Raw genomic sequence first — 57,546 nt, 5'->3', positions numbered from 1 at the left:
TCATAACTCGGTACTCCGGTACACATTTCGTCCAATCAAACCGCTCTCTCCCAGCCCCTTAACGTTAGGCCTACAGCGACTCTCACGGTTTCTGCTGCGAGAGGAAACATATTTTCCAAATCCTTGGCCGATGGCCATGAGTTCAATGGCATCGACAAGCATGCGAGCGAGGGACTTAAGGGGCGGTAAAAAAAGGCGGAATAGGGCGATTTCACATTGTCTGCATATGAACGCGTTGAGACCTGCGGCGGGCTTGTCACACAAACCAATCGCCAAGATTTGCGACATAGACGCCGGGGGGCATGAATACGCCCGCCGTCAGCTACACGCCCCCCGATTTCCGCCGCCTATTATCGCCTACGCGGTCTGGCTTTATTTCCGGTTTCCGCTGAGCCTGCGCCTGGTTGAGGAAATGCTGCTGGAACGCGGCATCGTGGTTTCGTATGAGACAATTCGCCGGTGGGGCATCAAGTTCGGGCCGGACTACGCTCGCTGCTTGCGCCGCAAGCCGCCGTGCCCGAATGATGTCTGGTACCTGAACGAAGTGGTCGTCACCATCGCCGGCAAAAAGCTTTGGTTGTGGCGCGCCGTCGACCAGGATGGATATGTGCTGGACGAAATCGTGCAAAACCGCCGCAACACCAAAGCCGCCAAGCGCTTGCTGACGCGGCTGTTGAAGAAGCAGGGGCTCGCGCCGAAGCGCATGATCACCGACAAGCTGCGCTCGTATGGAGCGGCAAAGCGACAGGTGATGCCGGACGCGAGCACCGGTCGCACAAGGGGTTGAACAACAGAGCGGAGAATTCCCATGTGCCGCCGCGAAAACGGGAGCGGATGATGGAGGGGGTCCGATCGCCGGGAGGCCTGCAACGCTTCGTCTCGACCTTGTCAGCCCTCCGCAACCTCTTCGTCCCGCCCCGCCCCAAACGTTCTTGTCGAGCCGCTTCTGGCGATCGTGGCAACGATGTTGCGCGAGTTCGGGCGACTGACAGAGCAGGTCTTCAATATCGCCCGCAAGGAGCAAGTCTGCCGGCGCCTCATGTCCGTGCCCGGTGTGGGACCCATCACCGCGCTCGCCTTTCGTGCCACGGTCGATCAGCCGGACCGCTTTCGCCGATCGAGGGATGTCGGCGCGCATCTGGGTCTGACCCCGGCACGCTACCAATCTGGCGAGACGGACTTTCAGGGCAAGGTGAGCCGATGCGGTGACGAGCTCGCCCGCACGGCCCTCTATGAGGCGGCTCATTCACTGCTTGTGCTCAGCAAGAAATGGTCGAGCCTCAGAGCGTGGGGTATGAACGTCGCCAAGCGGCGCGGTATCACGCGGCTTCCTACTCCAGAACGAGCATGCCCCTCCTCCTTGGCGGCCTCGTCAAAGGCCTACGGACATCCTCGGGTGACACTTGGTCCTCAAAGGCGTCGATGCAGGACAGCACCGCCAGCTTCCACTTAGGTCCCTTCTTGGTCCACTTCATGAGTTCCTCGGCGGCACCCTCGACGTGGCTAACCCGTATCGGATGCCAGGTCTGTCGCTCCTGACATAGACTGGAGGGTTGAACCAATGGAGAGCCATACAGGGAAATTGGAGCGGAACCAGACTGCCGACCAACCCAGGTTGTAAGGAACACGCAGGCCCTCGCGGGTTTAGAGGTTTAGAGGTGGCAGCGGGTTCTTCTTGGATGTGCAGCCGCTGTGGGGGTCCGTCGCCTTTCTCACGGGCGGCGGGCTCCTTTCGCGAAGGCGGTGTTGGTCAGAGGTCAGAGAACCTTTACCGCAGTTCAAGTTAGCTGGTTGTCATTGGGGGAAGTAATGTCCCCTCCTCTTTTGCAGCAGCCAGGAATGCCTTACGAGCCTCCTCAGGTTCCATCTCGTCGAATATCACGGCCATGCAAACGCGCACCGCGAGGTCCCAGCGAGCGCCACGCCTGGTCCACTTCATCAGCTCCTCGCCGGCTGTCTCGGCGTTCTCGACGTTGCGGATTTCCCCTGGACGCTCGGTCTTGACGGGGACCGGAGGGTTGAACCAATGGCGAGCCATGAGAACTCCTAATCAGGAAAGATCATGCCCTCCTCCTTGGCAGCCTCCTCGAACGTGTCACGGGCCTGTTGGGGGGACACCTTGCCGCTCATGGCATCCACGCAGGCGCGCTCCGCCTCTAGCCACTTAGGGCCACGCTTGGTCCATAAGACGAGTTCCTCGGCCGCAGCCTCAACGTGGTGGACCCCGTATCGGAAGCCGTCATGCTCCGTCTTGACGTACACCGGAGGTGAGAACCAAAGGATTGCCATAGGCGGAATCTAGAGAAGGACTTCTCTGCGGCCAGCTCCGGTCGGGAGTATTGGTTCTGACGTAGACTGGGCGGGGGCAACCAGTGGAGAGCCATGCGGCTATTCCCGAAGATCGAACGCGACGAACAGGCCAAAGGCTGGGGAACATCAACAACAAGAGCGACCAGCTCGCAGTCACTTACCACCAGATGTGGCCGTCACGGCGCACCGCCGCGATAGTGTCTTTGACGGAGATGATGATAATTTGGCCGCGCCGGGCTTGTAAAATCAGCTGTTCAACAAGCTCATGGGCCGTCACTTTGCGGGGTCGGCAGTTCGTCAGAACGTTCATCCGAAGGCCTCCCACCTCAGCGAACCCAAGCGGCTACCTTATGGGTCACTTCTCCAAGAAATCAATGTTCGAATCGTACTGAATAAACCACGGAATCTTTGGGAGAAATCTTCCCCTCGTCCTACGCGGGGAAAGATACATCTTGGCTTCCTTGGCGGCAGCCTCAAAGGCCCTTCGTACCACCTGAGGGTCAATCGGATCGCCCTCCAGGTCTGACAGACAGAGGGTCACCGCCTTGTGCCAGCGAGGTCCTCTGCGGGTCCACCTCTTGAGCTGCTCAAGGGCTGCTCTCGCATTGTCGCAGCCATGCCTGTCGCCGGTTTCAGTCTTCACGAACCAGAGGGACGAACCAATGGGTTGCCATGGGGGTAAGTAGGGCGGCACGAACCCGCCGACCATCCGAATTCATGGTCGGTCATGCTCGGTCCCTGCTCGGCAGGGAGCGGGCAACAAACCGAAGGTGTTCATAGAGAACGGCCTCGTCGAACTCGCCGTCCGAGAAGAGTGCCATTGCGCTCACGCTCAGGCGCTCCGCCTGCTCGCTTCCTACCGGAATGCCTTGCTCGACGCATACACGATCAAAGACCTGCTTCAACAGAATCAGATCGCCAGGATAGGCAGTACCACTAGTTGAGCTGCTGCTGGTCAAAGGCTGTCACCATTGGGGCGGACGCGGGGTGGGCTCCCCTGCCAGATCCGAATGCCCGAGCCCCTAACCTTCAAGTCGCGCGACTCAGAGCAGTTGAAACTACAGCCGCCTGTGTTGCCGGCAGTTCGAACAGCATGGGCAGGTGGCGACACTCGGCTTCGTCCACGATCAGCGCCTCAATAGTCGCGATGGAAAGATGGCTTCTGAGGCGCAGCCGGACAACCGCGGCGAGCTTGTGAACGGGCACCGGTACCGCCCCGGCGTGATGATCTAGAAGATTGTTGATCTCGGCAACTACTTTTGGATCGACGGCGTGGGGCAATGGCAGCATGAAAGCGCTTCCTTTCGGAAGTAACTCTAAGCGGATCAGGGCGATGAGTCTTGGCCCGTACGTTTTTAACCAAATGTCGCGGATATCATTGGACGTCAGGTCACGCCCATTCTCGCGTTACTGTGTTTGTATGGATGCCGCGCTGTCTCTTCGACTTCACCGACACTGGCAAAGTCTTCCTTGACGTTGAGGGTACCGATCCCTCGGGACCTCGAAGCTGCAAAACAAGAGGCGGTGAAAGCCGTGGTCGATATTACCAAGGATAAGCTGCCCGATTGCCATGGGGTCACTGTTTGTCGGCCCGATCAATTTCATCGAGCAAAGACTTATGCTCGTCCGGCAGCTCCTGTTCTACCGGAAGATTTAGCGCTCTGCGAAGGTAGTTGCGGACTGCTTCTGACGTGACCCACCGTCGTACGAGGTCGGCAATAACCTTCTGTTTCCTTCTGTCGACCTCAACCATGCTCGATCCTGCATGCGAACAGGTCCGAACCTTCTGGAGAGAAGATTTGTTCCTGCTAATCACGAAGATCAAGCAGGACGGCGCGCCCGCTCTTGCGGAGCCACAATGGGCAAAATTCCTGGAATGCTGGGCGGGAACGTTAGGCGGATTAATGAGGCGCGGGCTGAGAGCTACTCCCGGCCGTCGAAACACACGAACAGGCCAGTGGCGGAAGCTACCTCAAGGATAGCCTCAGTTAGCTCTTCGTCAGATGCCCGCAGATTAGGCGCAGTCACACGGACCCGTTCTATTGCAGCCTTGATCGAAACAATGTCTCCGCGAGCCGCCCGGTTCAGAAGTGCAGCAATAGCCTCATGTAGAGTTGGACTGATAATTTGAACGATCATTCATCCGACCATCCCCAAGGGGCACGCCGAAGAGACGACAGTACTCTCTCCCGGACCGACATCAACAGGATGTAAGAACCGTACAAAGCTGGGCCGTAACCGTCAGGAAAGTTTGGTAGAAATTTCTGAGCGGGGGATCGGATAGCTGGCTCGCGCGGCGACCCCCGTGCCCCCTCTTGATCCAAGCAATGCGGCGTGTTTGGGCTGCCCCATGTTACACCTTGTGTCACAGGATGGGCCTAACCAAGCGCTTTTGCCCATGTCGCTCCATCAGGGACACGGTAGGGCCATCCTGCAGGGTCACGCTAAATTGCGTTGAGCGGTCTTTAGCTCCGCGCGTACAGGTTGCGAAGGCGGTTTCCGCCATGGGGCATCGAATGGATAGGGGCATCGAATGGATTTCGATTGGGTCGCGGCGTTCGTCGCAGGATTGTCCGGCATGATGGCGCTGGCTGGTTTCTATCGTTGGGACGTTGGCGACCGCGTCGGCACGTGGTTTTGCCTGCCCTCGGCGCTGTTCGGCGCGCTTGCGCTGATCCTTCGGCGGCAGCATTAAGGCTCGCTGCCATACTGAGCACCATCACCAGCAATGGAGTTCAGAGCGTCCTCTGCTGCCGGTTTCAGCACCACGCCGGCGACTGGAGAAACGCCGCGACAATATCCGCGGTCAATTCCATCAATTCCGCGCTCTGGCGATTCTTCTCTTCGGTCATTCATCAACTCCTATTGCTATTCCTTTTTCGTATGGGGAAACTCGGATCGCGCAAGAAGCAGGGCCACAGAACGGAAAATTTGGGACCATCGGCCGGCCGCTGCGGTTTAAGGCAGAGTCTTGAAAACTTCCGCACCTGGAACTGTACACGCCTACATTGCTAGACGGCACCCCTTCGTTCCGGCAAAGCTGCGAATCGCGGGGCCACTGGCAATCCGCAGGTCGGCGGGTTCAGGCAATGCTCATTGAAAGATGGGCCGCCGACTTTCCTTTTGGCTGTAAAGCTCGGCGGGTTTAGTCTTCGGACTCAACCTTCTCGCCGACCCTCGATGACCATCAGATCTTTAGATAGACTTGCTCACGTTGGCCAATCACCGGCACCAATGTGGTTTCGGCGGGCGCCCTCGAACAAGCACTCGATTGAAATGCAGGTCGAACGTTTGTGGATGGTTCAATCGACGGCCCGCGCCGTCGGACATTTCTGGATATTCGAGACTAGCCATAAAAGCAGACGTTAGTGCAAGTTTAGGATTACTCCCCGCCAGCGTGCTGAGGAACGGCATTCAGGATGGCCTCCGCCAGTTCTTCGAGGACGGAGGTATCGCCGTTCGATGCGGCAAATAGCCTGAACTCCGCTTCTGGTAACTCTGGCAGACCGTAGCTTTCGGGTACCCTGACCAGTCCGTTTCTCAGCTGACTGGCGATCATCGGCGCTACAGCAAAGCCTGAGATAGCAGCCGCCCTCAGGCTGGAGTTGCTTGCGCAGATCATCACCGTGCGCTGGCTGATCCCGGCCTTGGCAAGCCGTTCAAGAGCAACTTCCCTGTAGGGGCAAGGTTCCGGCAACACCGCCAACGGCAGCGGGTCCGGAAGATTCACGCCGGTACGATCCGCCCATGCCCAGACAAGAGGCTCGCGCCACAGGAGGCGCCCCATCTCCTCACCCTCACACTGCGATCCGAGCACCAGTTCGATGTTGCCCTCCTTCATCTTCGAGAGGAGCGCACCCGGAACCCCGACTTGCACCTCAACCTGCAATCCAGGGCGATCAGCGCCGAATGCCTGCAAGGCGCGAAGGATGCGGACCTGTGCGAAGTCCCCCGAGAGGCCTACGCGAACCCTGCCGTGAAAGGGCGCCTGCGCCAGATCGGGCAAAGCATCCCGGTTAAGGGCAAGCATCGCCCGGGCATAGGCGAGCAAACGCTCGCCATCGGGTGTCATCTCCAGCGCGTTATGGCAGGAATACCGCGCGGCCCACCCCGATGGCTATGGTTACACCTGGTTTTGTGACCGGTTCGCGCTTTCCAGCGCCCGTCGAGCGCAAAGTTCCGCAACCGCCACTAGGCTGGCGCGGTGACGCAGACCGACTATTCGACCGCAGCGCGTCGGCGGGATTGGCTCGACCCTCCGGTGTCCCAAGTCGCTGATCAGGCCCCTTCCACCCGGCACGCTGCAGGTGGAGCAAGTCGGATGAAAAGAAGCGATCGGCGACCGATGCCGGTCAGGGATGGGGCACGGAACGCACCACCTGCCGGGCTGGCTTATCCTGCCGCTCACCTTGATACGAGACTTGGCAGGAGATTGTCTTCCGTCCAGGTGAGATAGGCGACCTCGACCACCATTTCAGGCCTGACCCAATGGACGCGCGACAGCTCAAGCGGCGAGCCGAACCGGCTCTCACGTGGCGGTGGGGCGTCGAGGGGCATTCGATCCATCCGAAGTGGTCCAAGCCGGCCAGCCAATCGCTTGAGCTCTGCAACCGTGATGCCCGTGCCGGCGCGGCCCGCGTACATCAGACGACCATCATCGGTGTAGTAGCCGAGAAGCAGCGAGCCGATATGCGGGCGGCTTCCCGTCGGATCGGTCCAGCCGACGACGATGAATTCCTCTCTGTTGAGACACTTTGACTTGACCCATAGGCCGCGATTACCGGATGCATAGGCGCTGTCGATCCGCTTTGAGATAGCGCCCTCGAGTGCAAGCCGGCAGGCGTGCTTGCGGAACGCAGGCCCGTCGCCGATCACGTGATCGCTGAAGCGCAGGCCGGGCATGTCGTTCGAAAACAGGCCTTCCAGCCGCGCCTTGCGATCTATCAGCGGCAGCTTCGCAATGCTTTCTCCGTTCAGGAACAGAAGATCGAAAGCAAAGAAGGCAAGATCGCCCGTGCGGCCCTCGTCCATAGCGGCCTGCAGACGGCTGAAGGAGGTGACACCGTCGGCCCGAACGGCGCACAGCTCCCCGTCGACATATGCGTCTTTCACCGGGAGCGCGCGCAGGGCCGCTATCGTCGCTCGATATCGATGCGACCAATCGAGGCCGGTGCGGGTAAGCAAGCGGATGTCGCTGCCGTCGATCCGTGCGTGCATGCGGTATCCGTCGTACTTGATTTCGTGAAGCCAATCGGGGCCGTTGGGCGCTTCGTCGACCAGGCGCGTGAGCTGAGGCTCGATCCATTTCGGCGGATGCGTTTTATTCGGCTTTGTGGGATTCACCGTCTTGCGCGCCAATTGAGATAAAGCGTCGTCATGCGGGCGAGACTACCACATGATAACCGCTGCAGCTCTATCGGAAATCCCGCGTCTTCACCTTGATGCGGTCGATGTGCTCGTAGGGATCGACGATATCGCGCGTTTTCGGCATGCCGCGCGGATCGATGCCCGATCCGCCATAATGGGCCTCGTCACCGCGGCCGTGTGGCAATGGAAATGGCGTGTCGCGGCTTCCGACGCTGGCGAGTTCGGCCGAAAGATCGGTCAACTCATGGGCGACGAGATGCACCACCTGCCCTTCTCGCTGGATGCGGCCGCGCACGCCGAGCATGGCGGAGGAGAGAAGCACGCGCCGGAATTTCTCGAACACTTTGACCCAGACGACGACGTTTGCGGCGCCCGTCTCATCCTCCATGGTGAGGAACATCACGCCTTTGGCCGATCCCGGCCGCTGCCGGACCAGCACCAGGCCTGCGGCCTGGACCCAGCTTCTGTCTCGCTCCTGCATGGCCTCCTGACAGGTCACGATGCGACGGCGACGAAGATCGGCACGCAGGAACGACATAGGGTGGCTACGCAAGGTCAGCCCGACATGACCGTAATCCTCGACCACTTCGCGTCCTGCAGTCATTGGCCTCAGCGTGATGACAGGGTCGTGGATCTCAGGCACCGTTTTCTGATCACGGGACGTGGCGGCCGCGAACAGCGGCAAAGGTTCATCGCGTAGCGCCTTGATCGCCCAGAGCGCGTCGCGGCGGGCAAGATTCATATCCGGCAGAAAGGCGTCCGCCTCGGCGAGCTGGACAAGTGAAGCCGCCGGCACGCCGGCGCGGCGCCACAGATCGTCGACCGAGAGGAAGGGCTCATCGGCCCGCGAAGCAATGATCGCGGCCGCGTCATCATTGGCGAGACCCTTCACCATGCGCAGGCCGAGGCGGACAGCGAAGCGATCTTCGGCATTGGTCGGCTCCAGCGTGCAATCCCAGCGGCTGGCATTGACGCAGACCGGACGCACCTCGACGCCATGATCGCGAGCGTCGCGCACGATCTGGGCCGGCAGATAAAAACCCATCGGCTGCGAATTCAGCAACGCGGCACAGAAGACATCCGGATGCCAGCACTTCATCCAGGATGAGGCGTAGGCGATCAGCGCGAAGGAGGCGGCGTGGCTTTCGGGGAAGCCGTAGCTGCCGAACCCTTCGAGTTGCGAGAAGGTCTTTTCGGCAAACTCCGGGGTGTAGGCGTGGGCGATCATCCCGTTGATCAGCTTGTCGCGGAATTTCGAGACGCCGCCAGTGTGCTTGAAGGTGGCCATGGCGCGCCGCAGCTGGTCGGCCTCGCCGGCGGAAAAGCCGGCGCAGACCATGGAGACCTGCATCGCCTGCTCCTGAAACAGCGGCACGCCGAGCGTCTTGCCGAGAACACGCTCGAGCTCCGGCGTGGGAAACGTCACCTCCTCCGTGCCATCGCGCCGGCGAAGGTAGGGATGGACCATGTCGCCCTGGATCGGGCCGGGACGGACGATAGCGACCTCGATGACCAGGTCGTAGAAGGTGCGCGGCTTGATGCGCGGCAGCATCGACATCTGCGCGCGGGATTCGATCTGGAAGACGCCAAGCGTGTCTGCTTTGCGGATCATCGCATAGGTGCGTGGATCCTCGGCCGGGATCGTCGCCAGGTCGAGAGCAACGCCCTTGTGCTCGGACAGGAGATCGAATGACTTCTTCATGCAGGTGAGCATCCCCAGGGCCAGGACATCCACCTTCATGAATTTGAGGGCGTCGATATCGTCCTTGTCCCATTCCACGACCTGGCGATCCTTCATCGCCGCCCGTTCGATCGGCACGAGATCGTCGAGGCGATCATGCGTCAGGACGAAGCCGCCCGGATGCTGCGAGAGGTGGCGCGGCATGCCGGCAAGTTGCGCGGCGAGTTCGAGGGTCAGGCGCAGCCGCCGGTCGCCGAGATTGAGGTTGAGCTCGCGGGCGCGCTGCTCATCGACCGCCTCACCGTGGCCCCAGACCTGCGAAGACAGGAGTTTGGTCATGTCCTCGGGCAGGCCGAGCGCCTTGCCGACATCGCGGACGGCGCCCTTGGTGCGGTAGCGGATAACGGTGGAGCAAAGTGCTGCGTGATCGCGACCGTAGGTCTCGTAGACCCACTGCATGACGATCTCGCGCCGTTCATGCTCGAAATCGACATCGATGTCGGGCGGCTCGCGCCGCTCTTGGGAGACGAACCTCTCAAACAGAAGGTTGTTGCGTTCGGGATCGATGGAGGTGATGCCGAGCACATAGCAGACCGCTGAATTGGCGGCCGAGCCGCGGCCCTGGCAGAGGATGTCCTGGCTGCGGGCGAAGCGAACGATCGAGTTGACCGTCAGGAAGTACGGCGCATATTTGAGCGTCTGGATCAGCCGCAGCTCGTGCTTCAGGATCTTGAACACCTTGTCGGGCAAGCCCTCGGGGTAACGGCGGGCCGCACCTTCCCAGGTCAGTTTTTCCAGCGCCTGCTGCGCCGTGAGGCCCGGCATCGTTTTTTCCTCGGGGTATTGATAGGCGAGCTCGTCGAGCGAGAACCGGCAGCGGCCGGCGATTTCGACGGTGCGCGCCAGGGCCTCAGGATAACGGCTGAACAGCCGCGCCATTTCATCGCCCGGTTTGAGATAGCGGTCGGCATGACGTTCGCGGCGGAAGCCGGCGTCATCGATGGTGACGTTGTGGCGAATGCAGGTGACGACATCCTGCATCATGCGGCGGGCCGGCTCGTGGAAAAGCACGTCATTGGTAACGACGGTTCGCACCCCCATCGCGGCCGCCAGGTTAGCCAGCTCGTAAAGCCGGAGCTGGTCGTTCGGGCGCCTGCGCAAGGTGAGCGCCAGATAGGCGCGATCGCCGAAGATCTCGCGCAGCCGCCGCAAACGAACGGCACAAAGATCATCGGCGTGGTCGGGCACCAGGATCGCGATCAGACCTTCGCCATAGGCGACGACATCATCCCAATCGAGATGGCATTTTGCTTTGCCGGCCCTGCCCTTGCCGAGCGACAGCAGGCGGCAGAGCCGCGAATAAGCCGGTCGATCGGTTGGATAGGCCAGGATCGACATGCCGTCGGCGAGATCGAGACGGCAGCCGACGATCAGCCGGACGCCTGTCGTTTTCGCCGCTTCATGCGCGCGCACGATGCCGGCAAGCGAATTGCGATCGACGACAGCGAGCGCCTCGATGCCGAGCAGTGCCGCCTGCGCAAACAGCTCCTCGCAGGATGATGCTCCACGCAGGAACGAGAAATGCGACGTGACCTGCAGCTCGGCATATCGGGTTGAGCCAGTCATCCGAAGATCCCGTGCATGAACCATTTATGCGATCCGGTCGCGGCGTCTTCGCCGTCGCCGGCACGGAAGACCCAGTAGCGTTCGCCGTTCTCGTCCTCGACGTGAAAATAGTCCCTCACCGCCGCGAGCTCGGCGTCGCGCTTCCACCATTCCCCGAACACGCGTTCCGGGCCGTCCGCCCGTTTCACGCGGCGGCGCACCCCGCGCCAAGTGAAGGTCACGGGCGGATGGTCGGGAAGGAGTGCGACCGTCTCGATCGGCTCGGGCCGCGGCAGCAGCCGCGACGGACGCGGCCAATGGCCGGGCCAGCCTTCACCGGTATCGGGCGCCATCGGCGCAACACGTTGAACCGAGCGTTCGGGAACGTCGCTCTGCACCGGGGCGAAGCGATAGAGCCGGTCCTCGCCGACACGGTTGGCCAGGATGTCGATCACATCCGAGACATCGGGTTCGGGCGCTTCGGCGAGCGCGGAAATCATCTGCTTGGCCCGCAGCGGCTCGGCAACGGTCGCGGCAAGCCGCATCAGCTCGATGCCGAACCCGGGATCGATGGTCTCGATCTTATCGGTGAGAAGCCGGGTCAAGCGCTTCGTGTCACGCACCGGCATTGCCGTGCCGACACGGATCGCCTCGATGCGATTGTCGACGCGGAAGAACAGAAGATCGAGCCGGCGCGCGCCAAGCCCTCGCGTCTCGAGTGAGGCGCACAGTTCAGCGACCAGCTTGCCGGTATAGCGCGCAATTGTTTCTGCCGCGCCGATCGGCTCGGCAAAATTGCGGCGCACTTCGACGATTTCCTGCGGCCGGATCGGCTCGATCGGTTCGCTCACTCGTCCAAAGGCCTGGTCGAGGCGGCGGCCGGGCTCCGGTCCAAAACGCAAGGCGAGCGATGCGCGCGGCGTGCCCGCGAGATCCGCGATTGTCTCGAAGCCAAGCCGTCTCAGGCTATCGATCGTCGCGGCGGGAAGGCGGAGCGCAGCGATCGGCAAAGGCAAGATCGCTTGTGCAATGGAGCCGGATGGAACCACAAGCGTCTGCCGTGTACCGAAGCGGGCCAGTGCGTGGGCTGCTCCCCAGCTATCGGCGACCGCGCAGCGTGCAGCAAAGCCCGATGCGCCAAGCCGCTCGACCATCTCCGTGAGCATCGCCGCCTCGCCGCCATGCAGATGGTCGGCGCCGGTCGTATCGATGACAATGCCGTCCGGTGGATCAGCAGCGACGATCGGAGCGTAGCGGCGCAGCGCCCACAGCGCCAACCGCTCGAGCGCGATTTCGTCGGCCTCGGGCTCAGCGTCATGAATCGCGAGACCCGGGATGAGAGCCTGCGCCTTGCTCGCCGGCATGCCGATACGCAGACCGGCTGCGTGTGCTGCACCATCAGCGGCAAGCACAACACGGCGGCGGCCGTCGCGGCCGATGAGGACGAGCGGCGTCTCAGGCGGAGGCGCGGCGTCGCTCGATTTCCTTCTGAAGCGGTCTGTCGGCCACATCGGAAGGAAGAGCGATACGACCCTTGGCATCGCAAGCCTCCACTGTAAAATCTGCACTCTCTCCTGCGCGGCATCGGATCAGTTCGAGCTGCCACCGCGCACGCCCGACTCCCTGAACAGGCAGCGGTGTCGACGGCAGGACCGACACCCGCCAGCGTGTCTCGGCGGCGGTTGGCTGGCCAAAATCGGTTGCTTCAGTCTGTCGCCGCCAGCGGCGAATGGCGATGCCGATGGCGCCGGAGCTTTCGGCGGCGAGTTGAAGCCGCCGTGAGGCCGTCATCGAAAGCCGGGCTATCTCGGCAACGACAGCGCCAAAACCTCCGCGAAGACCCTCTTCGAAACAGGCGAGAACGGATTTTTCGTCGCCGGCTTCGACATAGATCACTCGTCCCGGAGGAAGGCCCGCCTGTTCGATCGCCGGCGCGAACAGGTCGGGCCGGGTAACGCACCACAGCACCTTGCCCACCGTGCGCGAGGCAATACCGGCGGCGAAGAGTGCCGCGGCTGCGCCATCGACGGAGCCATTTCCGCCACCCGCGACCTCGTGCAGACCGCCAAAAGCCAATCCCCCTCCCGGCAGAACCCTGTCAATCGCGGCGACTCCGAACGGCAAAACCGTACGCCCGCGTGCATTTCCACCTTCGAGACGCGCAATGCGGTCTCGAAGCTCGGAAATGGCAGCATGGGGCGCCGATACACTCATCTGACCCTTGAAACGCGGAAAGCCTGTGATATGTTCTACATTTGTTCTCGTCTTGGCTAAGAGTCAACCGGGATGATGTCGTGCCCCTGCGGAAGGCGTTCGAATCCTTCAATGCGAAAATGCGAGTTCCATTTTGGAGTTTTAGGCGCCACGGGTGTCCGAGAATTGTAGCATATTTCGGACTCAGTGCCGTTTTCGAACTGCAGGATGATACCGGACAAATCTTGCTCCTCGCGGGCGATGCCGTCCTGATCCAGGAGTTGCGTGAGGCGATGGAGAACTCAATCCCAATCATGGAAGGCGGGATACAGACCTCGAACCGTCTTCACCAGAGGGAATCTCATTGGATTTCACCCCAGCTTGACGGACCATGTTAATCCCAGCTTCCAGCAGAATCGAGATTTTCCCCTCAGGTGGCGCACAATTTGCGCTGAACAGCATGCCTCCGCGTCTCACTATCATCGGGTTATGAAATTCACTCATTGTGGCCTGTCCTCTCCCCCATTGTTGCCAATGAGAAATAGTCCTCCGTGCCGACCGCCGAAGCAAGCACGATCAGGTTCGAGAACTTCACAAAGTTAGGGTCTATTCGGGTTCCATAGCTTGGAAATCGTTGAACAACTCCGTCCAGCGGTCGACGAATTCCTTTTCGAATTTTTCAACCCCGCGTGACAGTGCGCGCTTCTTTGCCAGTCGCGCAACATCGACTTTCCAACCTTCAGGCAGCCCAATCTCTTGCGACGATGCCCAGGTTTCGATCTGCGGAACAATTGGCTTCCCAGGCTCCACGACGTCGGCGAAAACTTTGTCGGCTCCGCGTCCACGTTCCCAGCGGTCAATCACCTCCGCAAGAAAGGTTGGCGGGAAGAGATCCTCGATTTCCGAATTCGCGAAGCCGACGTATTTGTCGGTCGAAAGAACCCGTTCCTTTGCGTTTTGATAAAGGCCGTTCTCCATGTCGCGAGCCATCTTCCGCCCGGCTTCGTCGCCGTCAAAGATCATCACAGGAAGGATTTCGTCGCGCCCTGTCAGAATGCTGGCGACGACCTTTGCGTTCTTGGCGCCGTGGGACGGCGGGAACACCAACTCTCGCTTCGGGCTGATCTTCTTGCCGCCGATCAGCAGCGCCTTGATGGTCGCCAGGTAATGCTGGTCTGAAGGCCCCTCCACTATTACCGGATGGCAGCCGAGCAGAATACTCTCGGCGACGTTCATATTCAGAGCCGAATAGATCGCGTAAGTAGCCCCGTTCTTGCGCGGATCATCGTTACCCCTTCGCAAGTCGGCCGAGGCTTTGGTCGAACCATCGTCGCCAACATAGACTTTGCGAGCGCGGTCGAGCGAATCTGCGTCGACCAGAAAGGGGGAATGCGTCGTGTAGACGATTTGGTTGGTTCCAGAGAGGTTTTCGAAGAACGCCGAGAGGTCGCGTTGGGCCAGCGGATGCAGCGACAGCCCTGGCTCATCGAGCAGCAAAATTGCGTCGCGGTGATCGCGGCTGCTTTCGACCAGGAATATGAGATAGAAGCTCAGGAACCATTGCAGTCCACTACTCCTGTCTTCGAGCTCAACCTTTTCAGGGCGCTTGCTGTCGCTCACCCAAATTCGAAAATGATCGCCGTCCGCCTGGAACTCAAATGTGTAATTTCCCTGTTTCCACCAGTCCCGGAACCTCTTGGTGAGATCGGTCCCGGCCGAATTCAGCAGGATTGTCCGGTCACGCTTCTTGGTCGCGATTTCTGCGATTTCGGTCGGGTTCGGCTGACGACCCTGGGGATCCTTGAAATCCAGGCCGAGTTCGAGGATTTCCTCAGGATGCAACGTCACGAAACTGAATAGAACGCGAAATCTGCCTCTTTTCGCTTTCAACGCGTCCAACAGTTGCTGGAACCTGGGTACTATCGAGCTGGTGGGTGCCGGAGTTTCGGGGATCGCTGTTTCTAGCTTGGCCGCCACCTCGGCAATGCCTGTTGACGACCATCTTTCCTGCGATTTCACACTCTCGTTCGCCTCCACAAGCGATTTGAGCATTTCCGGCTTCAGGGAAGATTCCTTCGCGAGCGGGGAAATCGCCGCGATCTCGTTCTTGGCCTCTTCGATGGCTTTCTGAATTTCCTCCGATGCCGCGTCCGTCTGCGGCTTGTGTTTCGGAAACGCAATCTCATGCCGGCCGTCAAAATATCGGCTGACCTCGACAACATCCAGGTACTCCCGGCCGACTGCGGTCATTTCCGAAAGCTTGCCGGCGTGCTCGGAGACGTCGAATTCCGCCGCAACGAAACGGAAGTTCCCCGGGTTGGCGCGAACAGCAGCATAATTCCCTTTGGGATAATCTGAGGTAGGTTTGAGCTCCCCCTCCCTTGCGGGGTTCAATTTCCAAAGCGGCAGCAAGAGATTCGTCTTGCCGGATTCGTTGACGCCGATCAGCGCTGTGACTTGTTCCGCATCCACCCACCCGCTGTCGACGACCGAACGGAAGTTCGTGACCTTGTACCTATTAAGCTTCATGTTCTGTCCCCTCGCCCCGTAGTCTTTACATGATTGTATATCTGAAAGGAAAGGCAACTTGCGTGCCGGGATGACTACTATACTGCCCTCTTTCCCAACTCGAGCTGTAGCCTCGGCTGCAGCTCGACAACCTCTTTGATCTCTTCGGCCGACAGAGCCCCCTTGGCGAACAGCGCTTCTGCAATCCGCTCCACCTCCGTCCGCCGCTCTCCAACGATGCGCTTCGCTCGCTCGAACTGTTCCAGCAGCACCCTGTCGACCCGCTCCTGAAGGCCACGGTCGAACCGCATGGCCGTGAACAGGTCGCCCTCGTTGTCGGCGGCGATGTAAGCTAGGCGTTCACCAAGCCCGTAAGAAGCCTCGAACGTCAGGTCCGACCCGCGCGTGCCGCCTCCGGCAGCGGATTTCGCGCCGAGCAGGACCTCCTCGGCGGCAAGCCCGCCCAGAGGTAATCGACCTCCGCAGCAATCGAGTCGAGGCTGAAGTTGCCGCCGCTCGCGCAGGCGATCATTCCACAAAACAGGTGTAAGAAGCGCGCCTCCCCTAGCTTTGCGGCGGGGATAACCCATCAGTTCACTCTTTGTTCTTTTCCGAAAACGCGTGGCGAGATATAGTCTGGCGTGTCCTTTAACTGATTCCTCAGGGAGGCAGCGCGCAGATGACCGTCCAGCCCATCAATACCATGCTGCAGGGGGACAGGATTCTCAATGAACCGACAATCAGCTGCCCAAGCTGCAAGACGGAAATCAAGCTCAATGAGTCGCTCGCGGCCCCTTTGATTGCCGCCACGCGTGAAGAATACGAAATGCGCCTGGCGCAGAGCAAGGCATCGATGGCTGCCAGAGAAGAGGAGCTCAAGCGCCAGCAGGCCGAGATCGTCGCCGCCAAAGAGGACATCGCCAACCAGGTGGCTGAGCAAATCAAGCTTGAGCGTGCCGGAATCGCGGTCGAGGAAGCCCGCAAGGCAAAATTGCTGCTTTCGGTAGACCTGGAGGACAAGGATAAGAAGCTTGCCGAGCTGGAGGCGACGTTGAAAGCGCGCGACGAAAAGCTCACCGAGGCCCAGCAACAACAGGCGGAATTCCTGAAAAAGCAGCGTGCGCTTGACGACGAAAAGCGGGAGATGGCGCTGACCATCGAAAGGAAGATCCAGGAGGGGCTGGACGCCGTTCGCGTCAAGGCGAGGTCGGAAGCGGAAGACGGTCTCAAAATGAAGGTCGCGGAAAAGGAAGAACAGATCGCCGGCATGCAGCGTCAGATTGAGGAGCTGAAGCGCCGTGCGGAACAGGGTTCCCAGCAGCTGCAGGGTGAAGTTCTGGAGCTTGAGCTGGAAGCCCTCATTGCCGGCCGGTTCCCGATGGACGTCATTGAACCGGTTGCCAAGGGTGAGTTCGGCGGAGATGTCCTGCACCGCGTGGTCGGACCGGCCGGCCAGCCATGCGGCGCCATTTTGTGGGAATCGAAACGCACCAAGAACTGGAGCCAGGGTTGGTTGGGGAAGCTCAGGGCTGATCAGCGGGCCGCAAAGGCGGACATTGCGCTTATGATCTCGGAAGCTCTGCCTCCCGGTGTGGAAACCTTCGATCTTTTGGACGGGGTCTATGTCGCCCATCCCAAATGCGCGATGCCGATCGCAATCATGCTGCGACAATCCCTCATCGAGCTGGCGAACTCCCGCCTCGCCCAGGACGGCCAAGCCACCAAAATGGAGCAGGTCTATGGCTATCTGACCGGTCCGCGGTTCCGCCATCGCGTCGAGGCCATCGTCGAAAAGTTCTCTGATATGCAGGAGGACCTGGCCAGGGAACGCAAGGCCACAACACGCCTGTGGGCCAAGCGGGAGGCTCAAATACAAGGCGTAATCGAGTCGACCGTCGGCATGTACGGCGATTTGCAAGGCATCGCTGGAAAGGTGATGCAGGAGATTGAGGCCTTGGAGGTGCTGGCCATAGAAGCATCTCCGCCCGGTGCCGAATAGGCAATCGGTATGCAGCTCAACAGGAAAACGATTGGCAATCTGGAGCGGCTTCCCCAGACATACCAATCGGACTCCTCGGATAGCGTAAGCAAAAGAAGCCCGCCGCACCCGAGGTAATCGTCGTCGGCCCGATCGCTGCGGCCGGTCAGACCCCGCGCTCACAGGCACGGCAGGTAGGGGCCGATTTCCGCGCGCGGATAAAAGGCATGTGGAGGTGGACCGGTAATCGAGGCGGACGAGTCATGGAAGACGCAGTCATGCGGCGCGACGGCCAAGCGTTCAGCCCGCCTTCTTTTTCCTGAACATGGTAGCCGTTTTCGCCACGCATCCCACTAGCGGTAAGGCGGGCATCTTCTCATAACCGAGAGCGTACATTTTCTGGCCGACCAAGTAGCCGGCGGTGACGGTGCCTTCGTTATGGGACCCGTAGTCGATGCCAAGTCCAGCGGCAATCAGCGGATCGACGGCTTCAAGTGGCGGGCGGCCCTTTGCCACCGCATCCAGCATCTTCTCCACGTTTACCGGATTATTGATGATGATTTCCATCTTCCTATAGATTGGATCGCCATCTGCCAGAGACTTGTCCTTCACATACGGCAATCCTGTCGCCTTGAGCATCTCGATTATCGCGTCGGCCTCTGGACCTCCTTGACGGATGCAATTTCGATAGATTGTGTCGCGCTGCTCCAAGGTCTTCGCTCCCAATCCGTCAATCGTGTACATCGGCTTTCCTCCTATTGCCTGACCCCGGTGAGCCTGATCAGCTAATCGCCTTGTGGGCAAGCTGCCAACCCCGACAATCCGCACGCGCACGGATTCGAGTCTCGGACGGCAGCGTACATTAGCCAGAGTGAACAGAAGGAATTCCTCCAACCTACGGCAACAAGACTTCCTGAGGCCATGGTGGATTTTGGAATGGGGCTTGAGAGTCAATCCTCGCGGGAACTTCGGCGCTGACTTCGGGGCGTTCTTCGCCGCGACCGGAGTGTCATTTTCCCCGCTTGGCGAGGAAGTCGCTGATGATGGCAGCAACTTCAGTTCGGAATCTAAGGTGTGAAGCCTGAGAGCAGAGTGCTTGCTCGCCGAAACTGACTTCTTGTGCGGCGCCCTTGGTTTGCCGGCTGAAACTGCTGGCGGCACTCGGGCCGACGGTTTCGCCGTCGAAATTGCGCTTCAATGCCCCAATAACTGCAGCCCTCAAACACGAAGGCGTCACAAGACCAGCAGTTATTCGGCCCTCAAATCGAAACACGGGCAATTTCCTGTAGCTGTTTGAGCGCAATTGTGCTAATGTCTGCATGTTGTGGTGTGTCCTATCCGACGCACTAATTGCAGGAAAACTTCCGTTTGCGCGAAATCAGCCAACGTCATTTGAGGCGCAGTTATCGATGAAACTGACGACAAATGTCGGGCTGGATAGCGGTGTCGCGAGCATACCTGCCACCGTGGTCGTCACTATCTGCGCTCTTCGAAAGAAGACCAGACCACCTTTCGCCGCAACGCCAGTTTCTTTGCCAATTGGTTCGCAACACGCCATCCAAACTGCTTGGATAGAAAAGCTACGCGCGTTACCGCCAGAATCCCCCGCCAGCGCACTCTATGCTGGTCGAGGGTTTGGACTTGCGACCCAGGCAGCAGAGATCGCTGAGGCCAAACTCTACATCATTTCTGCCGGATTGGGCCTGGTGGCCGCCGACCGGCAAGTCCCCCTTTATGGACTCACAGTCTCCAGCGGATACGCAGAGTCTGTCGCCGCCCGGGTCTCAGGTGATTTCGATGTCGACGCTTGGTTTTCCAGCCTGCTATCAGGTCCGCATTCGGATCGATGGATCGATGCGTTCGGCCAAGGTCCAGGGCGGGTGCTGATAGCACTCACCCGTCCTTATGCCGAGATGGTGGGCAAAAGCCTCAGTGAACTGGGACCTCAAGCCTTGGCGCGATTGCGAATCTTCGGCGCGTCTCTTGCACCAGCCTTACCGGCTTCACTCCACCCATCGCTTGCGCCGTACGACGATCGATTGGATGCGATCTTGCCAGGTACCCGCGCCGACTTTTCTCAACGAGCCTTGCTCCACTTTGCTCGGTTGGTGGCGATCAACCGCAGCTCATATGACCGGGGTGCCGACTATGCAGCCGTGGAGGCGGCAATGAGCGGGGTGGCGGCCCCCGAACGCCCGCGCCGGCCGCGCCGCAATGACGCGGAGATTCTCCAGCTAATTTTGGCACGGCTTCATACGCAATCAGGTATTGCAAGAATCCTCCGCGCACTTCGGGATGAAGAGGGGGTTGCGTGCGAGCAATCGCGGTTCAGCCGTCTCTACAGCACTGCTATGGAGCAAATGGAAGCAGCATGAGCCGCCCTCGAAGGATCAAGGAAGCAATGCTGGCTGTTCGCGCCGTCCGTACCCAACAGGCCGACAAGGCTGTCTATGCATTCTTTGTCACCGGCGCCGATCTTCTCAAGTTTGCGGAGATCAGCCGCGTTCACCGCGACAGCGAAGGGTCGTTGCAGGGATTTCAGCGCAAAGGCATTAAGAGCCACGTTCAAGCGATCACGGAGTTTCTTGATCAGGGGCCTGTACTATTCCCAAACGCTATCATTCTCGCGCTTTCGCCGCGAGCGCGTTTCACCCAGACGCGGGGCGAAAAGCCCGGCGGCGACGTAAAGTCGTGCGAGGCCGGAACATTGCGAATCCCGCTTCCGAACGACGGCCCAAAGGCGGCTTGGATTGTCGACGGCCAGCAGCGTTCGATTGCCCTGTCGCAAGCTCGGAACAAGAGCTTTCCGGTTCCTGTCGTCGCGTTTGTATCGGAAGAACTGTCCGTCCATCGCGAACAGTTCATCTTGGTCAACAAGGCCAAGCCACTCGATCCGCGGCTAATCAACGAACTGCTCCCAGAAGTGGACACAGCCTTTCCGCGTGACTTGTCGTCTCGGAAAATCCCGAGCGAACTCGTCAATCTCCTCCAAACCTCTCCTGATTCTCCCTTCCAAGGCCTTATCAGAAGGCTTTCTGAAGATTCGGCGATCGCCGTGATCACGGACTCAGCATTGATCAAAGCGATTCGTAACAGCATCAACAGCGCTCTTGGCGCTCTCGCTCCGTACAAAGCCACTCCCGAATATCCCGCCGATGTCGATGCAATGTACCGCACACTTGTCGCTTACTGGACTGCTGTGCGCCTCGTCTTTCCTGAGGCGTGGGGTCGTCCACCAACCGAAAGCCGGCTTATGCATTCGGCTGGGATCGAGGCGATGAGCCTGTTGATGGACCGCATGATGTCTCGCGCCGCTCCTGGCACGGACCTGCTGCTCCACGCGACCGAGTCCCTGACGCGCATCGCTCCATACTGTCGCTGGACCAGCGGCAGATGGGCAGAGTTGCAACGCGACTGGAATGAAATTCAGAACGTCGGACGCGACATCAAATTGTTGTCTGGGCATCTAGCGCGCCTTGACCACATGCATGCCTTTGCAAAGGTCGCGTGATGCAATTTGTTTTCGCAGACAGCGTCGATACGATCGACCCTGAGTATGACTTCGTCGCGGATCGCAACGGCGCCGGCCGATCAGTTCACCGCGATGACCAGTACCCTCACGAGTTCCTCGAACATGCACCGTATGACGGCATCCTAGTTTCCCGCGGCATTGTAGGCGACGCGCGGCAGCCAGGAAAATATTCGGAAGCACAATTGATGCGCTTTCGTCGCGAGGGCGCCCGACGCTTTCTGCGCTATCCGCTCGATCGATTTCCGGGAAGCCTGATGATGGGCGACTGCGGCGCCTTCACCTATCGGAATCTACCGGAGCCGCCGTACAGCGCCGACGACACCGCGGAATTCTATGCTGACGGCGGCTTCACGCACGGCTGTTCGCCCGATCACCTTATCTTTGACTTTGACGATGTGGGTTTGACGCGGACCTTGGATGACGTGCCAGAGGATGTGCGTCGTCGCTACGAAATCACTCTTCAGAATGCGACCGAGTTCTACAAATCCGCCGCAGGCGTGGGCCCAGGCTTTACGCCAATGGGCGTAATACAGGGATGGTCGGCTGAGAGTATGGCGCGGGCTGCCCGCAACCTAGCCAGCATGGGATACGACTACTTAGCCATCGGCGGCACTGTGCCGTTGAGGATCGATCAGATCCGCCGGGTCTTACAAGCGCTCCGTGAGACTCTCCCCGATCGGGTGCGACTTCATCTCCTTGGTTTCGGGAAAATCGAGGAACTGGCCGTACTGGAACAGTATCACGTAACCAGTTTCGATACGACGTCTCCGCTCTTGCGCGCCTTCAAAGATGCCCGGAAGAATTACTGGGTGCGGACGGCCGACGGCGACCTGTCATACTACACCGCAATTCGTATTCCGCAGGCTACCCAGAACAACAAGCTCAAGCATAAGGCGCTGGAGGGCAGCCTCAACCAGGAAGATGCGAGGCGTCTTGAAGACGCCGCACTTCGTGGCGTTCGCGCTTACGCTGACGGTGGTGCAACTCTCGATCAAAGCCTTGATGCCGTGATGGAGTATTGGGCAGCGTTGAACTGGCACGACGAGGCGTCGCCCAGTCGCCGGGCCGACGCCGCAACCCGCCAGCGCAAGGTCTACGCCCACACTCTTGGCGACCGACCCTGGGAGCGGTGTAGCTGTCGAGTTTGTCGGGAGAGCGGCGTGGAGGCCGTAATCTTCCGCACCTCAAATCGCAACAAGCGCCGCGGAATTCACAACCTACACGTCTTTCACACCCACTTGAGCGAATTCCGGCAGGAGAGCGTATGAATACTCAACATTTTCTTCGGTTTGATGCGCTGGCGCCGGTTCAGAGCCAGAAACTGACAGTCTTCACCTTCATTGCAAATGCTGTAGAAATCGCTCGCATTGCTCGAATTGAGCGGGCGGGTCGCGATGATGGCGGGGCGCTCCAGGGATTTCAGCGGCCGCAGATCGCGGGCCACATTCGTGAAATCCGTGACTATCTCGAAAAGCCGAACTCGATCTTGCCCAATGCCATCGTGGTCGCCTTCATGGGGCATGCTTGGTTAGAGCCGGCGACGAATCCGGAAAGTCGCCTCTGTCAACTGGTCATCGATACGTCCAAGGGCCCGCCCGGTTGGATCGTTGATGGACAACAGCGCTTTACGGCGCTTTCGGAACTGCGAAGCCGTGATTTTGAGGTGCTCGTGTCGGGCTTCCTATGCGAGACCGAGGAGGAATTGCAAAAGCAGTTCATCCTCGTCAATAACACCCGCCCGCTGCCAAAGGCCCTGGTTTACGAACTGCTTCCCAAAGTGGGAGATCTGCCGCACCGCATGTCCAGCCGATCACAGGCCGCACTTGCTACTGAGGCGCTTAATTATCGCAAGGGGTCGTCGCTGAGAGGTTTGATCAAGCAGCAAACCAACCCAAAGGGAGTTATCCGGGACACGGTGCTGCAGCGGGTTATCATGAACTCGCTGAGTGACGGGGCTCTGCGCCTTTACGCCGGCGAAGACAAGCTTTTGCTTGATCAGGGCGTCACAATGATGAGCGAGTTCTACCATGCAGTGCAACACGTCTTTGCAGACGATTGGGCCGGTAAGACGCCTAAGACGTCTCGGTTGATTCATGGCACGGGTATTGTCGCGCTCGGGTATGTCATGGACTTTCTCAACAGCGTTACGGGCGCTGCCACGCGCGACGAATTTGCCAGCGGCTTGCGACTGCTAAAGGGAAAGACCGCGTGGAGCGAGGGCGAGTGGGAGTTCGGCGCCGAGCGCCGACGTTGGAATGGGCTCCAGAACGTTCCGTCCGATGTCCGCCAATTATCACTTCACCTAGTCCAGGTCCTCAAGCGACGCCTGGCCGAATCCGCACGGGCAGCGTGAAAAGCATGAGTTACGCAGTTAAGGAAATATTTTATACCCTCCAAGGTGAGGGCCGCCAGGCCGGGCGCGCTGCTGTTTTTTGCCGTTTCGCCGGATGCAATCTTTGGTCTGGCAGGGAGGCCGATCGCCTGAAGGCCGTGTGCCAGTTTTGCGACACGGATTTTGTGGGCACGGATGGCGACGGCGGCGGTCGTTTTGCAACTTGCGATGACCTGGCTAGCGCCATCGAGGCGAAATGGTCACCCTCACTATCCCAGCGCAGGTTCGTCGTATTGACAGGCGGCGAACCCCTGCTCCAAATCGATCCGCCTCTCATCGATGCCCTGCATGACAAGCGGTTCGAGGTCGCCATCGAAACCAACGGTACGCTTACGCCACCTCCAGGGATCGACTGGGTTTGCGTTAGTCCAAAGTCAGGCACTGAAATCGCGATTAAAACCGGAAACGAACTCAAGTTAGTATTCCCGCAGGTGGGCGCAGAACCGCAGCGCTTTGAAGCACTGGCCTTCGATCATTTCCTGCTCCAGCCAATGGATGGGCCTGATCGCGCATCTAATACGCAGGACGCAGTTGCCTATTGCCTGGCGAACCCTCGTTGGCAACTCAGCCTTCAAACCCACAAGCAACTTGGAATCAGATGAAAATAACTCAGGCGTTCACCTTCGAGGCCGCGCACAGGTTGCCCCATGTTCCGTTGACGCACCGCTGTCACCGTATGCACGGTCATTCCTATCGAATCGAACTCCGCCTCGAGGGGCCCGTCGACTCTCATACCGGCTTCGTCGTCGACTTCTTCGACGTGGAGGCGGCGTTTAATCCATTGCTCCTTCAACTCGACCATTATTGTCTCAACGATGTCGAAGGCTTGGAAAACCCCACTGCCGAAAACATTGCAATCTGGATCTGGAACCGCATCAAGCCTGCCGTTCCGCAGACGTCTGCGGTTGTCGTCTACGAGACGCCTGACTGCTGGGCTGAATACGAAGGGTGAAGAGGACATCATGGAAGACTTCAAAGCAATCGTCCTGTTTTCCGGCGGGCAGGATTCAACCACCTGTCTTGCCTGGGCGCTGGAACGGTTCGCACATGTCGAGACGATCGGCTTCGACTATCGCCAACGCCATCGGGTCGAATTGGATGTGCGACCGCTGGTGTTGAATGCGTTTCGGGAGCGATTTCCAAAATGGACCGGCAAACTCGGCGAAGACCACCTCATCGATATTGCGGTGCTCAATCAAGTGAGCGAGACGGCCCTCACCCGTGACGTTGGGATCGTCATGCAGGCGAACGGTCTTCCTAACACTTTTGTGCCGGGACGAAATTTGCTCTTCATGACCTTTGCGGCTGCCGTAGCGTACCGGCGCGGCGCCAAGCATATCGTGACGGGTGTATGTGAAACCGACTATTCCGGTTATCCCGATTGCCGTGACGACACGATGAAAGCGATGCAACTCGCCCTCAATCTCGGCATGGATACGCGCTTTGTTGTTCACACGCCTTTGATGTGGATCGACAAGGCTGAGACATGGCGCTTGGCTCACAGCCTTGGTGGTGGTGTCCTCGTAGAATTGATCCGCGATGATACGCACACCTGTTACCAAGGCGATCGTACCCATCAACACGAGTGGGGTTGGGGGTGCGGTCAATGTCCGGCCTGCGAGTTGCGCGCGCAGGGATATCGGCAGTTTGCGACGCTGCCGGCGGCGGCGGCGCCGACACAGGAGGCTTCCAATGGCTGAGATCGATCGCCTGCGCAGGACAGAAGGTTTCCTGTTCCTCCTGTGCTTTGCTGGATCCATTCCGCTTGCGAACTGGCTAATCGGAAATGTTGGGACAACCTGCGTAGCGAAGGGTCCATGTCTGATTCCCGTGGCCCCCGGGCTTCAAGCTCCTAGCGGGGTGTTGGCGGTTGGTCTTGCCTTGGTACTGCGCGACCTTGTGCAGCGACGACTTGGGCTACGTTGGGCGATCGCCGCAATCGGGATCGGCGCCTTGTTGTCGGCGACTTTTGCGCCGCCGGCGCTTGTCGTCGCTTCCACTATCGCTTTTCTGTTGTCGGAAATGGCGGACTTGGCGGTCTACACTCCGATGCAGCGCCGCGGATTTGTCCGCGCGGCGATCGCAAGCAGTATGGTTGGGCTCGTTATCGACAGCATCGTGTTTCTCAGCCTCGCTTTCGGCTCGCTTGAATTCTTGGCCGGACAGGTAGTAGGCAAGAGTTGGATGGTGGTGGCCGCTTTGCCGGTGCTGGCGTTGTTAAGATCGCGAGATCGCAGGCTCGGTCTACTGCCCGCTTGACAATAGATTCTGTAGCTATTGAACTGCCTCTCGGAGGCTATTACCATTGGTGTCATCAAGGCGGACGGGACCTGCATCGTTGATTTGAGGCGAGATCTGAACTCGCCAAATCTGCCAAGCGGGAATCGTAGTTTAGCGGGCGGAAATAGAGGCTGGGTAACACAATAATAGATGGAAGAGGCGTTGCGTCAGGCAGTTGGCGCGACCGGGGGGTTGGACGTTGCAGAGAGGCGCTGGCTTCCGCTAGGACGAGCGGAGATCGTCTTGCGCTTCTCCGGTCTCTTGTTCGGCTGAGTGATGGGCGGGTCGATCTGCTCGCCGAAGGATTCGCATTATCGGACGATGAGCGTTCGAGCCTTACCCGCTTCGGTCTCGCAATCTCAGCAACAGGCACTGCTGTACGGCTCGTCGATGAGGATGATTCTCATGGACTAGTCGGTTTGAATGATGCTCTTCGGCTTGATACTCGGCAGCGCCAGACTCTCGAATCGTCGTCTGCGGATGCCGTTCTCATCCATTTAACTGAACACAAAGCGTACCGGAATGCTGCGCAGAAGTCTGCGGTACGCGCGCTTCTGACCCAACCGCCCGGATCAGGGCTATTGGTCAGTATGCCGACTGGTTCTGGCAAGAGCCTGTTGTTCCAAATTGCCGCCCTCCAGGGACGTCGATCGGAGCCCGGAGCTTGTGTGGTGGTGATCACACCAACAGTTGCGCTCGCGCTGGACCACGCCCGAACACTTTCGCAAATGAAAGGGCTGGAAGGCAGTCGCGCTCTAACGTCGGACACGCCCGCTGCCGAAGCTGGGCAGATAATCGACGCCTTCAGGCGGGGGGAGGTTCCAATCCTTCTGCTTTCGCCGGAGAAAGCCCTGAATCCTAGTATTATGAGACATGTCCTAGAGGCGGCGGCACCTACGTCAGTTCTGCACGGTCTCGATGCTCGCCTTACCCATCTGTTCGTTGATGAAGCACATATCGTCGAGAGTTGGGGTCGTGGGTTCCGGCCAGATTTCCAGCGCTTGCCCGGGCTGCTTTCTTCATTGCGAGATACGAACCCCAATATCTGCGCCGTTCTGTTGTCAGCGACGCTGCCGCTCGCGGCGCGGACCGTGCTGAGAGACGGATGGCGCCTTAAAGGACCGTGGCTGGAAATTGATGCACGCGTGCCGCGATATGAGCATGACGTCGTGGTGGCGAGTTTCGCATGGGACGATGCACGCGACCTAGCCCTCGACCACCTGATCGACCGGGCGCCGCGTCCTGCGATCGTCTACACTACCGAAGTTGAAGCCGCGCGGAAGATTCACGCTCGCCTCGGGAATCGCGGCTACGCCCGAACAGGGCTATTCACCGGTGAGACCCAAGGGAACGAGCGTCAGCGAATTGTGCAGTCGTGGTCCGACGACGAAATCGATTTGGTTGTGGCTACGTCCGCATTCGGCATGGGCATCGACAAGCCCGACGTGCGAACGGTAATCCACGCTTGCCTGCCCGAAGGGCCAGCGCGCTGGTATCAGGAAATCGGTCGCGCGTCGCGAGATGGAGGACAAGGACTGGCTGCATGCCTGTTCACCAAAGGTAACAGAGACAACGACATCACCAAAGCATATGGGCTGGCCACAACTGGTTGGCTCTCGCGCGAATTAGCCGAGGCGCGCTGGTCGGCTCTGCTGAACGCCGCACGAGACGTGCGATGGATGAACGGCCGGCGGTTTATGACGCTCAATCTTGATGCGGCTCGCGAAGGTTTGCCCCCCCGGTCAGGCGACTATAACCGCGGTTGGAATATGTCGCTTTTGACGTTGATGCAGCGTGCGGGCGTATTGGAAGTTCAGTCTGTGCCGACCATTGGCGATCAGCCCGGATCGCTGTGGCAGGTCGAAATCCTCGATCCCAGACTGCTTGGGACAGACAGATCGTCAGTGTGGGATGACGTGTCTATCGTCAGAGACCATGAACGCGCTCAAGCGCGCGCCGAACTCGAACCCTTTGTCGCGATCATGCGCCAACCGGAGCGGGCTTGCGTTACCCGCTCGGCGTTTGAACTCATTGAGCCCGATGCCTTGACGCCGCCGTGCGGGCGGTGCCCAGCTTGCCGCGCCACGGGTACGCTAGCACCCGAAAAGCTAAGGTGTGATGGCCTCGAATCGGTTTGGACCGACCAACCTGCTCCTGCAGGGCTTTTGCCCGCCGGGACTCACCTGCTCGTACCAAGCGACTCAGATTTCGAGTGGGGCCTTTCAGCATTACTTGGACGCTTAGCAGCCGCGCGGATCGAGCAGTATGTGGTTCCCGGCGCACTGGCCGACCGGACTGCGGGCGCGTTGGCCACGCTGCCCGTAAAGCTCGGCCTCGTCATGAGCACCGAGGAATGGTCTTCGACAGCTACGCCCGCTCGACTTAACACAGCTGTTCTGCTTCCGCATAACGACGGAGCCGCCGCCCGCTTGCTGGCTCAATTGGGCGATAAGAGGGACGCCTGGTCCGAGACGTCTTGGATAATCGTTGCAAGGTCGAATCGTGAACTGAATGGACGTCGTCTGGATCAGACGGTGTCGACAAGGGCTCCGTTGTCCGAGGGGCTTCTCGACAACTTGGTCGGGACTAGACTGGAGATTGCATGAGCGTTTTATCTCGTCCGCAGGGTTCGCCCGAGCGCGTCTGGTCCTTGATAGCAGGACTTGCCGCATTGGGCGGTCGGGCCAACAGAGAGACGCTCGAGGGGCTGTTCAATCCCGGCTATGTTAAGGCTGGAGTTCATCTTCGAACTAAGGAAGAGCTTGCAGGAGATTCGCTGGGGGCCGCTGTCAGCCTGGGGCTCCTAGAGACCGATCGGCATGATGCCTGGCTCGATGCAGCCGCCATGGCCTCCGATTTCGATTCATTTGCGGATCAGGTGCACGACCGGCTTACAGAACTTGAAAGCGGCCACACCGATGCCGTGATCCTGGAGGCCTACGCGTGGATTTTTGCGGAAAGCGACCGGCAGCGCGGGCTTGGGTGGATTTACGATTGGGGCAGGGATGAATTTGCCGACAAAGCAAACGACGCTCTTTTGGGAGAAGATGAAGAAGGCCGGCCGATGAATACGACGAAGATTGTGGCATGGCGACGCTGGCTGTCCTTCCTCGGTCTGGGCATTCCCCTGCCGCTCCCCAATGTGCCGGACTATCCGTCGCCTGCCGCCCGGATCACTCGCGAACTGGAGCGCGGGAGATTTGCCGCTGATGGCGAGTTGAGCGCTGATAAATTCCTCTCATTGATTTCCGAGCGGCAACCATATCTGGACCGCGGTCGTCTATACCTGCAGGCCTGCCAACGCATAGGCCACGTGCCGAAGTCGCGCATGCTGTCGCCGTTGTTAAGCATGGCGCTCCGTGACCTTCACGACGACAGAACGATCCAGCTCAGGATAAGGGGCGATGCTGCCGACGCAGTGGCGCTCTCGGACGATCCGGCCCATCCAGTGCAATCCTTCAATTTAGTTGCGTTTCGCAATTCAGGGCCCCAATCATGACCGCACAGCCGGTTTCAGCATGCTGGAAGTCCGCTGACGCTCGATCGATCTTTCTGACCGAAGCTCTAGAGGGCAGCGATGCCGTCTTCCTCGCGACGCACAGCCCAATCGAAGGGTTCGACGTCGATGGCCGGGATGCGGGAGAATTTGACAGCCATCATGAAAGGGCTGTCCTTGAGACCCTATCCGCACCCGACAGGCGGCATGCCTTCTGCGTGGTGCAAGGCGAGCCGGGATCCGGTAAGTCACACCTTATTCGATGGCTATCGGTGAACTGGCCCACGGAACTGGACGTCAAGCTTCTGCTTCGTCGAGCCGATGGCAGTCTTGAAGGCGCCCTGCGGCAACTGAAAGAGCGCCTGCCGTCGGAGTTCTCATCTCTGTTCGACAACCTGGGGCAGAAGCATCGCGCGTCGGCGCAGGGACGCGCTAACATATTCCTAAGCACACTCGCAAACACCTTAGAGCCGGCACATTTCGATCCGCCGATGGGGGATGAGGACTGGTGCTCCACGAATTCCCCAGCGGAATTGCTAGGGCATTCCTGGGTGAAGCAGCGCTGGAAGGGACCGACGCGAATTCTGGAGTTGTTGGAGGGTGCTGGTGGAGAAAGAAATTCCGCAACGGCCTCGTTCGATCTCTTCGACATCGAGGCACTAGCCGCCTGTTGCGGGCAGGTCTACGGCTCGGGAGTAACGGGCGGGGCGGAAAGGCTGGCGCAGCGTCTGATCCGGGAGGCCGAAACCATCCAGGCATTCCGCGAGGCAGGTTGGACCGCAGAAGAGACTGCGGTGAAAGCCTTAGCCGAATTGAAAACCAGTCTCAAATTCGTCGACGTTCTGAATCGCCGGCGCAACGATGCGATACAGAATGTGCTAGGCGTATCGGCACAGGGCCTGAAGACGCTGTTTCGAAGCGTGCGCCAGGCGCTGCAGGCGCGCGGTCAGCGTCTCGTTCTTTTGCTGGAGGACATCACCAGTTGGGAAGGCCTCGACGATAGCCTGATCGACGTGCTCGTGTTCAATGCGGATGCTCGGGGAGACGATGATCAAGACGATGTCTGCCCTTTGATTTCGGTCGTCGGTGTCACACCTGCCTATTACGACAAGCTCCCAGGCAACTATCGCCAGCGCATAACTCACGACATCCGTCTCGGTCAGTCGCATGGTGGACTCCAAGACGTGGCTACGCTGCGCGACCCGATCTCGCGCAGAAGGTTCGTGAGTCGCTACCTCGCAGCCGTGCGAGCCGGCATACCCGCCCTTACAAGCTGGCGCGACACGCTTCGCGGTGCGCCACAAACACCTCCCCCGAACGTGTGTGAACACTGCCCGCGACAGCCGTCATGCTTCGCGTCGTTCGGCAGCGACGATGGTGTCGGCCTTTTTCCCTTTACAGCCAACGCCGTCGAGCGGTTCTTCGATGCATTGAAGGAAAATGACAACGGTCAGACATGGCGTACGCCGCGCGGTTTGCTCCAGGCTGTCTTGAATCCGAACCTGGCACAGCCGGAGACGCTCGAGGCAGGCACTTATCCGGGGCCATTGATCGAAGCGACAGCGATCAGGGAAGACCGCAGGTCAGATCGGGTGCTGGCCCATCAGTTGGCGCAAATAGTTGCTAACCGCGTGTCAGGACAAGACGAACAGGCTCGGATGCGGCGGACGATAGCCTTCTGGGGCGATCCGGAGCGGTCCGTCACGACCGAAATAGAGGGTGAACTGGCCTTCGCGGGCGTTCGCCGCAGCCTCTTCGAGGCGTTCGCTCTTCCCTGGATCGGAGCCGATACTGCCAGTGGGAGCTTTGCGTCTGCGTCCGTGCCAACCGCTACCGCGGAGTCATTGTCCGCACCAGAATCACAACTGCCGGTCGAGCGAGAAGATCCGCCACCGCAATTGACGTCGATGCCTCACCTGCGCGGAATATCTCAGCGTCAAGCGGTCGTCGTCCCAAAGCCGCAGCGATTAGCTCCGAAACGCACCGAGATCGAGCAGCGCCGCGCCGAACTGAGAAGCTGGGCCTCCGGAAGCGCCATCGAAAACGCGAGTCGCTGGAACGCGATGCTATGGAATATTCTCAAGGACTTAAACCCGCGGAAGCTTGGCGTCTCGCGATTCTTATATGATCGCATTGTGACGCAAGACATGGTGAAGCTGGAGGGTAGCACCTCCGGTGGTCGAGACTATATCGTGATCGGACGCGACCCCTGGCTTATCGGAGGTCTCGAGGCTTACCTGGCGCTGCCCGCGTACCACACTCTGACTAGCGACGAGGCGGCGGCACACCGCCGGACTCTCGCTGTGATGATGCGGCGGCTTGAAGCACTTGTGCGGGACTATCTTAATCGTCGGATCCCAAGCTTGGCTTCCGACGCGCGGTGGGCACCGGCGGCGACGCTGGCGCAACTGCTGCTGGTTCGTGCCTGGCTTCGCGGAACCGTTTCCCCAGAAGCCAAATACGAGGAGCAGTTGTCGGCCATTTTGAGCGACGAGGCGGAGGCAGGTAGCGATCCCAGAGCGCGTTGTCAGCCGTGGCAGGATTGGCTGAACGCAACGGACAAGTGGCACGATCGAATTCGGAGCGCACTGCGTGAGATGGTGAGCCTTTCTATCGCGGATGGTACCGGCGGCGCCAGTCTGACGGACGTGAGTGATATTGCAGGTGCCTTAGTGCGGCTCCAAGACACCGCCAGAGTCGACGAAGTTCCCGAGTCTGATGGCGGAGGCTTGCCTGAGGAACTAAGAAAGGCCCGAGAACTGGCTCTGATTTGGCAAGAGAAGTGGGCCCTCATAGACCGAACTGAGTCGACGCAGATTCGAAATCGCTGTGAGACGCTGCTGGGTTTGCTTCGGACTCGGGCTGCAGACGAACATTTGAAGCGTGTCGACAATTGCGTGACGCGGATAGCCGAACTGTTGCCTACTGCGGGACCTGACAAGGTCTCGGCATGGAAGCAGGCTTATGCCAGAATCCTGCCGCGGTTGGAGGACGGGACTGGAGAGCGCGTTGAAGGCCTAATCGTTGCCCTTGAGGATCCGGACAGCGGTCTGCCTTCTAGGATAGCGGCACGATTTGGATGGTTGGCTCGAGCGCCTGCGAAGGACTTGGAAGAACTTCTTACTCTAACTCAATTGGGTGAAAGCGTAGTCGCGGTCCTCTATGCCTATGCACACGAGTGCGTTCGCGAGGCTGCAGGGGCAGGATCGCTCGAATCGGTTAAGGCCGTCGGGCAGGCCATGAAAGCGGCCGTAGCGAGTCTCGACGCAGCGAGGAGAGCAGCCGAATGACAGATGTGCTCGCTAACCTAGAAGGCCTGATGGATGAACTGCCCGGCGCCGTAGATCGACGGCGCCTTGGGGATCGGCTCAACCAGGCACTGACGACGCTTAGAGACGCCGACCTTCAGGTCGGCCGCTTAGCCGCATTGTTTATTTTGGCGGACGAAACGGAGTTCGGCCGCACCCAAGAACAGCAATTTCTCCTGAGTGAAGTGAAGCGTGAAGCCTGGGAGGTTGGTGGCGCACTAGAAACGGCCGAAACGGATAATGAACTCAGAGATGCAGTCTGGGACTACGAGAAAGAATTCTTGAAAGCGGTGAATGCCTTAGATCGCGCAAGCCGTTCGTGGTGGAGCGCGTTCACAGCCTCGCGATTTCAACCACTCGTTGGCTTTGGCGATCTGCTGGCCAAGATCGATGGTGTGGCAGATCTCGGTCAGCGCCTGGCCGACTGCGGGCGTCGTGCACAGGCCCAAGGCGCTGGGGGGTCGAGCGTCGACTTCTTGGCCTCTGTGCGTGAATTCATTACTGAGTTGGATGCATTGCAAGCTGAACGCGTCGCGGCTATCGGCGCGGGCGAGGTCGGCGATTTTTTGAACGCACTGGCCGAGCGCCGGGCGACCCTGAATATGGTAACGCCGGACGTTTACGATTGGCTTACAAAAAACCAAGCGCTCGAGCGCTTCAAAGTTGCACCTAGTTAGGCGAGGAACCGTGCGAGCAATCGCTGACTGACGCTTGCTTGCACTAAGGAATCGGTCATCAAGTCGCTGGGTTGTTGAACGCATCCTCGGCATCCGTCGACGCACAGGGGGGCACCAAGCCGATAAGCTTGGTCCGCTAGGCGTGCATCAGGGCTGAGCGATCCTTCAGTGGCTCCATCGAGGGCAGCATATGCTGAATGCAGGCGAGCTAATGTTTGTGTCGCACCGCTCTCTGCATCGGCAACGGCTGCGGTGGCGATCTCCCAGTCTTGGGCTGTGCGGCCGATCCGCTCCTGAACTCGTTGACGTACACCTTCAAGGTCATACGCCAGATCATATAGTGCGAAGGATTCCGCCTCGACCGTCTCCATACCGAACAGAATCCGAATCAGGGACCCGGGCAGCGACTCGTGCGGCGCCTCTGGCAATATCTCGACGGCGACTGCGGCCAACGCGGTTGGATCTCGCGGATCAAGTGCTCGCCAAGCGTCATGACGGTCATTCATTTCCCAGAAACGACGCAGAACTGAGTCCTCGTCCGCATTTGGACACTTGGCGAGGAAGCCATCCGACCAGTGGGCGAGCGCTCGATCCCAACCATTTTGGACGGCTCGGATTGTACCGTCACCGCAGGCGCCGGCCTCACAAATTGTGATCACGTCGTCGGTCTCGCCGCCGAACTGCACAGGCAAGCGCACGTGGGCGAGAAGGCGCCGATCATCGCCTTGCGCAACATGGGTGATCGATTGCTTCAGCCGCAGCGCAAGACTGTGCAGGACAAGGCTCCGGAGATAGCCGGCCATCGCCTCTGGCCGACTCGCTTCCGCCAGACTTTCTTGAACAAGCATCCGAAAAGCATCCCCGGAAAGGGCGGCAGCCGTCTTGGCAACTCGACGCGCGGTCATCATTGGGTGTTGAGCAAGCAAATGAGCACGGGTGTCCTCGAACAGGACTCCCAGTCGATCGCCCGACCAGAACTTAAGCAGGTGGGAAAGACGTTGCCGAAGCTCGCTGTCACCCGCCGCAGCTACAATTAAGTCCGCGCCTCGCCGTGCTTCGTAGGCATTGAGTCCCAGGCTTCGCGCGCGGCTTTCCACCAGGTAACGGGTAAACTGCGCGCCGCGCCAACGACGCTCGCCCTCGTCGGCTTCCATCTCAGCCTGCACTTCAGCCACGAATGCGTCTAGTCGCACTGAATCGAGACGGATGCGAATGCCTTCCGTTTCGACTTGGTAGCCGTGCAACAGTGGTCGACGAGTCTCAGGGTCAACGAACGTCTGCGTATAGGCAACGGGTTCCGCTCCATGCTGATCCAGGCGGACCTCGGCGTCCGCTCCCCAAAACACGCGAGCCACAGTAAGCCCTGCCGGCGATGACTGCACACCCGATCCGGCGTGCATGGTTACCTCGGCGACCCGAGTCGAGAGGGAATCAGTTGGCAACGCGCGGGCAGCACTTCGATCGGCCTCAACGAGAAGGAAGCCCCGAAGCTCACCGCGGCTATCATGCCTGATTGTTATGTCACCGTCGGACAACGATCGGATGGCCGGCACTCGTCCTTGGCTGTATCCCAGTTCGCCCGTCCAGTGCGCGCCAGCTACCCGTCCAAGACGTTCCAGCGTGACGGTAACGGGTCGACATAGGTCAGTATGCAGATCATTCAGTAGCGCCCGCGCTTCGAGTGGAAGATCCGAAAGTAGCGTCTGAGCGTCAGCACGCATTTGGTGACGATGTGCAGTCGCGTAGTCTGCCTGCGCAAACCAGGGAGCCTTTCCTTGTTGAGGTGTTAGCCAGTGCACGACGGTCGGATTGAATCTTCGCGTCGCGTTGCCAGGCGCTACGGTAGGCAACACCAAGCTTACGTCTTCCCGCCCACCGCCAATGACCTCTGGTCCATCAACCGTCACGGCCGGCAGGTTGACGGTGTCAAAAAGAAGGTCAGGCGCCCAGATGAGATCTTTTCGGAGGTCAGTGAAGAAGCGGAGCGGGGTCCCTCGGCTAGCGGCGCGAGCGGCGGACCAGAACTCCACTACGTCGCGGACGCCGAACGCCTGCCAAACATTTGCCCCCAACACCATCTCAACGAATCGACCGGCTTCCGTGAGTGCCTCCGGAACCGGCTCATGTGCATTGTCTAGAGCCTGGCCGCGCTGGAACTGCCATCTTGCAAGGCTGTCCAACAGCGCCGAGAGGGCCTGGCCTCGCCGCACGAACACATTGTCCGGATTGAGCGGCATTTCGAAACCGCTAGGGGACACCATCTCGTGGGGTCGTCGGAACCACCAGCTATCGCGGGGCGAATAGAGCGACAAAGTCACCGCAGTGATCGGGCGGTCGTCAACGCCGCGTCCACCGCGCCCCTTCCGTTGCACGAAACTGGCGAGATTTTGTGGCGCATAGTGCTGGTAGACGAGGGTAATGTCGGGATCGTCGTAACCTACCTCAAGCGAGGATGTCGCGAAGACCACGTCCGCGCCTTTAACCAGACCTTCCGCATCGCTGCTCGTTCCCGAGTAGATGGGGGTGCGGGCGACTCGGAGTGGGGCGCCGGGCCGCCTGAGGCCGTGTGCGCCGCGTTGTCTGAGGTCATTGGCGGCAAACCACCAACATTCGCCGTCAGAGAAGTGATCACAGCCGACGGGCTCGCCGCAGCAGGCGGTCTGCGGCTCGCCACGCGCATCATCGCCATATGCTTTGGTTCGGTAGGCGGCGAGTTCCTGACCCTCCTCGGCGTCGACATAGGCCCCGTGAAGCCGACGCATTTTGTCGATGGAGTCGAAGAAGACCAGAGATCGATAGCCTCCGTCTTTACCCGTCCGCCGTCGCATGCCGTGACCGAGACACATGAGGCTCTGAATTGTCGTGGATGCACCCGCGATATCGGAACCACGTGACTCGACCTCCGGCTGGATGAAGTAGAAATACTCTCGGCCGCGAGGGTTGGGATCGGCTTCGTCCGGCGTCGGGCGGATCACGGCCACGTGGTCTCGACCGATCAGCTTCCCCCAGGACCGCGCCGGATTCCCAATTGTTGCGCTCATGCCGATCGCAACCATAGGGCGTCCATCCGCATCGTTCGACTGTGCACGGACCGCCAATCGGCGAAGCGCTAACCCGACCTGAGCTCCATGAATGTGCGTATAGAGGTGGATTTCGTCTGCGAGCAGAGCACGCGGCGGTTTGAATTTTGGAGAGTCACCGAAAAGAGCCCCCTGGCGATCGTCGTGCATCCATTGGTGAAGACTATCCGTGGTCGGCAGGAAAATGGCCGGAGGCCGAACCTGCAACTGCGCCTTCGATCCGATCCATCCGTCATAGCGCCAATCGCCCTTAGAACAGATCAGTGCGTCAGCTCCGGCATAGCCACCGCCCGGTTTCAAACGTAAAGGAGCCGCGCATTGAGGGCAGGCGAAGAAAGGGAAAATGAAGGCGTCGGGCCCGGCCGGCTTCCAAGCCTCTTGGTAGCGTAAGTGCATGGACTCGAAGCTGTTCGGAACATCTCCGACCTGGAGTCCAAGCGTAAGCAGTGGCAACTCTGGCACTGTTGCACATGCTGCAAGGTAGCCAGCGAGTCGTTGGGCCTGGTTAGCTGCTAGTCTTATCCGTGGATAGGCCAGAACAGCGCGCACACCATCCACACCCTGCAGCCGATCCGCCAGCGCACCAGCGATGATTGGCAGCACAGCGGCTTCAGTCTTGCCTGACCCAGTATCCGCGGCGATCGCCAAAGTCGGAGGGCCATCTCCATGCCAAGCGGCCAGTCCCTGCTCCAAACCCCGGACTTGGAATGCGGCAAGCGCGGCGCCTTCCCCCCATAGGTTTACAAGCGCACTACCTAGGCCCCTCAAGGCTTGCGCCTGAACGTCCGTAGCCTGGGAGGCCGTGCGATTGATTACGGCAGTCAGTTGGTGATCGCGCTTTGGCTTGTCGCGATCGAGGAGTTCAATCTTGAGGCTTCGGACGAGATATGGACGACGGTCTGCGTCGTCCGATCGGAAGCGCTGCTTTACGTAACGCAATTCGCGGCCGAGTTCGGCCATTCGTGTGCGCACGCGGCTGTCGTCAGCAAGTATCACATGGCCTGCTTTTTCTAAGCGTGAAAGCATTTCGGTCGCGTCGTCTGGCACCAGGCTAGTCTTGCGCGCCAATTCAACCACCGAGGTCCACGCGTCGAACACCCCAAAGTTGATTCGGTTGGATTCGAGGCGTTCTAGGCTGTTCAACAGCTCGAAGTCCGCGTCGCGAAGTTCTGGAGCAGTCGCCTCACCTTCGGGCTCTAGCGGATCAGCCACTCCTTTAGGCAGTTCAACGGTCATAGAACCGCCTGCCGCTCCTAGTGTAACCAAACCTTCCGCTTCAAGCCTTTGTAGGATGGGAAGGAGCGCGTCCTTGCCGCCTTCGGTCATCCACGCGAACCGGTCTCGGACGCGGTCATAGAAGGCGTAGCGGCCGCTCTTGGCCTCCCGCACAACTAACTCGATACGAGCGCGCAGAGTGTCAAGATCTGCGGGGTAGACACGCCGTGCAGTTTCAAACGGACGCGCGGACCAGAACAACCCATATGGTCCAGTCCGCTGTTCCAGTGAAACCCAGCCGAGCAAATGTAGCGCCCGCGCTTCGGCAAACGGCTCTGACGGGCGTGCCAGCGCTTTCCGAACGTTAGAGAGCGCTGCCGACCCGTGCCGGCCTTGAGTCGCGACGTGGCGGATGGCTTTCAAGACGCCTTCGAGTGCAAGGGTCATTTCCGAGGGCGGTGCGGGGGCGACGAGATTGGGCGTGAGGTCAAGCGCGGCCTCTTCACCTGTGAATCCCCGCGTTCGGACCTGCAAACGCACAAGCCGACCCGCCGGTCCATCTAGTTCGATTTCAGTGCGCGCATCACAAGAGAACACGAACTCTCGGAGGACTTCGGCCTTATCCATTACTTCCTGCTCAGTTGGCACACATTCAAGCAGGCGCCGGCTGACTATGAGGACCAATTTTGTGCGCGCCCGGGTGGAAGCGACGTTCAATCGCTCGGGCGAGAAGATGAAGTCGCCCTCGGCTAGTGCGAACTCTGGATCAGCGACGCAATATGAAAGGAGAACAACGTCGCGTTCCTTGCCTTGAATACGATCCACAGTTTCTACGAAGGCGTTGGCGCGTATCGAATCCGGCAAAGCTCTACGAATGGCAGCGTTTTGCGCTCGGTGTGGGCTGACAATAGCAACAACGTCAGTCCAGAATCGATCGGGTGCGGTCGGCGCTCCGTCCGCGTCGACCACCCTGCCCTCTAGTGCGGTGGCCAATCGAGCTACGAGCCCAGCCTCGAAGGGATTCGCGGTGGCCGCCGCAGGTCCATCGTGAACAAGCACCACAACTGGAAGAGCCGGATCGAGCGCGACGCGAGAGACTAAATCCAATCCATCCATCCATCCCGATCGCAGGGCCAGACGGTTTTCCGGCACGGCCGATACATATTGCCCGGGGTAGAACTTGCGCTCTGGAAAGTTGGCAAGCGGCTCGTTGAGACGGAAAGTCTCATCCAGAGCGAACTCAGCGGCCTTGGCCGATTTGAGAAAGGCATAGAGTGAGCCGCCGAGATCCCGACCAGCGATACGCGTTTCTCGCGCTGCACGAACCGGCGGCAGTTGCTGATCATCCCCAGCAACGACTACACGTCCACCCGGCGCGAGGCCTGCTAGGGCCATCAGGCCGTGGCCAAGTACCATCTGCGACGCCTCGTCTATGCAGATGAGGTCGAAGAGAGGGGCCGTCGGACCGTTCGCACTCGGCACGCCGCCGCCTGTAAGCAGGCGATACAAGGACCAGATCGTTGCCCCAACAACCGCACGGCCAGAACCGATTGCGTCAAGAAGTTCGTCCTCGTCACCCCGGCCAAGAACCACGACGCCGTCGGACAAGCCGGCCGCTGGCGGAGCTCCATAATAGAATGGGCGGGGAGCATCCCGAGCATGAAGAGCTTGGCGCTTAACCACTGCATCCAGCACGTTACCAACGGCATTTTTTGTGAACGCTGTTACGAAAGTTCTGGCGGGTAGGGCGAAGCCGGCTCTGGTCACACCATAGCCAGTGATCAGCCAAGACAAGAGGTGCGTCTTCCCCGTTCCAGGCGGACCGAGTATCAGCCCCGTTCGTCGATCGGCGAGACCGCGCCAAGCGGCAACCTGAGCTACGCGGAGCGCTCGGTCCTGCTCAGCAGCGATGGAGGGAAGTGCAAAATCTTCTAGGCCCGCGAGCCACACATCTGGATCAGTCGCGGTTGCAGCGAATGCTTCGGGATTCCGCAAAAAAGCAAGGACGTCTTTCCGTACGGTCATGCAACGTCTTCCGCGGCGAGGAAACTGAGATACGCGTCGGCTTTGGCTGCGTTCAGATCGATGAAAGTCTGGTCGAGCCACCACCTGTCCTGGCCGGCGCGCCGCATCAAATCCTGGAAAGGAACCCCGTCAAATACCCGGCGATGTACCGAGATACGAATTATGTTCGCCGCATCTTCGAAGCGGGGATCGCGAAGGGTGCAGGCTAACTGGGGCCAAAGGCGTGGCTCCAGCACGAGGTCCGGTTCACCATCGCTTAAAATAAGGCCAAAAGCGCCAGCTGCAACTTCGGCGTCCTGGGCTTCAGGGGGTACGGCAAAAATCAGAAGCGCGTCTCTCTGTTTCGGCGTCGCGCTGAGGATCCGCATTGGCCCTACAGCGCGGCCGGCATCGCGGCGAACGCGAGTGGGCTGTGCGAGGCGGATAAGTGTGTCGAGGAGACCGGAGCGGTTCTCTAGGAGTTCGAAGGCGCGTAGCACATCAATATCGCCGGCCGCCAAGGGGTCAAACGTCGCTTGAAGCCGAAACGGTAGCTTGTTCAGTCGCAGCATTGGTAAGCCACCCGCTTCCGTTCGGCGCTTATGCTCCGCCTGCAGCCATTCTGCCACGGCTCGTGTCGCCCGCATACGCGCGGCCACATCCGCGCGAACCGCGTCGCTATCCGGAGATCCGCGACGCCTTTCGCGAAGCCCCCGGCTAACCTCGATAGCAAGAAGCGAGGAGAACGGGCGTTCGAAAGCTGGATCAGGTAAATAGGGTTCGGAGATTAGGCCGTCACTGGCTAGTGCGGCTGAGACCTGACGTAAGTCGTGCGAGACGGTTACCGGCAGAGCAAATAGTTGCTCGACCACAGTTCGGAGCGCCGTGGCTGGAAGATGCTGCATTCCGCGAAACTCTGGTTCAGGCACGACGTCATCGGGCGGGAAGAGGCGAACCATGTGCAACAATCCGCCGCGAACTCGCGGATCGTCGAGATGGCGTTTCACGGCATTCTGCAGTGCTATGGCTTCTGTCGCTTCGTAAAGGATAATGTGGGCATGAATGCCGCCTGGGCTGGACGCGGCGTTGCGAGTGTCGACAGCAACGAGATCGGCAATGATCTGGTTGAACACGCGTACGAGTGCGTCGGCCTCCGCGCGCCGATCTGCTGTCGGCAGAACCTCGATATGCTCTCGAACCTGGTCTCCCTCGACGTAAAGGTAACCGAGGGTGACTAAGCTATCGTCCACAGGATCGTGATCGGCGACGAGGTAAAGAGCTGCCTCTATCCGAGGCGGCATGAGAAAACTATGCGGGTCCACGCCAGGTAGGACGCTGTTGTCACGTAGCGCCTTGGCTCGCGCCACCAGAGTTTCCGCACGGCGAGACAAACTCCATCCAGCGCCGTCCATTCGTCCTATACCGGCCCCAGCACCGGCTAATTGGGCAATACTTCTTACGCCAACCGACTGGAGCGTCCGCTTTGCCTCGTGCGTCAGACCGGCCACGGCTGATATGTCCCGCGTTGACGGCGGTCGCGTTGGTGCAACAGCCTGGCCACAGTGGGCCAGGTATGCGCACTGTTCGCATTTAAAATAGACATGGAAGAAGGTTTCGTCTTTGCCGGGTCCGACCACCTTGCCTGCTATCGCCGGCAACGTCTGCCGGCAGAAGTCGTCGACGAGCCGAAGATACGGACCGAGTTGGAAAGTCTCGGAGGTCCAATCGTCGCCTTCGGCGACTCCGTCATCTGGGATTCGCCAAATCTCTCCGAGCGGATCGATCCTACCGTCAGATCCGATTTCACCAAGGACTGCCTCAAGGAGGCGAGCGTAAAATGCAACCTGCGTTTTGTGAAAGGCGCGGGCGCTCCTCGTAGCTTTAACGTCAATGACGCGGAATATTGGGGTCGATTTCGAAAGGTCCCGCCGGATTAGATCTGCGAAGGTGCGACGTAAAGAAAGCTCCGGTGCCCCTGCGAGGAGAAGGGACGGCAGCCGAGGTCGAAGGTTGACCTGAGCAGCGAACTCCGAAGTTCCTTGGCCGCGGAGGAAAGCCACTGCGGCCTTTTCTGAAAGGCCATCTTCGCCGACCCCCGGGCGCAACACACCAGTTTCACGCGCTAGCCTTTTGACGATCCTATCCTCGAAGTCGATTCCCAGTATAGCCCAAGCTTGTTCGCGGTCGTCCTTGGCCACAGGCACTGCGGCGAGCTCGGACGGGTCCATGATCTCATACCGTGTTTTCCGCTCGCATCGATACTGGAACCACGACTTGATCGTGGATGCGCTTATCCCTTTGGCCAACTGTTTTCCCCTGAATACGAAAAAGCGTCTCGCAATCGATGATGGACCATTAGCCTATGCTCGAAGCACCCGGGTCGAAGGATGCCTCCGCAGCTGAACAACTGCTGTCTCCCTTTCCGTCAGCTGTAATGGTCTGGCACGTGCAGTTGCTGCGTGAACTGGCCCCGAAAGCATCAGCGCCACGCCCCAAAGCAATATCAGCTTGTTAGTCGTTTCCGCCCCCCAAAGCCACCGCAGTAGTAGCTAGTTCGTGCGGCAGATCAACCGAGGGCGACTGCCAAGGCCCGTGTCTTCGGTCTGCTGCTTGGTCGGGCCGTAGGTTGGCTGAAGGTCGAAGCACCGCGGCATGGACAGGAGTACTAAAGGATTCCCCACGCCCGGTAGCGTCCCCGGCCCGTCACCTCGCGGACGGCGAGCTCGGCGACGAGACCGAGCGCGGCGCGTTGGCTGACCTTGAGCTCGGCCGCGATCAATCCCGCCGAGACCACCGGCCGCGCCAGCACCAGCTCGATCAGCGCCGGCAGGCTCGAGCTTTTTCGCCGATTCCTGAGCCGGCGTTCCATCTGCCCCTTTGCCAGCGCCAGCCGGTCGAGTTCTTTCAGCCCGGCCGCGGCGGCCTCTGCAAATGCGTCGAGAACGGCCAGTAGCCGGGTGGTCCGGTTGCGCGCCCGCCGCCGTTCCCGCGGAACGGTGCGCAATCCGGCATTCAGGCAAAACAGATGCGAGCCGATCTTGCCGCGCTCCCTGAGCAGCGCCGCGACCAGCAGATTGCCGAGCCAATGCTGGTGCTGCAGCGGTTCGATGTCTTGCCACGCATCCAAGGCGATCGCTGCGGCCAGCACGGCCGGCATGTTTTCGTCACGGAGCCTGTCGACGACGGCGAGCCAGTCGGCTAGCCGCTGGTCCTCGTCCCAGTCGAGATCGCGGATTAGCGGCCCGAGACTGTTCGGCAAGACCTCCCGCGCGTTTGCCCACTGCCCTGCCGCGTCGACATCCGGGCTGTCCGCGGCGCGCGGCGCCAAATTTTCGCCCGCCAGCAGCCGGCTGGAGCGGGCCAGCACGGCGTCGATCTCCGCCAGTTCTTGCGCCAGCGCATCCGCTTGCTCGGATTCATCGGCAAGCCCGCTTTCGCCGGCGGTTTCGTCCGCCCCGGCGGCCGCCGTCGCGGGTTCGGCGCCAGTCCGTCCCGGACTCGCCCCGTCGCGCCCGCCCTGCCCTTCGCGGCCGCGCAACGCCAAAATGCCAACGCGACAAAGCGCCCAGTCGGGTGGGTGCAAAAGGATGCGGCGGCGAGCGCGCAGTACGCCATGCGCCCGGGTCAGCTCGTGGGTCGGCGTGCGGATGTCCATGTGGGCGTCGTGCAGGACGAGGTCTTCGATGTGCACGAGCTCGCCCTCGAGCCAGAGCGCGGCCGCTGCGTCGGCGAAATGCTGGCGCTCGACAAAACCGTCGCGGACCGGGCTTTTGTGCACTCGCTCGTCGAGCCGCGCCAAAAGGTCTTCGGCGCGGGCGAGCGGCCCCAGCAGGGTGTTCAAGGCCAATTTCGAAAGATCGTAAGCCATTGATTCTGTTGTAGCTCATTCGCGTAACGGAAGCTATCTTACTACTCACATCTGTCACAGGCGATGATGCTGGTGAGAAAGATAACTATCGATAATGATCTCACATAGGGACTGTACAGCAGCACGCCCTGGGACGCTCAGGAGGCCGAAAAACGTTGATTTACCGGCTCATCGAAGCCATAGGAGCTACGAAAAAGGCCACCAGAGACGTTTACAAACGATCGTTTGTTGATATCTTCGGTGTTTGTACAAATGCCTCTTTCCGATGCTGAGAGACGCCGCAAATGGCCCGTGAAGCGCAAGATCGACGCTCCGGACGACCAAGAGGCCGGCAAATCGGCTACGCGCGCGTGTCGACGGACGAACAAGCGACGGAAGCGCAGGAGATTGAGCTGCGATCGGCCGGTTGTGACGTCGTCGTTCAGGAACATGGATCCGGTGCGTCGAGAGCTCGCCCGGCCCTACTGCGGTTGATGAGCGACATCGGCGCCGGCGATATCTTGGTCGTCGTGCGTCTCGATCGCCTTGCGCGCTCGGTCAGCCACCTTCTTCAGGTGATCGAGGATCTGACTAAGAAGGGCGCGCATTTCCGATCTCTGCGAGATCCAATCGACACGTCGACGCCACAGGGCATGTTTTCGCTACAGGTACTCGGCGCCGTTGCCCAGCTCGAGCGTGCACTGATTTCGGAGCGAACCAAGGCCGGCATCATCGCTGCACGATCCAAGGGGCGACTGCCAGGCAATCCTGGTATCCGGGAGCGCAGGCCCGAAGCCCTGGCGAAAATGACCACGATACAAAAGGCGGCTTATGGCCGACGGGTACAATCAACTATGAACCAATGGCTTCCGACGGTCCGCCGGATGCGACCAGACCATAACTGGGACGACATCGCTCGGGTCCTGAAGCAGCGCGGCCTCGACTGGACGCCTGAACGACTGCGGCGGGCAGTGAGGTGGCTCGTCACCGAGCACCTGGCCGAATCCACACTGCTAAAGCGGGCGTCTCCTCTGCCTCCCGAAGATCGCCTGATGACGCTTGTGGCAGGGATTTCGCAGTCCAACCCGGACCTGTCGCTACGCGACATCGCTGGCCAGCTCGAGCGTCTGCATGAGCGTACCCCACGAGGGGGCGCAAAATGGTCTGCCTCCTCAGTCAAGAACCTGCTCGATCGAGCCCGCCGGCTTGGACTCGTCGCCGAACTACCCGCGAGCTGACCGTCATCCCGCTGCAGAACAGTCCTCAGTTTACGGTCCGTGACTGACGCTCAACATTCCCAAGCCGCTTGTACGCGGCCCAGGCATCAGCTGGAACAGCGCTGCCGGCCCGCGCCAGCCAAGCCGCACGATCGGATTCGGCAAGCGAATTCCACCACACCATCCCGGCGGTTTCATCGGGCGTCGGTTCCTGGTCGTGTTGGTTTTTCATGCCTTCGATGCTCTCATAAGACGCTCGTCCCGACAAGCGCTGCAGCCACCGTCCACGGATCGAAAACCGCCCGGCTGATCATGATCCGCGCCCTGGCTTGTCGAGGCTGCGGCGCAACGCATCGCTGATTTCCAGCCGGGATTCGGTGCGCACAACCTTGCCTGCCGCATCCAAATCGACGGCAGCGGCTTCAGCTCCGGTTCCGGTCGTCTTCGACGCGTCAAGCTTGGCCCGCAACAAGGCCATCACCATCGGCCAGACCGAGAACTTTCCGACCTTTGCTCGATCTGTCAGGCTGCGCAAATAGCCGCCGGCGCTGTTGATCTGGTCCTGCCGCTGGTAGATCGCGGCAATGGTAATCGCCGCTTGCTGCTCACCCATTGCCGTTCGCGCTTCCTCCCAGGCGCTCGGGCTGACGCCCATGGACGGTCGGGCAACCTCGGCCGCGGCCAGAAATTCACGCCAGTTGCGGATTCCGCCGCCGCCCTTCACCAGCCAAAGCATGTTCGGGCAGGCATCCAGCACGATCCCTAGCGGCAGTTCGCGTTTCGGCAGGCTCCGTACGTTGTCGGTGTCCGCAACGTTCGCGCCCGCTTCATTTTTATTTCCTAAGCCGGGTTCAGATTCAAATTTAGAGTCTGGTTTTGAATTCTGTATGTGGCGCCCATTTTGGGACTCATTGGCGTCCACTTTCTGTGTTTTTACAAATGATTCCAATGCTTCACGCACTTCAGCCCAAAGGCCTTCAAGTTCTTCGGCAATCACCTCGAGCGTCTGCCTAGGTGCAGTGCGTGGTATCTGACCAACAATCGCCTGGTAGGCCTGCTGGACCCTGCCCCAGTTCGCCGGCACGCCTTCCTCAATGCCGGTGTCGATCATCTTGACGATGTCCCGTCGGCATATGGTAAGCCGCTCCTTAACGAGACGAAATGCCTTTTTCTCAGATCTGACCGCATCCGCAAGATCCTTGAACTCCTCAGCACGCGCCACGATCGGCGAGATGTCAAAGCCATAGGCTTGCTCGATCTCGCCCGCCTGCCCTTTCCGGGCGAAGCGCTTGCCGTTTGGGCTGTCCCGACGAATGATCAATCCACACTCGACCAGAACGGCCAGGTGGCGCCGTAACGTCGTTGGGGGCATGCCATTGGCGCGGCGGATCAGCTGCTCGTTGGATGGCCATACAACCAGTTCGCTGTCGCCATAAAGCGCTGTGTCCGGATGGAACGACAACAGCGCGTCGAGAATAGCCAAAGCGCGATCGGTGGCGCCCAGAGCGATCCTGGCGTCCTTGATATCTTGGAAGACATGCCATTTGTGGACGATCGCGTCCTTCGGCACGGCCCTTGCGGTGACTTGGCTTGAAATCATGCCAAGCGTCATCGGCCGCCGCCCAAAGGGCGTCGTCGCAATATTCGTCTCCATTTTCTTTCACCCTCGATTAGGCAAAAGAAACCTGCTCGCCAAAACGACGCCAATGACTCTTGACAGTGATTCGTGGAGATGCGATTCTCAGAGTGCTTAGTTCAGAGAGAGGCTTCCACGGCTTGCCGTTCGGGGGCCTTTTTCTTTTGCGGTTTCAGACTCCTTGTTTCGTGATGGACTTCCGAAAGGCCTCAAACAGGTCGTCCAGTTGTCCGGCGATAAACGCTGCGAAACGCGATCCTTCAGCCTCTCCCACGGCAATCATGGTAGTTTTTCCGTTGTCTTTGAGGCTGACGCTGACTGTTTTGTCTGGAGCAGCCCAGGATTTCATAGCAATCTTGGGCTTTGATGGCTTGGCCGGACCAGGTTCTTTGATCGCATTATGATCCGATGGAAGCGTCTCAAGCAGAATAATGAATCTGTCGTCGGACGTTGCCTCGCGGAATTTGTTTTTGCGAATAAGATCGAAAGCTTTTGCGGGTGAGCCGTCCATGGAATAGCGGTTCGAGAATTCCTGCCATCGTCCTCGACCAATCCCGGGAGCTTTACCAATCGATTGCAGTATCTCCTTGTCGACCGATGAGGCGATTTTGATCATCTCGGAGACATGCGATTTTCCTGTCGACAGCGAAGCGCAGATGGTGTCCCGTTTGTATCCCGCTTCCTGCTGCGCAAGCGCAAAAGCGCACTTCTCAATGTATGAAAGATCCTCTCGAGCGGTGTTTTCTTCGCCTTGGAAAATGACTGCTTGTTCATCAGTTAACTCGCGGACGGCCGCTTTGAATCCGATCCCAAGCTGCTTAGCTGCCGCTAATCTTCTGCGACCATAGACGATTTGAAACTCGCCATCCTTGCCTTGTACTGGCCGAACCAATCCAGGCACAATTTGACCGCGCTCCCGCATGGACTCAGTGATCTCAGCAATGGCGGAAATCTCGTAGGCGTCATCATATCGATCGGTGATAGACGACGGCCGTATTTTGTCGGGATCGAGTTCAATGATCTGTTCGCCTGACTTCAGTAACTTGTCGGCGATATCGCTACGCTCTTGCATTTGGCGAACACCAGCCGCCACCTTCATCAGGTGCGGCGATGACGTGCGGCGGCTGACGCCCTCCTCCGAATTGTCCTCCCCGAGTTGCCCCAAAACAGCAGCAAACATGCCCTTAGAATCTTTACGGCTCACTGTTCACGCCTCCATGCCATTGTGATGAGGCTTTCTATTTCCGCGTTCGCGGCATTGATCGATTCGATTGCACGATCATAAGTTTTAGGTGCCGAAAACCTCGATCGTTGCACTTCATAGAGGCTCTGCTTCCAAGTGAGAGCGTCCGCAACCGCAGTGGATTTGGAGACTGAATTCAGAAGTAAATCCTCGCCAAACACTTGGCGCATTAGGGCCTGCATGTTGGCTTGCGGGTGGTCGTTGGCCTCAAACTTTGTGATGAGGAATTTGGCGAAATCCCAACGTGCGCCTGCACCAGCCTCATCCAGGATTTGCATATAAGATGCGGCCAGCTCCAAAAACTTCCCTGTGGAGTCGACATCGAGCATGTGCGCCGGAACTGGGATTAGGACTCCGGTAGCGGCAGTGAGCGACGAAAGTGTCAGGAAATTGAGTGACGGCGCACAGTCGAGAAGAACGATGTCGTAGCTATCGACGATCTGTTCGAGAGCCTGTGACACTCGAAGCAGAAAACTGGTTCCACCGCTCTTGCGCATCTCAAGGGTAACGGCCGTTTCGAATTCTGTCAGCTCAAGACCGGCGCAGATGACGTCGAATCCGATGATATGCGTCTGATGAATAATCTTTTCCGTTGGCACCGGATCATCAAACCGAATCGCTGAGTAAAGGGTGTCACCTTCTCGGTAGTCAAATCCGGGTAACGCTCCTTGCAGACTTGTTAACGACGCCTGGGGATCCATGTCGACTGCGAGAACGCGATATCCACGTAGTGCCAACCAATGACCCAAGTGAATAGTGGTCGCTGTCTTGGACGATCCACCTTTGAAGTTCGTGATCGCGATGATCTGGCAATCCTCGCCTTTAACACGACGAGGATTGATCCATTTCTTCCGTGCCTTTTCCGCCAGGTGCATCCGAAGGTCCAGCACCTGCTCCACAGAATATAGGCGCTTTCCGGTGGTCGTTGTCTCTGGCTCAGGTCCCTGCCCTTTTAAGGAGACCTGCCGTATGTAAGCTTCAGTCACTCCTAGCAATGCTGCCACTTCCGTCGAAGTGAATTTGCGCATCGTACGAATCGCATCAGGAGGATACTGAGCCAGCGAAAGATTGTTGAGTGCCTTCTCGAGTTTCGTCGAAAAGGTATTCATGAACTGAAGGCTACTTAGATGCCGCGTCACCCAGATTCTCCTCTTGCACCCAGCGCCTATTGATAGCGACTGTGGTTAACAAGCTGTTAACGCCACGCCAACTACGCCAACTTTTCGAATTACGCGGTTTTTCCGTTACTGGAGGTATGCCCGATTCGGAGAATTCGAGCAAATGGACACAGGGCAGTTCCCAGCTGGGAACTTTTCTTTATCGCTGGCTTCTCTGTGCCGTCAAAGTTGCGCATCAGGCATTGAAAAAGACCGCTATGAAGTTGGTTACGCAGCATGGGGGCACGGGCGAGCCCCTTGCCCGTTTTGTTCTCGTAGATAGTCGACGTTGGTGTACCCGGTTGGCCTCTGGCTTCCGCGTACGGCGGCGAGCGACCTACAGAAGCGCAGGTAGGTTTCGGCGGATGGAGAGATACCCCCTCCCCCCACTTTGGCGCGGCGGCGAAATTCCCGTTGTGACGGAGGCACTGAGTTCGCGCAGTCCTATGGGAGTCACCATCCTTTGCGTCGGAGTCGATGGGTTGTGTTTGTGATGCAGCCATGCCGCGCCGCTTCCGATGTCACTTCGGTGATCGCCCCAGGCTGACAAGTTAGACGCCCCACTGCCCCTACCCTGCAACGAGGCATTCCTTCCGGGCCGAGCGACCCTCGCGAATGGCAACTCAGCGGCTCGGACCTGCCGCCAAGCGTCCCACGCGATTTGACAGCAATCAGCACCGTTTGGCACGTAGGCGTCCTGTCCACGCGCACTTTCCTCCAGCGTCGGGCAAGAGGCTCCTGCAGTCGCCAGGCAACTTCCCTCGGGGCCAGTCCACGTGTCGGCGAAGGATCCTGGAGAACTCATCGAGAAGCAAACTTCTCCCACAACCCGTACTTTGAGTTCCCAGCTGGGAACAGCTCTTTAAGTTGGAGGCTTGCGACCGCACCAATAAACCTTGGAAACCCATCAACATGATGGTTGGATCTGTGGCGCCGGGGTGGATTGGCGCATCCAGAGTCACCTGCGGCTGGGGGGCGTACCGCACTCTACAATCCTGACGCCTTAGTTAGATTGACGCGGAAGCGATCGCGCCGGCGCTGGTATTTGCGTGTCATCTCTGCCGAGGCGTGACCAAGCTGCTTCTGCACGTAGCGCTCGTCAACCTCGGCAGAGGACGCGAGGCCGGCACGCAGCGAGTGGCCCGAAAACTTTTGGCCGCGCTCGCCCTCGGAAAGATCACCGCGCACGCCGGCGGCCAAGGCCGCGCGTTTGACCAGCCGCGCCACCTCCTGATCGTTGAGCCGCTCGGCGCCCACAGCTTTGCCCTGCCCCGTGACGCGGCGGAAGAGGGGGCCATGCGCGATGCGGGCCAGCTTCAGCCAGGTCTGCAGAGCGACGACCGGGCAGGTGGCATCGGACGAGCCGCGGCCAATCTCGACCTCGCGCCAGCCGGTCTTGCCTCGCAGCGTAACCAGCACGCCCTTGTCCGGGAAAAATTCAATCCAGCCGCACCCGTCCTCGGTTTGATCGCGCGCAACATCGAGGCCCACGATTTCGGAGCGGCGCAAGCCGCCGGCGAAGCCCAAAAGCAACATGGCGCGGCCGCGCAGACCGCGCAGCGTGCCACGATCGAGCGTTTCCAGCATGGCGACAAGATCGTCGCGCAGGATGGCTTCCTTTTGACGGGGAGGGGAGGCGTGTTTATTGCGGATACCGGCGAGCACGGTGGCGATATGCCGGTCCTTCCGGTCGAGCGGTTGACCGCGTTGCGTATAGTTCCAGGTCAGCGACGACAGGCGGCGCTCAATGGTCGACACAGACTTTTTGTCCCGTTCCGATCCTGAGGCCTGGGCCGTGATGTAGAGGCCGACGACTTGTGGATCTGGCGGCAGCGGATCAAACGCCTGGCGCCGGCACCAGGCGCAAAAATGCTTCCAGTCGGCGGCATAGGCGCGACGGGTGTTTGCCGAACTCGCCGCCTCGACGTAATCGCGCGCGCGGTCGGCCAGCTTTTCGAGATGCGCAGGCAGTGATGCTTGTCGCGAGTCGAGGACCTGCGTGGGAGGGGAGGGAACCTCATCCGGGTGCCCCATTTTCATGACGACTTCGACAATGTCAGGCAGGTCGCTGGTGTCGACCGCGTCGATGGGCGTCATGAAATTACGGGGACTGCCCATCGAAACTCTCGATCATTTGAATGTCACAGTGGTGCGATTCTGAGAGCCCAACGTGCGACCAAAGCGCCCAATTGTCCACCGCGAGGTGCTTGACCAATAGCTCCCGAGATTTGCGCCGGTCGCGTACCTCCTAGGGCCCTCTTTCTCAGTGCCGATCCTTGCCTTCATGTTCAACATCCCTTATGTTTCGTTCAACAGGAGAATCCAGGATGAGCGTACGTGGTGCAACGGCAGCCGAAAGCGAGGAGCGGATCGCCCACACCCGGAACCGTCTGGTGCTTGAGCAGGCGAGGGCGGTCGGCCTTATCGGCGCGGCCAAGAACACACGCCTTTCCGGGAGGGTGCCGTCGGAATTGATCGAGGCGGCAAAGAAGCGCGCTCATGTGACCTCCGACACTGAGCTGCTGGAGCTCGCCTTGTCGCGGCTGGCCCTCGAGGACGATTTTGGCGCCCGGCTCGTCCGCCGCAAGGGCAGCATCTCCGCAGACATTGATCTTGGCGTTTGATCTCGGGAGCGCACTGCGTTCCCTCAAACCACAGCGGCGTGCCGGCGGGCTGGAACGGCGGCCGGATTCCGCTCTGTCCTGGGCAGGGGACCAGCCGCCTGTCGGCGCTGCATTGCTTCTCGACACGAGCGTCTATCTGGATGTCCTTCAGGGCCGCACGCCCAAAGTGGTCGATGACCTTCTGACCTATCGGCCCTGTCAGCACTCGGCCGTCTGCCTTGCCGAGCTCAGCCACCTGTTCGGCCGGCTCGACCCAGCGCACCCCACGACGAAGTCGGTCCTGAAAGTGGTTGCAGGCACGATTGAAGACATTCCAGTGCACCGGCTGCATGCACCCGACGCCACCGCCTGGGGACGCGCCGGCATGCTTGCCGGCCTGCTGTTCCTGCTGAGCCGCCTGCCGAAAGGGGAGGGGCATGAACGCCGCTTCCTCAACGATGCGCTGATCTTTCACCAGGCCGGTCTGCTGGGCGCGACGGTCCTGACCGGCAATGTTCGGGATTTCGATTACCTCAACCAGCTTGTTCCGTCGGTGCGTGTGATCTTCTACCGGCCGGTGACAGACTTGCGCCCGCAGGGTTGAAAGCGTCTGTGGCAGATATGCCCGTGCACCGTGATCGTCCACCCTCCTTTAATGACCACCAGTCTTCAAAAAGCTCGCTGACACTCTCCTGCGACCGTTAAAACGCGGGCGACGACGGCCATTTCTAACGTAAGGACAAAAACGACCGATAATGCAAGATTATCATTCGTTCTGTCATATCGACAGGCTGTGCGTTTTGCCGTGAAAACCGTAGCGCAAAGCGCACGGGCGCTCTACCCTCCAAGACCATGATTCGCCTCGATCCCGCGACCGCCAGTCCCGCCTCGCCGCCGACCGTCCCGGCCTGGGCGCTTGCGGCCGGCGGCGGGCCGAGCGACGCCGACGCCGCCTTCCAGGCCGGCGCTGCCTTGGGCGCGCTCGACGGCCTCGCACGGGCGCCGCAGCCTTCCTGGGCCGGCGCCTGGCAGCAGCGGCTGGCGCTTCGCTGTGCCGCCCCCGGCATGCGGCTCGCCGGCCGCTCAGAGGACGAGGCCGCGCTACGCGACGCTTGGTACCTGCGCCCGGCCGGCGCCGGTCCCGGCCCCGCCGGCGCGGTTCTTGGCGCCTGGCGGCAGTTGGCCATGCAGCCGTCGGTCGCAACCCACGACCGGCTCGAAAGGATCGTCGACCAGCTCGGAATCCATTGGGACGACGCGGCGCTCGCCAACCTCTGCACGGAGATCGAAAAACTGGCGGGGTTGCAGCGGCCGGCGCCGTTCGCCGCCGCGGCGATCGCCGCTCATGTCGTCACCATGCGCCCCGATGCCGAGCTTTTCGCCTGGTGGCTGGCCGACCTGGTGCTGGCGCAAAGCCTGCGCTGGCCGCGACCGGTGCCGCTCATGATGGCACAGGCCTTTGGCCCGGCCTTCCGCGCCGAGTCCGGCGGCAAGCGCATCCGACCCGGCGAAAAAAGATTTGAGCGCGCGGTCTGCGTAGCACTGGTTCAAGCTGCGGCCGAGGCCTGCCGGCTGGCCGCCGATTTGTCGCGTCGTGCCGAAAAACTGCTGGCCGTGGCGCCGAAACTGCGCGCCAAGGGCGCCGGCGACGTGATCTTTTTGCTGCTCAACGAAGACGCCGTCTCCGGCTCGCTGACGACGAAAAACCTGTCCCGTTTTGCCACGCGACGTCTGTTCGAGCGGCTGCAGCAACTCGACGCCGTGCGGGAGCTGTCGGGCCGCACCACCTTTCGGATGTTTGGGCTGTAGCGATGAGCGAAGCGTCCGCCCGCCGCAAGCCGAACGAACAGCCGGCGTTGCTCGATACCGAGCTGGAACATCTGCCGGCGGAGCTGCGCTGGCGCGAATGGATGGGCCGCGTGGAAGCAGTGGTCTTTGCGGCAAGCGAACCAGTGCCGCGCGCGGTGCTGGCGCGGGTCGTCGGCAAGAACTGCAATCTTGAACTGATCATCGACGACATCCGCGCCGAGCTCGCCGGCCGCCCCTATGAGCTGGTCTCGGTCGCCGGCGGCTGGCAGCACCGGACCAGAAAGGTTTTTGGCGATGCCATTCACGCAGCCTTCGGCACGTCAGCGGGCGAGGGGGCAAAAGAACTGCCGCAGGCGCAGGCGCTTGTCTTGATGTGCATTGCCTACTTCCAGCCGATCACCCGTGGCGAGCTCTCCAGCTTTTTCGGCAAGGAGGTGTCGCGCGACCTGATCGGCATGCTGCGCGCGCAGGATCTTATCGCTTCGGGTCCGCGCTCGCCGCAACCTGGCGCGCCCTATACTTATGTGACGACGAAAACTTTTCTGTCGCAGTTCGGGCTCGACACGCTGCGCCAGCTACCCGATTTCGAGGCGCTTGAGGACGCAGGGCTGCTCTCGAAGGAGAAGCTGCTGGCCGGCGATATTCCAGCCGGGCTGGCGAGCGGGGAGGCCGACGGCGAGGACGATGTCGTTGGGGAGCAAGCGCCGTGACGGGGGGCGTGGTCGCGTTGCGATCCCAGAGACAGTCGATAGCTCAGGACCAGGACGACTGGTCGTGCGGCAACCGTTGATCGGGATCGTGAACCGCGACATGGTCGCCGTCGACAAGATTGGCCGGAAAGATCACCAGATTGGTGCCGCCGGCGTGACGCAGCGACGGAAACAGGATGCCGCGAAGTCCGGCGGTGATGACCAGATCCGCGAGCTTCCACGATGGCGGGATCTTCTTGTCGATGCGAGCGACCTGGCGCCAGGCACAATCCCACTCCTTCCACGGGCCATCCCAGATGTGCGGGTCGAAACCCTGCGAAAGGTCGGCTACCTCGGCGAGCGTGATCTTGTAAGCGGCAAGGGTGGCGGGCGGGGTGATGCTGGCTCCCTGCTTGTATTCATCAAGCGCCGTCTGGGTCGCACGCGACAGATAAAGTGCTTCGATGCCTGGCCGGTTGAAACGACCGCCGTCCGTCGCTGCGCCTGCACCGCTGGTGGGCAGGAAAGCCCATTTGGGAGTCAGATAGCGATGGAAGATTTCGTCTGGACCGATGCGGGTGATCCTCACCCGCGCGCACCATTCTCGAGATCCCGGATAAAGGCCAGAACCGCCTCGACCTGGCCGCCCGCGACGAGCTCGGCTGCGGTACGATGGCCATAGTCGGCGATCGGTTCATTGCGGTACCAAAAGATCGCCTTGTTGACGTCGCCGGTGAGTTCCGTCGCCGCCGAGATCACTTTCACCATCTCGCGCATCCGGCCCTGCAGGCGCTCCGATGAGGGGTTGCGGAGCGTGTTGCGGTGGACACCGGTCAACTGGGCCAAGTTGGCCACCTTCACGCCCAGCGCCTGCGACAGGCGCTTCGGCGAGATATAAGGCGTGCGCGGCTCCTGCAGGCTATCGACAAAGCCTGAAATCACCGTGGAATGTGCGAGCTGTGCGTGGGCCATGACAAATCTCCGACCTCTCATATGCACAATATATGCACATTCCGATGCATAGCAAGTGGACGGAGGCCCTACTCCTTCCACCAGACTACTTGCCCTTCTTCATTCCGTAGCGTTTGTTGGCTAGCGGCGGCAATGCGCCCAACCTCGGTCGTTTATTGCGGCCCTGCACGCCCCCTGAAAGCGGACATAGCTGGTGCCGACGCCATGAGCGGTGCTGCGCCATGACCCGATATTGCAAATCGAGCTTAGGCTCTTATCGTCAGGGTAGAGAGCTGGTCAGTGTCGTAACGGTTCCGCAAGTCTGCAAGCGCTTTCGGATCCGGAGAGCCGTGCGCAGCGAGCCTGGCAAGCTCTTCAAAATAGGCTCGTGTCCAGGCGGAGAGACGGTCATCAGCACCCGCGCCGGCTCTTTTTGTGTCTCTCCTGACCATCGCCCTCGTCGGGAACGGCAGTCCGTCACCGTTCAAAAGCCACCCGTCGAGGCGGCCTTTTCATTAGGAACCCCTCCACATGACCAAACCCACCCCAACGCGCCGCGGCGCCAACACCGACGTGCGTGCGACCGTGAAGCGGCAGCACCTGCAGGTTCAACACTGGCTTTCGCAGGCGATGCCGTCTTTGTCGCGGTCTAGCTTGCGGCCCCAAGAGCAGTTGGCTAGGTACCAACTTGCTTCATCGCACGAGCTGATTTGGGAACAGGTGCGCCGCGGCTCGCATGAATAGCCGCTTTGTGCGACCTGATGGCGGTTGATTAAGCCAAGCGGCTGGTTAGAAAGCGGCCGGTTGTCGGCATGCGCTAGACGCCACACCCAAGGCGCCTGAAAAGTTCCGGCCCACAGACCGAGCTTTGCCGCCTCTGCCTTCGCCTGCTGCCCCGCATAGGCGCAGTGGCTGTAGAGGGGCCAGTCAGTGCCAAGCCCTGCTCGACAAGCCAGCGCTGAACGCTACGACCGTCCGCCCGATCGCAGTTCCCGACAAGACGCCCGTACCGATCACGATCGACAAAACTGCAATGCAGCGGTCGCGAAGCTGCCAGGAACTTGTCCAAGGCTTGGGCAGCGCGGCGCCCGCATGGGTAGTCAAAGCCCTTGGCGTCGTCGCAGTGCTGACGGCTCTCGGGCGCGTCGATGCCATTGAAACGAATCCTTTGGCCTGCAATCTCTACTGTGTCGCCATCGATCACCGAGGCGCGGCCTTCCATGTGGCCAGGCAATGGTTCTGTCCAGTTTGTTATCGTGCTCTGTTGGCCGGCGGTGCTCTGGATCGCGAATTGGGTGACTGCGGCGGCAAGCGTGCCGGCGCCGAGGAAGATCAGCCCCAAGAGGGGTCGCGGCAGCCGCCGTGACGGCATTCTTCTGCCGGCGCGCCTTCGCCAGCGGTCAGCCTGATTGGCGCCTTGATAACGTTGGCCTTTGCCCACGCCCGCTCTCCCGGAAGAGAGAATGCCGCCATTCCGGGCGAGAGTCCAGAAGCTGCACTAGCCGGTCGGCAACTGGTCAACGCGGGGGGCACCGGCTCAGCCTTTCAACCGTCTCAACTATGGCCTTCGCAAGCGGGCATCAAGGTCCGCGTGAAGCACCTCCGGGGCGAGGAAGACCATCGGCACGCCTCGCTGCAGGATTTTTGGGATGAAGACTAGAACGCCGTTTGTGTCTCCAAGACGCGACAACGCAAAGTTCACCGGCCCGGCCAAGCGCCGACTATTTGACAAGCGCGCAAATGGCGTATGCTGTCAGCGTCCAAGCTGTTGGAGACGTAGTCGCTACATGCGCTTGTGCTACCCACCCTGGAGCTGGGGAAGTAACCGGCAAGCTCCTAGAAATCAGAGCATTTGAATTTGACGCGCTGGCACCGCCACCTATGACGACTTTTGGCTTGGGACACCAAGCCTGTGCGGATTTGTCTGGGCTTGTATCACTCGCGCTTGCATACTGGGTGATTTCCCAACCGCCGACGCCGTCCTTCCCCGCCGGACCCTCAGCCCCCATTGCACCTCTAGGTCCTTGCTTGCCGGGAAGACCTTGTGGACCGACAGGCCCTTGGGGCCCTGGGGGGCCTGCCGTTGTGCAACCTGCAAGGAGGGCGACGCATGCTAGAGCGGTAATAATTCTCATGACCACCTCCCCGGTTTCCCGGTGAGTTGACGACAAAAAACATTCGCCAAATCAACCGAATGTACCACCACGCGATTGCCGTGGATAGGAACGCGATCGGCGGCTAACGGAACGTCGCATATGCGCCGTGACGACGGGAGGCCAGCAATCGTAGCGTGGAGTGTTGACGCGCCTTCCTTGCCGTTGAAGCTCTCGATGAAGCCGTATCCGGCATGATGTTCTTGGTGCCATCGTTTGTTCGGTCGTCAGGTTCGTTAAGCTTGGCGCATCCGGGCATCCGGGCCACGGGGCACCGGGAGCACGCAAGTGCGGGAGCGCGGAACAGCCGCTCTGCGCCCCGAAGCTCGCCGCCGGAACCGGCATCTGCCACACCGACGAGTTCACGCTGTCGGGAAGTGGTAAAGACGCTACTTCGATTCAATAACCCCGTTCGAGGTCGATCTTGTTGGACAGAGGCTCTCCTCTTGCGACTTGACCGCAGAGATCGGCGACCTGGTCGATTCCAGAATCCACCCAGAAGCTCGCGACATGAGGTGTGATGGTCACCCTGGGATGAGTCCACAACGGCGATGAAGCCTCCAGCGGTTCACGCTCAAACACGTCAAGACAAGCACCAGAAAGCTGACCTTCGTC

Annotated in this window: 51 protein-coding genes and 3 pseudogenes (1 of these 54 only partly in view); 23 read left to right on the top strand and 31 right to left on the bottom strand. The window is 60.0% G+C overall.

The window, feature by feature from the left end; genetic code table 11:
• Window positions 1-4, bottom strand: the beginning of a protein-coding gene (locus tag NKH63_RS28895; protein WP_352451800.1) for a flagellar export protein FliJ. Its footprint begins 374 nt before the window's first position; the window shows 4 of its 378 coding nt (coding positions 1-4); its start codon is at window positions 2-4; its stop codon lies beyond the left edge, outside the window.
• A 273-nt stretch (window positions 5-277) separates the two neighbouring features.
• Here NKH63_RS28895 and NKH63_RS28890 point away from each other — a divergent pair.
• Together NKH63_RS28890 and NKH63_RS28885 are read left to right on the top strand one after the other, a co-directional pair.
• Window positions 278-928, top strand: a pseudogene (locus NKH63_RS28890) (IS6 family transposase); the annotation flags it as partial.
• A 3-nt stretch (window positions 929-931) separates the two neighbouring features.
• Window positions 932-1,327, top strand: a pseudogene (locus NKH63_RS28885) (transposase); the annotation flags it as partial.
• A gap of 456 nt (window positions 1,328-1,783) precedes the next feature.
• Here NKH63_RS28885 and NKH63_RS28880 read toward each other — a convergent pair.
• From NKH63_RS28880 to NKH63_RS28850, 7 genes are all read right to left on the bottom strand, one after another.
• Window positions 1,784-2,038 carry a DUF982 domain-containing protein gene (locus NKH63_RS28880; RefSeq protein ID WP_352919906.1) on the bottom strand — a complete coding sequence of 85 codons (255 nt, stop codon included), beginning with the start codon at window positions 2,036-2,038 and terminating at the stop codon, window positions 1,784-1,786.
• An 8-nt stretch (window positions 2,039-2,046) separates the two neighbouring features.
• On the bottom strand, window positions 2,047-2,289 hold the full coding sequence (locus tag NKH63_RS28875; RefSeq protein WP_352610242.1) for a DUF982 domain-containing protein: 243 nt from the start codon (window positions 2,287-2,289) through the stop codon (window positions 2,047-2,049).
• Window positions 2,290-2,467: 178 nt separating this feature from the next.
• The gene (locus NKH63_RS28870) at window positions 2,468-2,620 is read right to left on the bottom strand and encodes a hypothetical protein (protein ID WP_352610245.1); all 153 of its coding nucleotides are present in this window, start codon (window positions 2,618-2,620) and stop codon (window positions 2,468-2,470) included.
• Between the two features lie 45 nt (window positions 2,621-2,665).
• Window positions 2,666-3,019, bottom strand: a complete 354-nt coding sequence (locus NKH63_RS28865; protein ID WP_352919903.1) for a DUF982 domain-containing protein — start codon at window positions 3,017-3,019, stop codon at window positions 2,666-2,668.
• Between the two features lie 16 nt (window positions 3,020-3,035).
• Entirely contained in the window at window positions 3,036-3,269 is a 234-nt protein-coding gene (locus tag NKH63_RS28860) for a hypothetical protein (RefSeq protein ID WP_352610252.1), read from the bottom strand.
• A gap of 70 nt (window positions 3,270-3,339) precedes the next feature.
• Window positions 3,340-3,600, bottom strand: a complete 261-nt coding sequence (locus NKH63_RS28855) for a hypothetical protein (RefSeq protein WP_352610255.1) — start codon at window positions 3,598-3,600, stop codon at window positions 3,340-3,342.
• Between the two features lie 286 nt (window positions 3,601-3,886).
• A complete protein-coding gene (locus tag NKH63_RS28850; protein WP_352610258.1) occupies window positions 3,887-4,063 on the bottom strand; it encodes a hypothetical protein in 177 nt (58 codons plus the stop codon).
• A 780-nt stretch (window positions 4,064-4,843) separates the two neighbouring features.
• On the opposite strand from NKH63_RS28850, the gene NKH63_RS28845 reads away from it, so the two are divergent.
• Entirely contained in the window at window positions 4,844-5,005 is a 162-nt protein-coding gene (locus NKH63_RS28845; protein WP_352610261.1) for a hypothetical protein, read from the top strand.
• Between the two features lie 687 nt (window positions 5,006-5,692).
• Here NKH63_RS28845 and NKH63_RS28840 read toward each other — a convergent pair.
• From NKH63_RS28840 to NKH63_RS28810, 7 genes are all read right to left on the bottom strand, one after another.
• Window positions 5,693-6,340: a LysR substrate-binding domain-containing protein gene (locus NKH63_RS28840; RefSeq protein WP_352919916.1), complete on the bottom strand. Its 648-nt coding sequence runs from the start codon at window positions 6,338-6,340 to the stop codon at window positions 5,693-5,695.
• Window positions 6,341-6,714: 374 nt separating this feature from the next.
• Window positions 6,715-7,668, bottom strand: a complete 954-nt coding sequence (gene ligD, locus NKH63_RS28835; protein WP_352919900.1) for a non-homologous end-joining DNA ligase — start codon at window positions 7,666-7,668, stop codon at window positions 6,715-6,717.
• 55 nt (window positions 7,669-7,723) lie between these two features.
• The gene (locus NKH63_RS28830; protein WP_352919898.1) at window positions 7,724-10,984 is read right to left on the bottom strand and encodes an error-prone DNA polymerase; all 3,261 of its coding nucleotides are present in this window, start codon (window positions 10,982-10,984) and stop codon (window positions 7,724-7,726) included.
• Window positions 10,981-12,504, bottom strand: a complete 1,524-nt coding sequence (locus NKH63_RS28825; protein ID WP_352919895.1) for a Y-family DNA polymerase — start codon at window positions 12,502-12,504, stop codon at window positions 10,981-10,983. The genes NKH63_RS28830 and NKH63_RS28825 overlap by 4 nt, the downstream gene beginning before the upstream one ends.
• Window positions 12,419-13,177, bottom strand: coding sequence for an ImuA family protein (locus tag NKH63_RS28820; protein ID WP_352919892.1), 759 nt, complete (start codon window positions 13,175-13,177; stop codon window positions 12,419-12,421). The genes NKH63_RS28825 and NKH63_RS28820 overlap by 86 nt, the downstream gene beginning before the upstream one ends.
• A 585-nt stretch (window positions 13,178-13,762) precedes the next feature.
• Complete coding sequence (locus NKH63_RS28815; protein WP_352919889.1) at window positions 13,763-15,685, bottom strand: AAA family ATPase; 1,923 nt, start codon at window positions 15,683-15,685, stop codon at window positions 13,763-13,765.
• 77 nt (window positions 15,686-15,762) lie between these two features.
• Window positions 15,763-16,254: a M41 family metallopeptidase gene (locus NKH63_RS28810; protein WP_352919886.1), complete on the bottom strand. Its 492-nt coding sequence runs from the start codon at window positions 16,252-16,254 to the stop codon at window positions 15,763-15,765.
• Window positions 16,255-16,343: 89 nt separating this feature from the next.
• Between NKH63_RS28810 and NKH63_RS28805 the strand changes: the two genes are divergently transcribed.
• The gene (locus NKH63_RS28805; RefSeq protein ID WP_352919883.1) at window positions 16,344-17,663 is read left to right on the top strand and encodes a DUF2130 domain-containing protein; all 1,320 of its coding nucleotides are present in this window, start codon (window positions 16,344-16,346) and stop codon (window positions 17,661-17,663) included.
• A 279-nt stretch (window positions 17,664-17,942) separates the two neighbouring features.
• On the opposite strand, the gene NKH63_RS28800 is transcribed toward NKH63_RS28805, so the two are convergent.
• The gene (locus NKH63_RS28800; RefSeq protein WP_352919880.1) at window positions 17,943-18,386 is read right to left on the bottom strand and encodes a hypothetical protein; all 444 of its coding nucleotides are present in this window, start codon (window positions 18,384-18,386) and stop codon (window positions 17,943-17,945) included.
• 265 nt (window positions 18,387-18,651) lie between these two features.
• Entirely contained in the window at window positions 18,652-18,963 is a 312-nt protein-coding gene (locus NKH63_RS28795) for a hypothetical protein (protein ID WP_352919877.1), read from the bottom strand.
• Between the two features lie 88 nt (window positions 18,964-19,051).
• Here NKH63_RS28795 and NKH63_RS28790 point away from each other — a divergent pair, with 88 nt between their 5' ends.
• The 12 genes from NKH63_RS28790 (at window position 19,052) to NKH63_RS28735 (ending at window position 33,327) form a co-directional block, all read left to right on the top strand.
• A complete protein-coding gene (locus NKH63_RS28790; protein ID WP_352919874.1) occupies window positions 19,052-20,017 on the top strand; it encodes a hypothetical protein in 966 nt (321 codons plus the stop codon).
• On the top strand, window positions 20,014-21,153 hold the full coding sequence (gene dbpB, locus NKH63_RS28785; protein WP_352919871.1) for a DGQHR domain-containing protein DpdB: 1,140 nt from the start codon (window positions 20,014-20,016) through the stop codon (window positions 21,151-21,153). The genes NKH63_RS28790 and dbpB (NKH63_RS28785) overlap by 4 nt, the downstream gene beginning before the upstream one ends.
• Window positions 21,153-22,442 (top strand): tRNA-guanine transglycosylase DpdA, encoded by a 1,290-nt coding sequence (dpdA, locus tag NKH63_RS28780; RefSeq protein ID WP_352919913.1) that lies wholly within the window; start codon window positions 21,153-21,155, stop codon window positions 22,440-22,442. Before dbpB (NKH63_RS28785) ends, dpdA begins: the two co-directional genes overlap by 1 nt.
• Entirely contained in the window at window positions 22,439-23,527 is a 1,089-nt protein-coding gene (dbpB, locus tag NKH63_RS28775) for a DGQHR domain-containing protein DpdB (protein WP_352919869.1), read from the top strand. The genes dpdA and dbpB (NKH63_RS28775) overlap by 4 nt, the downstream gene beginning before the upstream one ends.
• Window positions 23,528-23,532: 5 nt before the next feature.
• On the top strand, window positions 23,533-24,168 hold the full coding sequence (gene queE, locus NKH63_RS28770; protein ID WP_352919866.1) for a 7-carboxy-7-deazaguanine synthase: 636 nt from the start codon (window positions 23,533-23,535) through the stop codon (window positions 24,166-24,168).
• Window positions 24,165-24,518 (top strand): 6-carboxytetrahydropterin synthase QueD, encoded by a 354-nt coding sequence (queD, locus tag NKH63_RS28765; RefSeq protein WP_352919863.1) that lies wholly within the window; start codon window positions 24,165-24,167, stop codon window positions 24,516-24,518. Before queE ends, queD begins: the two co-directional genes overlap by 4 nt.
• 10 nt (window positions 24,519-24,528) lie before the next feature.
• Window positions 24,529-25,266 carry a 7-cyano-7-deazaguanine synthase QueC gene (gene queC / locus NKH63_RS28760; protein ID WP_352919860.1) on the top strand — a complete coding sequence of 246 codons (738 nt, stop codon included), beginning with the start codon at window positions 24,529-24,531 and terminating at the stop codon, window positions 25,264-25,266.
• Complete coding sequence (locus NKH63_RS28755; protein WP_352919857.1) at window positions 25,259-25,825, top strand: VUT family protein; 567 nt, start codon at window positions 25,259-25,261, stop codon at window positions 25,823-25,825. Before queC ends, NKH63_RS28755 begins: the two co-directional genes overlap by 8 nt.
• Window positions 25,826-26,265: 440 nt before the next feature.
• The gene (locus tag NKH63_RS28750) at window positions 26,266-28,452 is read left to right on the top strand and encodes a DEAD/DEAH box helicase (RefSeq protein ID WP_352919854.1); all 2,187 of its coding nucleotides are present in this window, start codon (window positions 26,266-26,268) and stop codon (window positions 28,450-28,452) included.
• Window positions 28,449-29,345: a hypothetical protein gene (locus NKH63_RS28745; RefSeq protein WP_352919851.1), complete on the top strand. Its 897-nt coding sequence runs from the start codon at window positions 28,449-28,451 to the stop codon at window positions 29,343-29,345. Before NKH63_RS28750 ends, NKH63_RS28745 begins: the two co-directional genes overlap by 4 nt.
• Window positions 29,342-32,632, top strand: coding sequence for a hypothetical protein (locus NKH63_RS28740; protein WP_352919848.1), 3,291 nt, complete (start codon window positions 29,342-29,344; stop codon window positions 32,630-32,632). The genes NKH63_RS28745 and NKH63_RS28740 overlap by 4 nt, the downstream gene beginning before the upstream one ends.
• Window positions 32,629-33,327 carry a hypothetical protein gene (locus tag NKH63_RS28735; protein WP_352919845.1) on the top strand — a complete coding sequence of 233 codons (699 nt, stop codon included), beginning with the start codon at window positions 32,629-32,631 and terminating at the stop codon, window positions 33,325-33,327. Before NKH63_RS28740 ends, NKH63_RS28735 begins: the two co-directional genes overlap by 4 nt.
• Here the strand turns inward: NKH63_RS28735 and NKH63_RS28730 are convergent.
• Together NKH63_RS28730 and NKH63_RS28725 are read right to left on the bottom strand one after the other, a co-directional pair.
• Window positions 33,324-39,647 carry an AAA domain-containing protein gene (locus NKH63_RS28730; RefSeq protein WP_352919842.1) on the bottom strand — a complete coding sequence of 2,108 codons (6,324 nt, stop codon included), beginning with the start codon at window positions 39,645-39,647 and terminating at the stop codon, window positions 33,324-33,326. The genes NKH63_RS28735 and NKH63_RS28730 overlap by 4 nt on opposite strands.
• A complete protein-coding gene (locus NKH63_RS28725) occupies window positions 39,644-40,993 on the bottom strand; it encodes a hypothetical protein (protein ID WP_352919840.1) in 1,350 nt (449 codons plus the stop codon). The genes NKH63_RS28730 and NKH63_RS28725 overlap by 4 nt, the downstream gene beginning before the upstream one ends.
• Before the next feature lie 234 nt (window positions 40,994-41,227).
• Here NKH63_RS28725 and NKH63_RS28720 point away from each other — a divergent pair, with 234 nt between their 5' ends.
• Entirely contained in the window at window positions 41,228-41,563 is a 336-nt protein-coding gene (locus NKH63_RS28720; RefSeq protein WP_352919837.1) for a hypothetical protein, read from the top strand.
• A gap of 728 nt (window positions 41,564-42,291) precedes the next feature.
• Here the strand turns inward: NKH63_RS28720 and NKH63_RS28715 are convergent.
• The gene (locus NKH63_RS28715; protein WP_352919835.1) at window positions 42,292-43,494 is read right to left on the bottom strand and encodes an RHE_PE00001 family protein; all 1,203 of its coding nucleotides are present in this window, start codon (window positions 43,492-43,494) and stop codon (window positions 42,292-42,294) included.
• 284 nt (window positions 43,495-43,778) lie between these two features.
• On the opposite strand from NKH63_RS28715, the gene NKH63_RS28710 reads away from it, so the two are divergent.
• Window positions 43,779-44,711 carry a recombinase family protein gene (locus tag NKH63_RS28710; protein WP_352919832.1) on the top strand — a complete coding sequence of 311 codons (933 nt, stop codon included), beginning with the start codon at window positions 43,779-43,781 and terminating at the stop codon, window positions 44,709-44,711.
• Window positions 44,712-44,736: 25 nt separating this feature from the next.
• Here NKH63_RS28710 and NKH63_RS28705 read toward each other — a convergent pair whose 3' ends face one another.
• The 5 genes from NKH63_RS28705 to NKH63_RS28685 form a co-directional block, all read right to left on the bottom strand.
• The gene (locus NKH63_RS28705; protein ID WP_352919830.1) at window positions 44,737-44,922 is read right to left on the bottom strand and encodes a hypothetical protein; all 186 of its coding nucleotides are present in this window, start codon (window positions 44,920-44,922) and stop codon (window positions 44,737-44,739) included.
• Between the two features lie 78 nt (window positions 44,923-45,000).
• Window positions 45,001-46,344 (bottom strand): plasmid replication protein RepC, encoded by a 1,344-nt coding sequence (gene repC / locus NKH63_RS28700; RefSeq protein ID WP_352919828.1) that lies wholly within the window; start codon window positions 46,342-46,344, stop codon window positions 45,001-45,003.
• A 154-nt stretch (window positions 46,345-46,498) separates the two neighbouring features.
• The gene (gene repB / locus NKH63_RS28695) at window positions 46,499-47,530 is read right to left on the bottom strand and encodes a plasmid partitioning protein RepB (RefSeq protein WP_352919825.1); all 1,032 of its coding nucleotides are present in this window, start codon (window positions 47,528-47,530) and stop codon (window positions 46,499-46,501) included.
• Window positions 47,527-48,708: a plasmid partitioning protein RepA gene (gene repA / locus NKH63_RS28690; protein ID WP_024927411.1), complete on the bottom strand. Its 1,182-nt coding sequence runs from the start codon at window positions 48,706-48,708 to the stop codon at window positions 47,527-47,529. Before repA ends, repB begins: the two co-directional genes overlap by 4 nt.
• Before the next feature lie 1,005 nt (window positions 48,709-49,713).
• A complete protein-coding gene (locus NKH63_RS28685; protein ID WP_352919823.1) occupies window positions 49,714-50,823 on the bottom strand; it encodes a site-specific integrase in 1,110 nt (369 codons plus the stop codon).
• Between the two features lie 230 nt (window positions 50,824-51,053).
• Here NKH63_RS28685 and NKH63_RS28680 point away from each other — a divergent pair, with 230 nt between their 5' ends.
• The 4 genes from NKH63_RS28680 to scpB all read left to right on the top strand — a co-directional run bounded on the left by NKH63_RS28680 (window position 51,054) and on the right by scpB (window position 53,848).
• Window positions 51,054-51,350 (top strand): hypothetical protein, encoded by a 297-nt coding sequence (locus NKH63_RS28680; protein WP_352919820.1) that lies wholly within the window; start codon window positions 51,054-51,056, stop codon window positions 51,348-51,350.
• Entirely contained in the window at window positions 51,340-51,933 is a 594-nt protein-coding gene (locus NKH63_RS28675) for a type II toxin-antitoxin system VapC family toxin (RefSeq protein ID WP_352919817.1), read from the top strand. The genes NKH63_RS28680 and NKH63_RS28675 overlap by 11 nt, the downstream gene beginning before the upstream one ends.
• Before the next feature lie 248 nt (window positions 51,934-52,181).
• Complete coding sequence (locus tag NKH63_RS28670) at window positions 52,182-53,138, top strand: DUF1403 family protein (RefSeq protein WP_352919814.1); 957 nt, start codon at window positions 52,182-52,184, stop codon at window positions 53,136-53,138.
• A gap of 2 nt (window positions 53,139-53,140) precedes the next feature.
• The gene (scpB, locus tag NKH63_RS28665) at window positions 53,141-53,848 is read left to right on the top strand and encodes an SMC-Scp complex subunit ScpB (RefSeq protein ID WP_352919811.1); all 708 of its coding nucleotides are present in this window, start codon (window positions 53,141-53,143) and stop codon (window positions 53,846-53,848) included.
• 43 nt (window positions 53,849-53,891) lie between these two features.
• Here the strand turns inward: scpB and NKH63_RS28660 are convergent, their stop codons facing one another.
• The 5 genes and pseudogenes from NKH63_RS28660 to NKH63_RS28640 all read right to left on the bottom strand — a co-directional run bounded on the left by NKH63_RS28660 (window position 53,892) and on the right by NKH63_RS28640 (window position 55,928).
• Window positions 53,892-54,416, bottom strand: a complete 525-nt coding sequence (locus NKH63_RS28660) for an RES family NAD+ phosphorylase (RefSeq protein ID WP_352691493.1) — start codon at window positions 54,414-54,416, stop codon at window positions 53,892-53,894.
• Window positions 54,413-54,799, bottom strand: a complete 387-nt coding sequence (locus tag NKH63_RS28655) for a hypothetical protein (protein ID WP_023680933.1) — start codon at window positions 54,797-54,799, stop codon at window positions 54,413-54,415. The genes NKH63_RS28660 and NKH63_RS28655 overlap by 4 nt, the downstream gene beginning before the upstream one ends.
• 245 nt (window positions 54,800-55,044) lie before the next feature.
• Window positions 55,045-55,208 (bottom strand): annotated as a pseudogene (locus NKH63_RS28650) (cupin domain-containing protein); the annotation flags it as partial.
• Window positions 55,209-55,386: 178 nt separating this feature from the next.
• Window positions 55,387-55,608 carry an excalibur calcium-binding domain-containing protein gene (locus NKH63_RS28645; protein WP_352919808.1) on the bottom strand — a complete coding sequence of 74 codons (222 nt, stop codon included), beginning with the start codon at window positions 55,606-55,608 and terminating at the stop codon, window positions 55,387-55,389.
• Window positions 55,596-55,928, bottom strand: coding sequence for a thermonuclease family protein (locus NKH63_RS28640; protein ID WP_352919911.1), 333 nt, complete (start codon window positions 55,926-55,928; stop codon window positions 55,596-55,598). Before NKH63_RS28640 ends, NKH63_RS28645 begins: the two co-directional genes overlap by 13 nt.
• On the opposite strand from NKH63_RS28640, the gene NKH63_RS28635 reads away from it, so the two are divergent.
• Window positions 55,851-56,144 carry a hypothetical protein gene (locus NKH63_RS28635; RefSeq protein WP_352529226.1) on the top strand — a complete coding sequence of 98 codons (294 nt, stop codon included), beginning with the start codon at window positions 55,851-55,853 and terminating at the stop codon, window positions 56,142-56,144. The two genes, NKH63_RS28640 and NKH63_RS28635, sit on opposite strands and share 78 nt — an antisense overlap.
• 1,186 nt (window positions 56,145-57,330) lie before the next feature.
• Here NKH63_RS28635 and NKH63_RS28630 read toward each other — a convergent pair.
• Window positions 57,331-57,546: NAD(P)-dependent oxidoreductase (locus tag NKH63_RS28630; RefSeq protein ID WP_352919805.1), on the bottom strand; the 216-nt coding region annotated here is incomplete at its 5' end.

Origin of the sequence: Mesorhizobium sp. M0960 (genome assembly GCF_040319055.1) — a bacterium.
GTDB lineage: Bacteria > Pseudomonadota > Alphaproteobacteria > Rhizobiales > Rhizobiaceae > Mesorhizobium.
The sequence above is the reverse complement of the archived record's forward strand: the minus strand, read 5'-3'. Positions and strand labels throughout refer to the sequence as shown.

Excerpts from the sequence above, each read along its gene's own strand:
- NKH63_RS28880 (WP_352919906.1), bottom strand. The coding sequence starts at position 2,038 with ATGGCTCGCCATTGGTTCAACCCTCCGGTCCCCGTCAAGACCGAGCGT.
- NKH63_RS28875 (WP_352610242.1), bottom strand. The coding sequence starts at position 2,289 with ATGGCAATCCTTTGGTTCTCACCTCCGGTGTACGTCAAGACGGAGCAT.
- NKH63_RS28870 (WP_352610245.1), bottom strand. The coding sequence starts at position 2,620 with ATGAACGTTCTGACGAACTGCCGACCCCGCAAAGTGACGGCCCATGAG.
- NKH63_RS28865 (WP_352919903.1), bottom strand. The coding sequence starts at position 3,019 with ATGGTCGGCGGGTTCGTGCCGCCCTACTTACCCCCATGGCAACCCATT.
- NKH63_RS28855 (WP_352610255.1), bottom strand. The coding sequence starts at position 3,600 with ATGCTGCCATTGCCCCACGCCGTCGATCCAAAAGTAGTTGCCGAGATC.
- NKH63_RS28850 (WP_352610258.1), bottom strand. The coding sequence starts at position 4,063 with ATGGTTGAGGTCGACAGAAGGAAACAGAAGGTTATTGCCGACCTCGTA.
- NKH63_RS28845 (WP_352610261.1), top strand. The coding sequence starts at position 4,844 with ATGGATTTCGATTGGGTCGCGGCGTTCGTCGCAGGATTGTCCGGCATG.
- NKH63_RS28840 (WP_352919916.1), bottom strand. The coding sequence starts at position 6,340 with ATGCTTGCCCTTAACCGGGATGCTTTGCCCGATCTGGCGCAGGCGCCC.
- NKH63_RS28830 (WP_352919898.1), bottom strand. The coding sequence starts at position 10,984 with ATGACTGGCTCAACCCGATATGCCGAGCTGCAGGTCACGTCGCATTTC.
- NKH63_RS28825 (WP_352919895.1), bottom strand. The coding sequence starts at position 12,504 with ATGCCAAGGGTCGTATCGCTCTTCCTTCCGATGTGGCCGACAGACCGC.
- NKH63_RS28820 (WP_352919892.1), bottom strand. The coding sequence starts at position 13,177 with ATGAGTGTATCGGCGCCCCATGCTGCCATTTCCGAGCTTCGAGACCGC.
- NKH63_RS28815 (WP_352919889.1), bottom strand. The coding sequence starts at position 15,685 with ATGAAGCTTAATAGGTACAAGGTCACGAACTTCCGTTCGGTCGTCGAC.
- NKH63_RS28810 (WP_352919886.1), bottom strand. The coding sequence starts at position 16,254 with ATGGGTTATCCCCGCCGCAAAGCTAGGGGAGGCGCGCTTCTTACACCT.
- NKH63_RS28805 (WP_352919883.1), top strand. The coding sequence starts at position 16,344 with ATGACCGTCCAGCCCATCAATACCATGCTGCAGGGGGACAGGATTCTC.
- NKH63_RS28800 (WP_352919880.1), bottom strand. The coding sequence starts at position 18,386 with ATGTACACGATTGACGGATTGGGAGCGAAGACCTTGGAGCAGCGCGAC.
- NKH63_RS28795 (WP_352919877.1), bottom strand. The coding sequence starts at position 18,963 with ATGCAGACATTAGCACAATTGCGCTCAAACAGCTACAGGAAATTGCCC.
- NKH63_RS28790 (WP_352919874.1), top strand. The coding sequence starts at position 19,052 with ATGAAACTGACGACAAATGTCGGGCTGGATAGCGGTGTCGCGAGCATA.
- dbpB (WP_352919871.1), top strand. The coding sequence starts at position 20,014 with ATGAGCCGCCCTCGAAGGATCAAGGAAGCAATGCTGGCTGTTCGCGCC.
- dpdA (WP_352919913.1), top strand. The coding sequence starts at position 21,153 with ATGCAATTTGTTTTCGCAGACAGCGTCGATACGATCGACCCTGAGTAT.
- dbpB (WP_352919869.1), top strand. The coding sequence starts at position 22,439 with ATGAATACTCAACATTTTCTTCGGTTTGATGCGCTGGCGCCGGTTCAG.
- queE (WP_352919866.1), top strand. The coding sequence starts at position 23,533 with ATGAGTTACGCAGTTAAGGAAATATTTTATACCCTCCAAGGTGAGGGC.
- queD (WP_352919863.1), top strand. The coding sequence starts at position 24,165 with ATGAAAATAACTCAGGCGTTCACCTTCGAGGCCGCGCACAGGTTGCCC.
- queC (WP_352919860.1), top strand. The coding sequence starts at position 24,529 with ATGGAAGACTTCAAAGCAATCGTCCTGTTTTCCGGCGGGCAGGATTCA.
- NKH63_RS28755 (WP_352919857.1), top strand. The coding sequence starts at position 25,259 with ATGGCTGAGATCGATCGCCTGCGCAGGACAGAAGGTTTCCTGTTCCTC.
- NKH63_RS28745 (WP_352919851.1), top strand. The coding sequence starts at position 28,449 with ATGAGCGTTTTATCTCGTCCGCAGGGTTCGCCCGAGCGCGTCTGGTCC.
- NKH63_RS28740 (WP_352919848.1), top strand. The coding sequence starts at position 29,342 with ATGACCGCACAGCCGGTTTCAGCATGCTGGAAGTCCGCTGACGCTCGA.
- NKH63_RS28735 (WP_352919845.1), top strand. The coding sequence starts at position 32,629 with ATGACAGATGTGCTCGCTAACCTAGAAGGCCTGATGGATGAACTGCCC.
- NKH63_RS28730 (WP_352919842.1), bottom strand. The coding sequence starts at position 39,647 with ATGACCGTACGGAAAGACGTCCTTGCTTTTTTGCGGAATCCCGAAGCA.
- NKH63_RS28720 (WP_352919837.1), top strand. The coding sequence starts at position 41,228 with ATGGAAGAAGGTTTCGTCTTTGCCGGGTCCGACCACCTTGCCTGCTAT.
- NKH63_RS28715 (WP_352919835.1), bottom strand. The coding sequence starts at position 43,494 with ATGGCTTACGATCTTTCGAAATTGGCCTTGAACACCCTGCTGGGGCCG.
- NKH63_RS28710 (WP_352919832.1), top strand. The coding sequence starts at position 43,779 with ATGGCCCGTGAAGCGCAAGATCGACGCTCCGGACGACCAAGAGGCCGG.
- NKH63_RS28705 (WP_352919830.1), bottom strand. The coding sequence starts at position 44,922 with ATGAAAAACCAACACGACCAGGAACCGACGCCCGATGAAACCGCCGGG.
- repC (WP_352919828.1), bottom strand. The coding sequence starts at position 46,344 with ATGGAGACGAATATTGCGACGACGCCCTTTGGGCGGCGGCCGATGACG.
- NKH63_RS28685 (WP_352919823.1), bottom strand. The coding sequence starts at position 50,823 with ATGACGCCCATCGACGCGGTCGACACCAGCGACCTGCCTGACATTGTC.
- NKH63_RS28680 (WP_352919820.1), top strand. The coding sequence starts at position 51,054 with ATGAGCGTACGTGGTGCAACGGCAGCCGAAAGCGAGGAGCGGATCGCC.
- NKH63_RS28670 (WP_352919814.1), top strand. The coding sequence starts at position 52,182 with ATGATTCGCCTCGATCCCGCGACCGCCAGTCCCGCCTCGCCGCCGACC.
- scpB (WP_352919811.1), top strand. The coding sequence starts at position 53,141 with ATGAGCGAAGCGTCCGCCCGCCGCAAGCCGAACGAACAGCCGGCGTTG.
- NKH63_RS28655 (WP_023680933.1), bottom strand. The coding sequence starts at position 54,799 with ATGGCCCACGCACAGCTCGCACATTCCACGGTGATTTCAGGCTTTGTC.